We start from the raw sequence: 56,188 nt of genomic DNA, 5'->3' as shown, positions 1-56,188 counted from the left end.
TGCCGCCGCAGCCGGCGCTGCCGGAAGCTCTGCAGGTGCCCTGAAGTGGGTCGGACTGGTGGCCGTGGCACTGATCGTCATCGGCGCCCTGGTCTTCTGGGTCATCCCCTCCGGCGATGACGAGCCGGACCCCGCCGCTGATGAGGACACCAGCGAAGATGACACTGCCGGTGAGGACGCCGAGGGCAATGGGGAGGCCGACGGCGAGGACACCGGTGAAGGTAATGGCGAAGACGATGAGAACGGCAACGGCGAAGACGATGAGAACGACAACGGCGAAGCCGAGGCCGGTGGTCCCCTGGATGCCGATCACGCAGTCCGTGCAGTCAACGCCGGCGCCCCCGATGGTTCAGCCGGGGACATGACTCAGCAGCTGGAGGACCTCGGAGTCAACGTCCAGCAGTCCATCGACTGGGATCCGGGCTGGGGCAGCCTCACCACCACCCCGCAGATCATCTTCCCCGAGGACGAACAGCAGGAGTTCGCCGAGGCTCTGGCCGCTGAGCTGGGGATCGACACTGTGACCCCGAATAACCAGTGGCAGACCATTGTGGTGGTCATCGGACCCGAGTACGAGTAGGTCTTCAACCAACTGCTCCATATCTTGCACTCAAGGGTGGAGAGTGCTAAAAATTGAGTTAGCACTCTCGTGTCGAGACTGCTAATGAACCCCATCAGGTGAGGCCATGATGCCCTTGGTGACTCTTGGGCAGGCCGTCCGTCGCGGGCATCTGACAAGGTTCTTGACGCCCTGATTCGCTCAGGGTCCGACGCGAAAACGTCAGAATCCACTCACGTCCAGGAAGGACAGTGCCGATATGGCTAAGACCATTGCATTCGACGAAGAGGCCCGCCGTGGCCTCGAGCGGGGACTGAACAGCCTCGCCGACGCCGTCAAGGTCACCTTGGGCCCCCGCGGCCGCAACGTTGTGCTCGAGAAGTCCTGGGGCGCACCGACCATCACCAACGACGGTGTCTCCATCGCCAAAGAGATCGAGCTGGAAGACCCCTACGAGAAGATCGGCGCCGAGCTGGTCAAAGAGGTCGCCAAGAAGACCGACGATGTTGCCGGTGACGGCACCACCACAGCCACCGTGCTGGCTCAGGCCCTGGTGAAGGAAGGCCTGCGCAACGTGGCTGCCGGTGCTGACCCCATGGGTCTCAAGCGCGGCATCGACAAGGCCGTTGAGGCCGTGACTGCCGAGCTGTTCAACTCCGCCAAGGAGGTTGAGACCACCGAGCAGATCGCTGCCACCGCCTCCATCTCCGCTGCTGATGAGCAGATCGGTGAACTCATCGCCCAGGCCCTCGACAAGGTCGGCAAGGAAGGTGTGATCACCGTTGAGGAGTCCAACACCTTCGGCCTGGAGCTGGAGCTCACCGAGGGTATGCGCTTCGACAAGGGCTACCTCTCCGGCTACTTCGTCACCGACGCCGAGCGTCAGGAAGCCGTCCTGGAGGACCCCTACATCCTGATCGTGAACTCCAAGGTCTCCTCCGTGAAGGACCTCATCGGAGTTCTGGAGCAGGTCATGCAGTCCGGCAAGCCGCTGCTGGTCATCGCTGAGGATGTCGAGGGCGAAGCCCTGGCAGCCCTGGTGGTCAACAAGCTCAAGGGCACCTTCAAGTCCGTGGCCGTGAAGGCCCCCGGCTTCGGTGACCGCCGCAAGGCCATGCTGGCCGATATCGCCATCCTCACCGGTGGCCAGGTCATCGCCGAGGAGGTCGGCCTCTCCCTGGAGAACGCCACTCTGGACCTGCTGGGCACCGCCCGCAAGGTCGTTGTCACCAAGGACGAGACCACTATCGTCGAAGGTGCCGGCGAGGCCAGCGAGATCGAGGGCCGGGTCAACCAGATCAAGGCCGAGATCGAGAACACCGACTCCGACTACGACCGCGAGAAGCTGCAGGAGCGGCTGGCCAAGCTGGCCGGCGGCGTGGCCGTCATCAAGGCCGGTGCAGCCACCGAGGTGGAGCTCAAGGAGCGTAAGCACCGCATCGAGGACGCCGTGCGCAACGCCAAGGCCGCCGTGGACGAGGGCATCGTCGCCGGCGGTGGCGTGGCCCTGATCCAGGCCGGCAAGCGGGCCTTCGAGTCCCTCTCCCTGGAGGGAGACGAGGCAACTGGCGCCAACATCGTGAAGTTCGCTGTGGAAGCTCCGCTGAAGCAGATCGCCGTCAACGCTGGCCTGGAGGCCGGCGTAGTGGCCGAAAAGGTGAAGTCCCTGCCCGATGGCCAGGGCCTCAACGCCGCCACCGGCGACTACGAGGACCTCCTGGACGCCGGCGTGAACGACCCGGTGAAGGTCACCCGCTCTGCCCTGCAGAACGCAGCCTCCATCGCCTCCCTGTTCCTGACCACCGAGGCAGTGGTCGCCGATAAGCCGGAGCCCGCTCCGGCCGGCGGCGGCGCCCCGGATATGGACGCCATGGGTGGCATGGGCGGCATGATGTAATCCCCCTTTCCACGGAAAACCCCCGCGCGGTGTGAACTGCGCGGGGGTTTTCGTTTAACCGGCTGACTCAGCGGCCGAACATCTTGGTATTGGCCATCTCCGTATCCTCATACTGCTGGGAGGCTAAGGACATCGCCTGGCGGACACTGGCCAGGGCCTGTTCGACCTGCACCTGGGTGGCCCGCCATTTGGTCAGCACATCCTGGAACGCCCCGGAGGCTGAACCCTTCCAGGTCTCCTGCAGGGCCCTGAGCTGCCCCTCCATGGAGGCGACATCGGACTGGATCCGCCCCAGGGTGGCCTCCACCGTGCCGGATTTGGCCATGAGGTCGCCGGTATCGATCTGAAAGACTGCCATCGCTTTTCCTTCCTCGCGTCTAGGGATTCGAAGGAGCGGGCTCCTCCTGATCCGAGCCTAGGGAGGACAAGACAGGACTCTGTGGGCCTCTGTGCGCGCTGTGGAGGCAGCGGCGGGTCGTGGCTGAGGATGCGTGCTGCTGGGGAAAACTCAGGGCTGCAGAGAGCCGCTGAGCTCCTCGAGCGCCGGGGTGATCTGGGTCCGCCAGCGCCAGCTGGCCTTGGGATCCACCCGGGACGGGCCGCCGTTGATGACAGCGATCGGCTTCTGCGCCTTGGCGAATTTCAGGGCGATGGAGAACCCGCTCATCACCGCCATGGAGGAACCCACCACCAGCAGTGAGGCCGAGGCCGCAATGAGAGCCTCGACGGCGCTCTTGCGCTCGGCCGGGACGTTCTCACCGAAGTAGACGACATCGGGTTTGAGCGTATCGGCATCGCAGATCAGGCAGTGCACCAGGTGGAAGCGCTGGACCCACTCATCGGCCAGGGTGACATCGCCATCGGGGTTCATATTCTCCGCAGCTACGGCTGCAGCCTCTGCGTAGCCGGGGTTGGCCTCTTCAAGCCGGGTGTCCAGCGCTCGGCGGTCTTCATCATTTCCACAGGTCAGGCAGACAACGCGGGAGAGGTCACCATGCAGCTCCACCGTATTGGCCCCGCCGGTGTCACTGATCTTCTGCGCGGCAGCCGCATGCAGCCCATCGACGTTCTGGGTGACCAGACCGGTCAGGAGTCCGCTGTGCTGCCATTGGGCGAGGATCTCATGGCCCCGGTTGGGTTCGGCTGCACCCATATGCCGCCAACCCACAAAAGAGCGAGCCCAATACCGCCGGCGTGCTGCGGCGTCGTATTTGAACTCCTGAAAGGTCATCGGCCGGTGCCGGCTCAATGATCCACTGGGACCCCGATAATCGGGGATACCGGAGTCGGTGGAAATCCCGGCGCCGGTCAGACAGAGAACCTCGCCTGCCTCAAGCAGGTCGTGGATGCCGTTGCGGGCTACCTCAGGCGGATGCGGCTGGGCAGTTTCCTCCACCGTGCGGGCGATGGAGCGCAGGGCTGCCGCATGCGCGCGGTCAATACCGCTCGTCGTCGTAGTCCCAGCGGTCGGTGTCATAGTCATCGGACTCATTGCCGTCGTGTGAGTCCGGATTCTCGCCGCGAGCCTCTGCCAGCTCACGCTCAAGCGCAGACAAATCAGTGTTCGGGGTGAAGTACTTGATCTCCCGCGCCTGCTTCGTCGCTTTCGCCTTCTGACGGCCACGCCCCATGAGCGGGACCCCCTTAACGTCGTCTCGATGCGGCCCGCGCGATAGGGTTCATCGCGGGCTTGACCTTTGGATGAAGTAGTTCGTGCTCTCTAGGTTAACATGAGTCTCACTGCCGCGTCGCACTGAACCGGGGAGGGTTATGCCGCTATGAGCAAATCATCGCCGGAATCCGGGGCCTCTGAACGCCCCATGACACGCCGTGCTCGCCGCGAGGCAGCAGGCGATACCGGGTTCCGACTCAATGCCTGGCCATTCCTTATCGGAGGGGTGCTGGTGGTCTTTGTCACGGCCGGTCTGCTCTGGTGGTTCCTGGTCCGCAATGATGCTCAGGAACCGGTCGGTGGCTGGGAATGGACACCGAATCCCGCCGACGGCGTACACGCCCGTGACGTGCCCCCTGAGGACTGGCAGGCCGGCTGGTGCCTAAGCGGTTTCACCAGTGAAGAGGAACCGGCCCATGTGGTTGACTGCGAGCGCTCCTATGACCTCCAGCTGCTGGTTCGCGATGATCTCGACGAGGACGGCGAGTACCCCGGGGATGAGTCCCTGGTGGCCATGGCCGATGAGCTCTGCCAGGCCGATGTGGAGATCGACGCCGAGGCCCTTGAGGAGGCCGAGGAGGATCTGCATTTTCTCATCGGACGCCCCACCGAGTCCGGCTGGAACAACGAGGGCGACCGTGAGGTCTCCTGTTTCCTAGGCCGGGTCGATGAGGGCCGGATGAGCGGGGACTTCCTGCCCACCCGCAGTGATGACGCCGAAAGTATTGAGGAGGCTGACCTCGACTCCTCAGGAGAGACCGAGGGCCCCGAGGCTGATGAGCCCGAGGCCTCCCCTGAGGAAACCGAGGATGCAGGCGGCGACGGAACTGAGGACTAAGCCTTCCGTTTCACGGTCAGACCGTGGACGGCGTCGTCGTCGATGCCGAGGTCCTCACGGTCGACCAGGACGGTGTCGCCGTCGTTGATCTCTGCCCCCAGCAGTGCCTTGGCCAGCTGATCGCCGATCTCCCGCTGGACCAGCCGGCGCAGCGGCCGTGCCCCATAGGCGGGGTCATAGCCGTTGAAGGCCAGCCATTCCTTGGCGGCGTCGGTGACCTCCAGGGTGAGCCTGCGGGAGGCCATGCGCTCCTGCAGCGACTCGATCTGCAGGTCCACGATCGAGGTCAGCTGCTCCATGGACAGCGGATCGAAGATCACGGTGTCATCCAACCGGTTGAGGAACTCGGGTTTGAAGCTGGCGTTGACCACCTGCATCACGTTCTCCCGCTTCTTCTCATCCTCCATGGACTGATCCACCAGGAACTGGCTGCCCAGGTTGGAGGTCAGGATCAGCACCACGTTGCGGAAGTCCACGGTGCGGCCCTGCCCATCGGTGAGCCGGCCGTCGTCGAGGACCTGCAGCAGGATGTCGAAGACCTCGGGGTGGGCCTTCTCCACCTCATCCAGCAGCACCACCGAGTAGGGACGACGCCGCACGGCCTCGGTGAGCTGGCCGCCCTCGTCGAAGCCCACATACCCCGGGGGCGCACCGACCAGCCGTGCCACGGAGTGCTTCTCGGAGTATTCGGACATATCGATGCGGATCATCGAGCGCTCATCGTCGAAGAGGAACTCTGCGAGGGCTTTGGCCAGCTCCGTCTTACCGACACCGGTGGGCCCCAGGAAGAGGAAGGAGCCGGTGGGCCGGTCGGGATCGGCGACTCCGGTGCGGGCGCGGCGGACTGCATCGGAGACTGCGGCCACGGCCTTGGTCTGGCCGATCAGCCGGGCGCCGATGAACTCCTCCATCTGCAGCAGCTTCTCGGTCTCGCCCTGCATCAGCCGGCCGGTGGGGATGCCGGTCCAGGCGGAGATCACCTCGGCCACGGCATCGGCGTCGACCTTGTCAGAGACCATCCGCTCCATACCTTCGGAGTCAGCCTCCTGGGCCTCAGCCTCGGCCAGCTCCTGCTCGGCCTGGGGGATATCGCCGTAGCGCAGCCGGCCGACCTCAGCAAAGTCGCCTTCGCGTTCGGCCCGCTCGGCGGCGGATTTCAACTCATCGAGCTTCCGGTGCAGCTCGGCGGCACGGTTATGTGCCCCCTGCTCGCGCTCCCACCGGGCGTTGAGCCCGTCGAGCTCCTCACGCTTATCGGCCAGTTCCTCCTCCAGGGCGGCGAGCCGTTCCTTGGAGGCGGCGTCGGTCTCCTGGGCCAGCCAGGTGCGCTCAGCCTCAAGCCGGTCCACCGCACGGCGGAGTTCATCGATCTCCACCGGAACGGAGTCGATCTCCATCTTCAGCCGGCTGGCGGCCTCATCCACGAGGTCGATGGCCTTATCCGGCAGCTGGCGGCCGGTGATGTAGCGGTCGGAGAGCTCAGCGGCGGCCACCAGGGCGGCGTCGGAGATTTCGACACCATGGTGGGCCTGGTACTTCTCCTTGATACCGCGCAGGATAGCCACCGTGTCCTCCACAGTGGGCTCACCGACGTAGACCTGCTGGAAGCGGCGTTCCAGGGCGGCGTCGGTCTCGATGTTCTCCCGGTACTCATCCAGGGTGGTGGCGCCGATCAGGCGCAGCTCACCGCGAGCGAGCATGGGCTTGAGCATATTGCCGGCGTCCATGGAACCATCGGAGCTGCCGCCGGCGCCGACAACGGTGTGCACCTCGTCGATGAAGCTGATGATCTCGCCGTCGGAGGCTTTAATCTCATCCAGGACGGCCTTGAGCCGCTCTTCGAATTCGCCGCGGTACTTGGAGCCGGCGACCATCGCGCCGAGGTCCAGGGAGATCACTCGCTTATTGCGCAGGGCGTTGGGGACGTCCCCGGCCTCGATGCGCTGGGCGAGACCCTCGACGACGGCGGTTTTGCCGACCCCGGGTTCACCGATCAGCACGGGGTTGTTCTTGGTGCGGCGGGAGAGGACCTGAACCACGCGGCGGATTTCGGCATCACGCCCGATGACGGGGTCGAGTTTGCCGTCCTTGGCCAGGGCGGTGAGGTCAGTGCCGAATTTCTCCAGGGCCTCGAAGGTGCCCTCGGGGTCCTCGGTGGTGACTTTGCGGCCCTGGCGGACGGAGTCCACGGCGGCGCGCAGGGCTTTGACGTCAGCGCCGTTGTCCTGCAGGGCCTGGCCGGCGGGGTCGTTGACCCCGGCGATGCCGAGCAACAGGTGTTCGGTGGAGACGAAGTCATCGCCCATTCGTTCGGCCTCGGCCTGGGCGTTCTTCATCACGGTCAGACCATTGCGGGAGAACTGGGCATTGGCCACTGAGGCCCCGGAGGATGAGGGGAGGTCCTTGATGGCTGCCGAGGCGCGGCTGGAGACCGCATCGGGATCGGCGCCGGCTGCCTTGAGGGCGGCCACGGCCACTGATTCCCGGGTGTCCATTAGGGCTTTGAGGATATGGGCGCCCTCGATCTGGGGATTCCCGGCGGTATTGGCGTTCATGGCGGCCGCACTGACCGCCTCCTGAGACTTAGTGGTGAGTTTGATGTCCATGGCCTCGCGGCCCCCTTTCTGTTCGGATTCTCATCACAGGGGATCTACTGACTAAACTTGAGTCTACTTTACTCAACTTATGGCGTGCGGTAGTTATTCCGCCCCTTTCCAAACGAGGGAGTCTCCAGGAATGTAGGTTCCGGTTAAGTTGTCAGTAATCTCATGTATCTGTCAGTGGCGTGTCAGTGGTCTCATCTTCGCGAATGACCCGTTCCTCACATTTTTGTACTGACCAGTCAGTTTAAGAGTATGCTGGGTCTATGCTGGAACTCCACAACGTCGCCTTCAACGGTCACCATGGCCGCGTGGTCCAGCCGACCTCCTTCGCCGTTCCAGACGGCGAGCTTGGCGTCCTGCAGGCACCCACCGCCATGATGCGCACCGCCCTGGCCCTGATCGCCTCGGGTCGGATGGCGCCCGACGACGGGGAGGTGCGCATCGACGGTGTCGCTGACCTGCGGGCTGTGCGGCTGCGCACAGCCCTGGTGGATGCGCCCACCATCACCGCCCCGGAGCACCACATGACCGTGAAGAACGTGGTCTCCGAGTGCCTGGCGCTGCGGCCGCGTCGCAGCCGGGTGGGCACGAAGGCACGCCGTTTCGGGGTCCGCGCCTGGCTGGCCGAGCACGACGCCGAGGATCTCACCGGCGCTCGGATCGACACGCTGGAACCCCTGGAGCGCGTGGGGCTGCTGCTGGAACTGGCGTTCTCCGACCCCCAGGTGCGCATCGCCGTCGTGGACTCCCCCGACCGCCATGAAGTGGACCGCGACCAGCTGCTGGACTTCCTAGGGGACCGCTGCAGCGTGGACCACGACCGTGCCGTGCTGGCTGTGCTCGAGGAAGCGCCGGCCCGGGAGGACCTTCCCTGCGGGTTCGCCGGGCACCACGAGGGGCCGTTCGTGCTCAACGCGGAGCACTCCGAGGACACAGTGACGGAGACTGCGGGCGAGGCAGATTCTGTAGGTGAGGCTGCAGCCGCAACCCAGACAGCCGACGACGCCGACGCCGATCGTCACGACGCCACACCCGATGCCACAGCGCTGGATGACACCACCCCGGACACCGACCTGGACGACCTGCTGGAGGACAAGCGATGACGTTCCTGCGCCTGGTGCGCTCCGAGTTTGCCCGGATGACCAGCAGCTTCACCCCGCTGCTCACCATCTTCGGATTGGCCCTGGTGCCGGTGCTTTACGCGGGCATCTACCTCTACGCCAACTGGGACCCCTACGAAAATCTCGAGGGCGTGGACGCCGCGCTGGTGAATTTGGATGAGGGCGCGGACTTCGACGGTGAGCACCGCACCATCGGTGACGACGTGGCCGAGGAGCTGATCCACGACGCCTCCTTCGGCTGGGTGGAGGTCGACTCCCGCGAGGCCGCGGAGGGCGGCGTCGCCTCGGGGCAGCACCAGTTCGCGCTGATCATTCCTGAGGACTTCTCGGAGGCGCTGGCCTCACCGTCGAGCTTCGCGTCCGCGGACCAGGCGATCCTGGACATCACCACCAATGAGGCGAACAACTATCTGCTGAGCAACATCGTCTCGGTGCTGGCCTCGGAGATCCATGAGTCGGTCTCCAGCGAGGTCGGGCAAGAGACCGCAGATGCGATGCTGACCGGCTTCGGGCAGATCCACCGCCAGCTGGTGGACGCCGCCGACGGCGCCAACCAGCTCCACGACGGTGCCGGGGAGCTGCGTGACGGCATCAGCGAGCTGCGTGACGGCTCGGTGGATGTGGCTGACGGCGCCGGGGACCTGGACGAGGCCGTGGACGAACTCGCCCTCGGACTGGGGCAGCTTTCCGAGGGCACCGAGCAGCTCTCCGACGGCGCCGGGCAGCTGTCCACAGGCGCCTCGGAGCTGTACAGCGGGATGTCTGACCTCCAGGAGGGTGCGGATGCGGTGGACACCGCCGCCGGGAAGCTCTCCGACGGCGCCTCCGAGCTAAACACCGGGATCAGCACACTTCACGACGGCATGGAGCAGGTGGCCGACGGCAACGAGGCGCTGTCTGCTGCCTCCCATGAGGCCTCCGACATCATCTCCGAGTTCGAGGCTACGGCCGAGGGGCGGGTGGATCAGGCGGTGCAGGACCTGCTGGACGCCGGGGTGATCGAGCAGGAACAGGCGGACGAGGCCCATGAGGCGCTGGGGTCAGTGGCCGAGGATTCGGAGCTGCTGACCCGGGCACAGGAGGCCCGCAGCCAGCTGGATGAGGCGCAGGAGAACACCGACGCCCTGGCCATCGGCTCCCGGGAGGTCGCCGACGGCGCCTCAGAGCTGCTGACCGGCAGCTCGGCGCTGGCCGACGGCGCCGCTGAGCTATCGGCCTCCACCCCAGACCTCTCCGACGGCGTCGGGACCGCCCGAGATGGCGCCCTGCAGCTGAGCTCCGGGGCCTCTGACCTCTCCGACGGCGCCGATGGGGCCCACCAGGGTGTGGGCCAGCTGGTCATCGGCACTGGTGAACTCAATGAGGGCGCCACGGCTCTCTCTGACGGAACGATCGCCCTGCGGGACGGCCTCGCAGAGGCCTCCGACGGGTCGGTGGAGCTGACCGACGGCGCACAGGAGTTGGCCGGGGGACTCGACGACGGGGCATACGAGGTGCCGAACCCTAACCAGGATGAGCGTCAGGAGGTTAGCGAGGTGATCGGCAATCCGCTGAAGGTCAACCAGACCGCGCAGGCGGAGGCCGGCAACTACGGGGCCGGGATGGCGCCGTTCTTCCTGGCGCTGTCGCTGTGGATCGGTGCGCTGGTGATGCTGCAGGTGCTGCGGCCCACCTCGCCCCGGGTACTGGCCTCCAATGCGCCCTCGGCGTCGATCGCCCTGGGGTCCTGGATCCCGTTCCTGCTGCTCTCGCTGACCCAGAGCCTGCTGCTCTATACCGCAGTGGTGCTGGGGCTAGGTCTGACCCCGGCACATCCGTGGCTGGCGCTGGCGCTGCTGTTCGCCGCCTCCATGGCGTTCTCCGCCCTGGTTCAGGGCGTGGTGGCGCTGCTGGGGAATCCGGGCAAAATGCTGATGATCCTACTGCTAGTGCTGCAACTGGTGGCCTCCGGAGGCACGTTCCCACCGCAGACCCTGCCGGAGCCGCTGCAGGCGCTGCACCCGGTGCTGCCGATGAGCTATGTGGTCGACGGTCTGCGGCATGTGATCTACGGTGGAGATCTGGCCACGCTGTCCACCTCACTGGCCGCACTGCTGGCCACTACCGGTGTGGGGCTTACTTTGCTGGTGCTGGCGATCCGGAAGAAGAAGATGTGGAGCCTGAATCGGCTCCAGCCGGCCATTGAGGAGGCGGCATGAGCGCGAACGGGGTGGAGCACCCCACCGGGAAGGTGCGCCGCGGTTCGGCCCGGGTGCGACTGCTGCAGGCGCTGATGTCCCTGGACGATCACCGCAGCGTGCAGGAGCATTCGGTGGACGAGCTGGCCGCGATCGCCAATGTGGCCAAGGGCTCGGTGTACTACCAATTCGGCTCCAAGGAGAACCTGGTGCGCCAGATGCTGGTGCATGGGGCGGAGGAGCTGCAGCGCATCATGGATGAGCTCGACGACGGCGGCAACCTCGCCGTCGTCCGGGCCACCCTGACTGCGCAGATCCGTGCGGCCTTCGCGTTCCTGCGCGAGCACCCGTCCTTCACCGGGCTGGTGGCCTATGCGTTGGCCCGACGCCGCGATGACGAGTCCCAGCAGCTGCGTGCCGAGAAGGAGGCGATCGTGGGTCTGCTGACCGACCGGCTGGGCCGACTCGACGCGGCGAAGGTGGCCGGGGGACTCACGGAGGCGGCATCGTCCCCGGCCCGATTGGAGATCATGGCAACCTCCCTGCTCTCGGCGGCGGTGACGTTGAGCATCGAGCAGCACACCACAGATCAGGAGTGGTCCGAGGAGGACTGTGTGCAGGCGCTGGTGGCGATGTCCGCCGGCGGCCTGGAGTGAGGCTCGGTCCGGCGTTCCTCTGCCGCGCCGGTGAGCCCTTTTGGGTAGGGTGCCTCCTGACCCAAGAACTTTGAAGCGATCTTCAGGATTTCAAGTTCTTGTTCCAACTCGCGGATGCGTTTACGAGCCTTGCGCAGCTCGGCACTCTCCGCGGTGGCGATACCGGGGATCCCTCCCCTGTCGATGCGGTCCTGACGGACCCAACGCCGCAGCACAGCATCGCTGATCTGAAGCTCATCTGCCACCACAGGGACTTTTCGTCCCGCACGCACTAGCCCGACCGCACAGTGGCGGAACTCAGCAGGATTGGCTTTCGGCATTTCTCAGATCCTTCCGATAAGGACCTGAACGCTACACCTGAAGTGGTACCCATGGAGGCCATGCGGGGTCACAGGGACGCAGAGCCGAAGTTAACCCCTAGGGCTGACGTTTTCCGGGCCATCATCCGGAAGACTTATAGCCATGATCGAAACGCTGCCTGCACTCGCTGACACCATGACTCTCGCCACCGCCATGGAGGTCGACCCCGAAGAGATTACCTTCCCCGAGGGGTCCTTCATCGCCGGGCTGCGCGACTGGAGCGAGTCTCTGCCGGAGGCCCTGCAGTGGCTGGCGATCATCGCGATCTCCGCGATCCCGTTCATGGAGTCCTTCGTCGGTGGGTTCATCGGCGTTGTGATCGGTCTGCCCTTCTGGGCTGCGCTGCTGACCGCTGTGACCGGCAATATGCTCGCCCTGTTGATCCTGATCTACGGCGCTCACTTCATCCGCACCCAGATTATGAAGCGTCAGGAGCCCAAGGAGCTCTCCCCCACGCGGCAGAAGCGGCGGGAGAAGGCCAAGCGGCTATTCGACAAGTTCGGTGTGCCGGGTGTGTCTCTGCTGGGCCCCATTGCTCTGCCCAGCCAGTTCACCGCCCCGCTGATGGTCTCCTTCGGCGCCAACCGCCATGCGGTCACCCTGTGGATGTTCGTCTCCGTGGTGGTCTGGGGTGCTGGCTTCACCCTGCTGGGCGTGGGCTTCCTGAACATTATGGCGGCCTGACCCAGATCCCTGGTTCCGGCTCCGCCACTCGGCCACGGCCGCACCGCCGACGAGTCGCGCGGAGCCTTCGATCTCCACCTGCACCTCGGAGCCCCGGGCCAGCTCGGTGGCCCCGTGGGTGCGGGTACGCAGACGCCCGGCATCACTGAGCACTCGCCCGAGGGAATCATCCAGCGGTTCCAGCAGCAGGGCGGCGTCGTGCCCATAGAAATGGGTATCGGTCACCACCGCATTGGGAAGCTCCCCCGGCTGGTTCGGCCGGGCCCTGAGCTGTTCGGGACGCAGGATCTTCACCTGATCCTGCTGTGGGGCCTCGAGCACGATGACCTCCCCCAGCAGTAGGGCGATATCCAGGGTGGCCGGCTCGGCGTAGACCTCCCGGGGTGTGCCGGTCTGGGAGATATCCCCGCCCTGCATCACCGCCACAATATCGGCCATACTCATCGCCTCGGCCTGGTCATGGGTGACCACCAAGGCGGTGGCCCCGGCCAGGCGGATGACCCGTGCGACATCCTCGCGCAGTTCGGTGCGCAGCCCGGCGTCCAGGGAGCTGAAGGGCTCATCCAAAAGGATCATCTGCGGGTTCGGGGCCAGCGCCCGGGCCAGGGCGATCCGCTGCTGCTGGCCCCCGGAGAGCTCCTGGGGCATCCGGTCGGCAAAACCCTGCAGCCCCACCATCTCCAGCATCTGCTCCACCCGCTGCTTTGCCTTACGTTTGGAACCGAGTCCGAAGCCGATATTTCCGGCCACTGACAGATGCGGAAACAGCGCCCCCTCCTGCGGCACCAGCCCCACTCCCCTGCGCTCCGGCGGGATATGTTCCCGGGGACTTTCGACCACGCGGCCATCGATGCGTACCTCACCCTCGGTGGGCCGGTGGAATCCGGCGATACTGCGCAGCAGGGTGGTCTTCCCGCAGCCGGAGGGTCCCAGGACTGCGGCGATGGATCCACTGGGCACGGTGAAGTCCACCCCATTGAGCACTGTGCTACCGCCGAACCCCGCCTGGAGTCCGCGGATCTCTACATCTGCCATTTCTGTTTACCCTCTCGTTTCTTCTTCCGCTCGATCACAGCCAGGCCCATCACCAGTGCGGGGATCGCTGAGACCAGTAACAGCAGCAGCGCATAGGGTGCCGAGGCGGCGAACATCATCCGGTTGGTCAGCGTCCACATCTCCGTGGTCAGGGTGTTCGCCCCGGTAGGCCGCAGCAGCAGGGTCGCCGGCAGCTCCTTGGCCGCGGAGAGGAAGACCAGTGCCACCCCGGCTGCCACCCCCGGGATGGCCAGGGGGATGGTCACCCGCAGGTGAGTGATGATGCCGTTCTTACCCAGCGAGCGGGAGACCTCCTCCAGGCTGGCCGGTGCGGCGGCAATCCCGGCCCGGACGGCCACCACCGCCAGGGGCAGGAAGAGCACTGCATAGGCCAGCACCAACAGCGGGGTCTGCTGATACCAGCCGGGCACCACCCGGATACCGACGAAGACGAAGGCCAGCCCGATGGTGATCGCCGGCAGTGCGTGGCCGAGATAGCTGACTGACTCCAGGGACCTCGACAGGGTGCTGTCATGCCGGGCGGCCAGAACTGCAATGGGGAAGGCCATCACCACTGCCAGCAGGGCACCGCCGGCAGAGAACCACAGCGTATTGGCCGTGGTCTCCACGATCCGCTCCATATCGAAGCCCCGGGAGCTTCCGGAGATGAACCACTGGATGACGATGCCGACCGGGAACCCGATGGCCCCGCCTAGTAGGCCGAGTGACCCGATGAAGGCCGGCCATTTCGCCCTGCCCAGGGGCACCACCGGGGGCCGGCTGCTGACTCCCTTGCCCACCCGGATCTGACCGAACCGGGCGGCTTTCCCGCGGGCCCGGCGTTCCATGATCATGATGATCGCGGCCACCAGAACCAGCACACAGCCGAAGATCGCTGCCGGTGTCCGGTCGAAGGCTCCCCGGTAGCTGGCGAAGATCCCGATGGTGAAGGTCTCGTACCGCATCAGCGAGGGCGCAGCGAAGTCACCGAGCACATAGAGCATGGTCAGCAGAGAACCGGCGGCGGCAGCCGGGCGAACCCCGCGTACGGTGACCAGGAAGAAGGTGCGCACCGGTCCTTTGCCCAGGGAGCGGGCGGCCTCCTCGGTGGCGATGTCTCCGCTGCGCAGGGCGGCCATCACCGGCAGCATCACAAAGGGATAGGAGCCCAGGGTCAGCACCAGGAAGACACCGCCGAAGCCGGCGATCCCGGGCCAGACCGAGAGCCAGGCGGAGCCGGCCACCAGGGAGGGAACTGCCAGCGGCAGGGTGAACAGGACCCCGAGAGTACGCCGGAAGGGGATATCGCTGCGGGTGATCAGCCAGGCGCAGGCCACCCCGATGACCAGGCAGGAGGCAGTGACGGTCACCGCCAGCACCCCGGTCCGCCAGAGCAGTTCGGCATTGCGTTCGGAGAAGGCCATCTCCAGCACATACCCCGGTCCGCGTTCGAAGGCCCGCAGAATGAGGTGGTAGAGCGGAACCAGGACGATGGCGGCCACGGCCAGTCCGGCTGCGGTCAGCAGCAGCGGGAGCCGCCGGAATCTGTTGACCCATCGGGGCAGGCGTCGCCGTTCTGTTCTGACGTCCCGGTTAGCTAGTTGGAACACCCCGAATCACAGCAGCCCTGCATCTCGCAGCATTTCCAGGGTCCGTTCCATATCTGCGACCTCAGCCAGTTCCACCGGGGGTGTGCCGAGTTCGCCGAGTGGAACCAGTTCGTCATGCTGGGATTCGATACCGTCCACTACGGGGTATTCATGGGTCTCATCGGCGAAGTACTGCTGGGCCTCCTCCGAGAGCAGGAATTCGATCAGCTCATGGGCCTCCTCCTGCATCTGGCTGCCCTCAAGCACTGAGATTCCGGCGATCACCGGAATACCGATGGGATCTCCGCCGGTGACATAGTGGGTGTCCCAGTCGACGTTTTCTTCACCATCCTCTTCGATCTGGCGGATGTGGTAGTAGTGATTGACCAGTCCGACGTCGACCACGCCCTGTTCGATGCCCTCGATGATCGCCCGGTTGTTATCGAAGATTTCGGGGTCATTGGCAGCAATATCGTTGAGCCACTGCTGGGTCGCCTCATCCCCCTCCAGGGCGCGGAATCCGCTGAGGAACGCTTGGAATGAGGAGTTGCTGGGGGCGATGCCCAGCCTGCCCTCCCATTCGGGTTCGGTGAGCTCATAGGCAGATTCAGGCAGGTCATCCACCGAGATGTTCTCGGGGTTATAGCCGATGACCCTGGCCCGGGCGGCGGTGCCGACCCAGCTGCCATCGGGGACCTGGAAGCTCTCGGGCACCATCTCCAGGATGTGGTCGGGAAGGGTGGCGATATAGCCCTGGTCGTTCAGGGCGTTGATACCGCCGACCTCCAGGGTGAAGTACACATCGGCTGGGGTTGCCTCCCCCTCCTCGAGGATCTGGGAGGTCAGTTCCGCACTGTCGCCGTAGCGGACATCGAGTTCGATGCCGGTGTCCTCCTCGAACTGTTCGAAGAGTTCCTCCACATTTCCCTCACTGCGGCCGGAGTAAACCGTCAGGGCGTCATCGTCGTCGCCCTGGGTGGCAGTCGCTCCGCAGGCGGCCAGGGCCGGCAGGCTGATCATTGCCGCACAGGCACTGCTGAGTGTCCATTTCTTCTCCACCGCAACCTTGGCCACTGTGTCTCCTCACCGTTGAGTTCTGCATGGTCACTTTCAGCCTAATTGCGATTAACTCGCCTGTGAAGTGCATCACAGAGGCAAATAAATTCACGACGATGGCGACACATTTACCCAACAACGACGGTCACCAATGAGAAATAACGGCGGTTAGATGACTCCTGTATCGGTCAGGACATCCCAGGCGACTCCGGCGGCCAGCAGGAGGCAGAGGACGGCTCCGAGGTAGAAGACGATATGGATTTTGATCAGCTTCAGAAAAGCTTGACCTGCGGTGACTGCGAGCGCGGCGACGATCAGCAGGGCCAGCAGTGAGCCACTGAAGACCTCGATGGGAGCCTCGTAGCGGGCCACCAGGGAAATGATCAGCAGATGCGAGAGGTCGCCGAATTCAGCGAAGAGCAGCACCACAAAGGAGATGGCGATTACTTTGCCGCCGGTGGCTGGTTTTGCTTTGGCCGATACCTTCTGCTCGGCCTCGGCTAATTCCTCGGCTTCGGCGTCGTCGTCGGTTTGGTGTTCTCGGGCTTCGCGGAAGAGCATCACCGCCCCGATGATGAACAGACAGCCGACGATGATGAGCATGGGGGTCCGCGGCAGCAGGGTCGCGACTGTGCCCAGGGCCACGGCCACACCGGTCTGGATGGTGAAGGCCGCTGCGGCCCCGATCCAGACCAGCAGTGCCCGGTAGCGGGTGGCCAGCACCAGGATGGCCAGGAAGGTGGCATCGGGCATCTCGACCAGGAAGACAGTTCCCAGGCTCGAGAGGAGGGCCACTAAGTCCATGGTGCTCAGCGGGTGCCCGTTGAGAGCGCGGTATGCCCCTCCAGTTCTGCGGCGTAGACGTGTTCGGCGAATTCGTTCAGTGCGCTCACGCAGTCTTGGACCGCCTGCCGGGCCTCGGCGCCGCGGGCGGCTTCCAGGGTGTCGCGTTCATCGATTTTGTCCAGCCAGGCGCTGAGTTTCACCAGATCCTCCTCGTTCTCCTCGAGTTCGGCATAGGTGAATTTCTGCGCCTGGGTCTCCTTGGCCAGTTCTGCGTGGAAGTCCTCGCAGCGGCCCAGGAGTTCGGCGTATTCGGCGTCCCGGGCGGTGTTGAAGGAGGCGACGATCTGCTCTGCCCCGACCAGGGTTTCGGCATGGAGCAGTTGGCCGGACCCGCCCATATCCTCAACCTCGGCGCGGAGTTTGCGCATCACCCGCTCGGCGGTGGGTGAATGGGGCAGGGCGGCCACGGAGTTGGCGAGGTAGACCGCCCCGGCGGATTTCAGTCTTCGCCAGACCATGGCTCGCAGTCGGGAGGGTTCGCTGGGGACCCGGTAGATCAGCAGCAGCCAGCTGGGGGTTTTCGCAGAGTCCTGTGGTGTCATGATCGCCGTCCTGGGTTGGGCCGTGGGATCAGTTCCCCCGGTTGGGGCCGGGTGGGGTCATTGGCTGCCTCCACTGCCCCGGTGACCAGTTCGTGGTCCGGGGAGAGGTGGCAGACCGGATCGGTGCGGGCGGCATCGCCGGTCAGGGCGAAGGCCTGGCAGCGGCAGCCGCCGAAGTCGATCTCTTTGCGGGGGCAGCTGGAGCAGGGTTCGGGCATCCAGTCGGTTCCGCGGAAGAGGTTGAAGACCGGGGAGGATTCCCAGATCCACTGCAGGGAGTGTTCCCGGACGGTGACTGGGTCCAGGCCGTGGCCGCGGATGACCTCATGGGCGGTGGGGCAGGGAAGCGCCTCACCGGTGGGGATGATGGTGAACTGGCGGCGGGCCCAGCCGTCCATACAGGGTTTGGGGTAGCTGCTGTAGTAGTCGGGGATCACGTAGATGATCTCCATACTGGTGCCCAGGCGTTCCTTGGCCTCGCGGACCACCGTTTCGGCCTCGGCCAGCTGTTCGCGGGTGGGCATCAGCTGGCTGCGGTTGAGTCCGGCCCAGCCGTAGTACTGGGTATTGGCCAGTTCCACACGGTCAGCCCCCATCCGGTGGGCCATCTCCAGGATGCCGCCGATGCGGTCGATGTTCTGCCGGTGCAGTACGACGTTCAGGGTCATCGGCCAGTCCAGTTCCTGGACCAGTTCGGCCACCTCCTGTTTGCGCTCAAAGGAGGTGGTGCCGGCGATTTTGTCGGAGAGGGTCTGCTCATCGGCCTGGATGCTCAGTTGGACGTGGTCCAGTCCGGCCTCGCGCAGCGCCTCGGCTCGTCGGCGGTTAAATCCGAGTCCGCTGGTGATGAGGTTGGTGTACATCCCGAGGTCATGGGCGGTGCCGACCAGTTCGGTGATGTCCTTGCGCAGCATGGGCTCCCCGCCGGAGAGGTGCAGCTGCAGGACCCCGAGGTCGGCTGCTTCGGCGAAGACCCGCTGCCATTCCTCGGTGGTGAGTTCATTGCGGTAGCGCTCCATCTCCACCGGATTGGAGCAGTAGCCGCAGTGCAGCGGACAGGCGTAGGTCAGTTCAGCCAGCACTCCGAAGGGCTGTTCCAGCTCGGTGGGGGCGGCTGCCGGGGCGACGGCGGTGTCAGTCATCGGTTACCTCGATTCCGCGTCGGTTGATGAGTTCTGCCAGGAAACTGTTGATCTCCTCGGTTTTGGCCTCTCCGTACTGTTGGGCCAGCTGGTCCTGGATCTCGGCGATGCTGCGGCTGCCGTCGCAGAGTTCGAGGATCTCCGCCCCGGTGGGGTTGAGCACCAGGATCGCCTCCGGGGAGAGCAGCACATGCTGGTTGCGGGAGGCGTCGAAGCGCATCCGCACTCCGGAGCGGAGCCGGGGTCTGGCCGTGGGGTTGAGTGATTCAGCGGGGGCCATAGGCCTGGTCGATAGCATCGAGCTGACTCCAGAGAACATCGCATTTGAAGGACAGGGCAGAGATGGCCGCCGCCTGGCTTTCGGCGGTGGTGCAGTATTCGCGAACGATCTCCAGACCGTGTTCGGAATCGCGGGGCGCCTGGTCGATCCTCGCGCGGAAATAGGCCAGGGCGGCGGGGTCGATCCAGGTGTAGTGGCACTCGAAGGCCTCGAGCCGTTTGGCCATCAGATTCGGTGCGAAGAGTTCGGTCAGTGAGGAGGCCACTGCCTCCACCCAGCCGCGGGTGCGGGTGAAGGTGACATAGGCGTCGACGGCGAAGCGGACCCCGGGTAGCAGATGCTGATGTGCGGTCAGCTTCTCCCGGTGCAGGCCCACGGCCTCACCGAGGCGGATCCAGTTTTCGATACCGCCCTCACCGGGGTGGGTGCCGTCGTGGTCGGTGATGCGGCGCACCCAGCGGCGGCGGATCTCCGGGTGGGGGCAGCTGCTGAGGATCGCGGCGTCTTTCCGCGGGATATTGACCTGGTAGTAGAAGCGGTTGGCCACCCAGCCGCGGATCTCCTCCGGGGTGGATTCGCCCCGGTTCATCCGCAGGTGGAAGGGGTGCTGGTGGTGGTAGCTCTGCACATGTTCGCGCAGGGCGGCTTCGAGGTCGTCTGGGGAGAGCACGCCGTGGGTGTCCTGCGGGGTGGGTGCGGTCAGGGTCATAGTGCTCTCCTCAGATCTGCAGTTCCATCCCGTCTGCTGCCACCTTCATGCCGTGGCGGGTGAGGGCCTCCCGTTCCGGGGAGTCCTCCAGCAGGATGGGGTTGGTGTTGTTGATGTGGATGTAGATCTTGTGCTCGATGGGCAGTGGGGCCAGCCGCTGAAGGCTGCCGTGCTCTCCGCTGATGGGCATATGGCCCATATCCCGGGAGGTCTTGGCGGCTAGGCCGAGACTGGGCATTTCGTCATCGGTCCAGCAGGTGCCGTCGATCAGCAGTCCGGTTGCCCCTTCCAGTTCCAGCATGAGCTCGTCAGTGAGCTCTTGGACCCCGGGGAGGTAGACCAGGGATTTGCCGGTGCGGCTGTCGGTGATCCGGTAGCCGATCACCCGGCCATATTCCTCGGCCCCGGGGAAGCGCATGGTCTTCTGGGTGGGGACGTTAAAGGCCCGGTAGGTGAGGTGTTCACCCAGGGGTACTTCATTGCCGGGGATCACCTGTCGCCACTCCACCGGGCAGTAGGCCTCGAGGGTGCGTAGGACCCCGGTGCCGCTGGTGAGGGTTTCTTGGATGGATTCGGTGCCGTGGATCTGGAGTCCGCGGCCTTCGCGCATCAGCAGCAGCCCGAGGGTGTGGTCGAGTTCGGCGTCGGTGAGCAGTACAGCTTTGAGCCGGACCACTCGGCCTTCATCGGGGTGCAGGGCCTCGAAGGACTCGATCTGGGATTGGATATCCGGTGAGGCGTTGAGCAGGTACCAGGCTTCTCTGTCGGGGCTGACCGCAATAGATGACTGGCTGCGGGCGGTGGCGGGTCGGGATCCGGTCCTTACGGCCCGGCAACTGGGGCATACGCAGTTCCACTGAGGGAATCCGCCGCCGGCTGCTGAACCCAGTACTCGTACCCACACGGATAGTTCTCCCCTCTGTGGCGGTTGGTTGAGTGGACTGAAAGACGGGGGCGCAGGTCATCAGTGCCCCTGCACCCCCGTTTCAGCTTTTTGGGATCAGTCCTCCATGGTCGCCACGTAGGCGGTCACTTCGGCCGATACGCGGACCTCGGTGACAGTGGGGGTCTCCCAGGTCTTCTGAGGCTTCTCCATCTGTTTCTCCTTTCTCCTTAGTCCGGCAGGGCGAAGGCGATCAACGCACTGCCATGGCCGGCTCCGAGCATCCCGGGGATGATGCCCTCGAGCCATCCACCCCAGCCCACCGGCACCACGATGTATTGTTTGCCGTTGACCGAGTAGGTTGAGGGGCTGCTGTGGTGCCCGCTGCCACATTGGAATTCCCACAGCTTCTCGCCCGTCTCGGCATGTAGGGCCAGATACTCCCCGGTCGGGGTGCCGGCGAAGACCAGATTGCCGGCGGTGGTCAATATTGAGGCCGCCATGGGGTAGTCCAGCCGGTGGCGCCATTTCTCCTCTCCATGGGAGTCGAAGGCGCTGACCGAACCGGCCATATCGTCGATATCGACCTGCACGGCTGCTCCCCAGTAGGGCATTCCTTCCCGGAATTCACGACGACGGCGGGTGGCCGTGGCTCCCACATCCGCTACCGGGACGTAGAAGAGGTCGTGTTCTGGGTGGTAGGCCGCATGGGTCCATTCCTTCGCCCCAGCTGGGCCGGGGTAGAAGTGGACGGGATCGCCCTCCTTCTCCGGGTATTTCCTGGGGGTGACCTTGCCGTCGCGGGAGATCACGCCCCAGTCGATGCGGTCGACGAAGGGGGTGACATGCTGCAGTTCCCCATTGGTGCGGTCCAGGACGAAGAAGTACCCGTTCTTATCGAAGTGGCCCAGCAGTTTCTTGCCGTCGCGTTCGAAGAGGGTCATCTCCATGGTGGAGTCGTAGTCCCAGAGGTCATGTGGGGTGAACTGGTAGTGCCATTTGATCTCGCCGGTATCGACATCGAGGGCGACCACACTGTCGGTGTAGAGGTTGTCGCCTTCGCGGACTTCGCCGTCGAAATCTGGTGCGGGGTTACCGGTTCCTGCGTAGTAGAGGTTCAGCTCGGGGTCATAGGTTCCGGTGCACCAGTGGTTACCGCCGCCGCGGGCCCAGGCTTCCCCATCATCGGGCCAGGTCTCGGAGCCTGGTTCACCGGGCTTGGGGACCATATAGGTCCGCCAGCGCTGTTCGCCGGTTTCGAGGTCCCAGCAGTCGACATGTCCGCGGACGCCGAACTCTCCACCGGCACTGCCGGTGATCAGGGTGTCTTTGACCACCGTCGGTGCCAGGGAGGCGCTTTCGCCTGCTCGGACATCGCCGATGGTGCGCTGGAAGATCTTCTCGCCATTGGTGGCATCGAGGCAGACCAGCTGGGCGTTGGGGGTTACGAAGTAGACCCGGCCATTGGCCACCGCGCAGCCGCGGTTGACGTTTCCGCAGCAGAGGGAGACATCGAAGGGTACGGCGTGTTTATACCGCCAGAGCTCTTCACCGGTCTCGGCGTTGAGACACCAGAACCAGCCGTCCCAGCCGGTGACGTACATGACGCCGTCGACCACCAGGGGGCAGGCCTCGAAGGCATAGGTGGAGGCACCGGCGATCTGGCCTGACATGCCGGCCTGGAAGATCCACGCGGGGCCTAGTTTCTTGACGTTTTCGGTGTTGATCTGGTCCAGCAGGCTGTAGCGCTGGCCGTCATAGGCACCGAAGTAGGTCATCCAGTTATTCGGTTCGTCCCGGGCGGTGAGCAGCCGTTCGTAGTCGACATTGCTGGTTTTCGGGGCTGTGCCGGAGACATTGCTGAGGGCACCGTGGTTGATGGCCTCGCCGGCATCGACATATTCGAGTGTCATGAGTTGTCCTCCTTGGTGGGGCGGGGCTGCTCGGGCCGGTCTAGCCGAGCCTCGGGCGGCACTTCACCCTGGACGACGATGGCTGCGGTGAGCCCGCGGCCTTCGTCATTTCCGCCCGGGGAGCTGTACCAGTAGTAGCCGGGGCCGTCGAGGGTGAGTGTGGCCTTGCCTTTGGAGTGGTTCAGCAGCCATAGGAACTTCTGGTCCCCGTTGCTGGGCAGTAGGCAGGCGTGAGTGTTCTTGTCATCGTTGATGACGGTGAGTTCGATTTCGCCGCCGCGTGGCATAACCAGCACGGCCGGATCCCAACTCATCGAATCTTCCCTGATCCGAATGGTGGCCTCCATAGTGCCGTCATCGCGGACGGTGGCCTCGGCGATCGACCCGGTGCCCAGCACCTGACCGATCGTTGCTGCATTCTGTTGGTCCAGTCCGAGGTCTCGGACTAGGTCAGTTGGTACGTCCGACATGGTCATCGGACATCGCCTCCTTGAGTGTGTTTTTTCCTGGGTGCGCCTTCGAATTGCCCCTAACGCTAGGCACTTGGAGAGGCTGCCAACAGGGCCCACCGTCCAGCTCGTTTTGGGTGCCGTTCACCCTCGCAATAGGACCGCTCACCGTGACGCAGGTCACACTCTGGTCTGTGACGGGGAACGACGACGGCGGCGTGACAGCCGTTAGAGACCCAGCGTCATGACTTTGTGCCAGGCGGCGGCGAAGTCCTGGACGAAGCGTTCTTCGGCGTCGTCGTAGGCGTAGTCCTCGGCGAGAGTTCGCAGGCCGCGGTGGCTGGTGAACAGTAGGTCGACCCGGCTGGCGGTCCAGATGACCTCGGCGGTTCTGCCGCAGATGCCGTGGTAGTCGGCCGGGGAGTTCTCCGGGGCGGGTTCCCAGTAGACATCGGGGTCGAGGAGGTTGCTGAAGAAGGCGTTGGTCAGCCGGCCCGGGGCGTGGGTCAGGACCCCGTGTGGGAGGTCCCGGTAGGTGGCTCCGAGCACGCGCATCCCGCCGATGAGTGCAGTGAGTTCGGCGGCGTCGAGGCAGAGCTGTTGGGCCTGATCGATCAGCTGGTATTCCACCGGCAGGGCTTCGGTGGCCTGCTCCTGTCGTTCGGGGTAGTTGCGGAATCCATCGGCACTGGGTTCCAGCACCGCGGCCCATAGGGGGTCCGTGTTGTGGGGGTCGTCCTCGGTGAGGTCGGTGCGGCCGGGCTGGAAGCGCACCGGGATCTGGTGGCCGGCCTCGGCGGCTGCGGCTTCGATGGCGGCGTAGCCACCGATGACAATGAGGTCTGCCATCGAGAGGTTCTGGGCCCCGTCCACTGTGCCGCGGAGGGTCTGCAGGAGATCCTCGAGGACGGCGAGTACTGCCTTGAGCTCCTCGGGGTTATTGACCTCCCAGTCGCATTGGGGGCTCAGGCGCAGTCGTGCCCCATTGGTGCCGCCGCGGCGGTCGCTGTGCCGGTAGGTGGCTGCTGCCGCCCAGGCGGTGCGGACCAGTTGGGCGCGGGTGAGCCCGCAGTCGAGGAGCCGCTGGCTGATCTCGCTGATGGCATCCTCAGGGAGCGCCTGGCCCTCGGGGTTGTAGTCGGGTTCCTGCCAGTCCAGGGGTTTCGCCGGTGCCAGCCGGCCGCGGTACTGGTGGCGGGGGCCCATATCGATATGGGTGAGTTTGAACCAGGCGCGGGCGAAGCTGTCGGCGAATTCTGCTGGGTGGTGCAGGAACCGGTGGGCGATCTCCCGGTAGTCGGGGTCCTCGGCCAGGGCGAGGTCCGTGGTGAGCATGGTGGGGTGGTGGGTGGTCTCGGGGTCGAAGGGATCGGGGACTGTCCCGGTTCCCTCCCCGTTGCTGGGCACCCATTGCCATTGGCCGGCGGGGCTGAGTTCCACATCCCATTCGTAGCCGAAGAGGGTCTCGAGGAAGCTGTTGTCCCATTGGGTGGGGGTTTTGGTCCAGATGCCTTCGAGTCCGGTGCCCACGGCGTCGTGCCCTTTTCCGCAGCCGTGGGTGCACTGCCAGCCCAGGCCTTGGGCCTCCATGGGGGCTGCCTCGGGTTCTGGGCCTAGGGATTCGACGGGATCGGCTTTGCCGTGGGTTTTGCCGAAGGTGTGCCCGCCGGCGATCAGGGCCACGGTCTCCTCGTCGTTCATGCCCATCCGGGCGAAGGTCTGCCGGATCTCCTTGGCTGCGGCGATTGGATCGGGCTGGGTTCCCGGCCCCTGGGGGTCGACATAGATCAGCCCCATTTCGCTGGCGGCCAGGGGTTCGTCGAGCTCCCGGACTCCGCTGTGCCGCTGGTCTGTGAGCATGGTCTTCTCCGGTCCCCAGTAGGTCTCATCGGGGCCCCAGGCGTCGATGCGTCCGCCGGCGAAGCCGAAGGTGGCAAAGCCCATGGATTCCAGGGCTCGGTTGCCGGCGAAGACCATGAGATCGGCCCAGGAGAGCCGGCGGCCGTATTTCTGTTTCACCGGCCAGAGCAGCCGGCGGGCTTTGTCGAGGTTGCGGTTATCCGGCCAGCTGTTCAGGGGCGGGAAGCGCTGCATACCCCCATTGGCGCCTCCGCGGCCATCGCCGATCCGGTAGGTGCCGGCACAGTGCCAGGCCATCCGCAGGATCAGTGGCCCGTAGTGGCCGTAGTCGGCCGGCCACCAGTCCTGGGAGGTGGTCAGGATGTCGTCGATATCGGCGGCGAGTTCCTCGAGGTCGATGGTCTCGAAGGCCGCCGGGTAGTCGAAGTCCTGCTCAAAGGGGCTGGTCCCGCCCAGGGGCTGCTGCAGGATGGTGAGGTCCAGGCGCACTCCGACGGGGGTCTCTGTGGTGTCCCGCCGGGCGTTCAGGGCCTGGTCGTAGGTCTTGTCGATATAGGCATCGGGGTTCTGGGCCATCTGGTGTCCTCCAACCTGGTTCCCCTATATCCCCAGGGCCTGGCGGACCGCGCGGGTGTTGCGGCGGGAGACGGGGACCATTGTGGCTTTGGGGTCGTCCATGACGAGGAACAGTTCGCCTTTATCGCGCCGTTCGACTTCCTGGACCCGGTTGAGGTTGACCACATACCGGCGGTGCACGCGCAGGAAGCCGAGGGCGCTGAGTTCGTAGTCGAGTTTGTCGAGGCTGGTGGCTGCGGCTTGGAGTCGCCCCTGGTCAGTGGTGAGCCAGACGTCGTTTCCTTCGGTTTCGGCCAGCATCACTGACTCTCCGGGCATCAGGACCATGCGGTTTTCGCGTTGGCCGATCACCCGGTGTGGTTGACCGCCGTTGCCGCCGGCGGCTGGTGGGGTTGCGGCGGGGCGTGGGGCTTCTCCGGGGAGCTGTTCGTCGTCGGACTCTGTGAAGGTCACCAGGTGGCCCACCAGATTGCCGTATTGGAAGACCGGGCGGATGCAGACCGGGGTGGGGTCATCGGCGAGGTGGGTGCAGATCTGGGTGGAGCCGGCCCAGTCGGGATCGTGGCCGGCGCGTTCGGTGGCGTATTTGGCCGCGCGGATGAGTTCGGGCAGCTGGGGATTCCAGCGCACTGCGGGGTCCACGGCGGCGGCCTCTGCGGGTACCCCCAGCAGGACGGCGGCGGCCTCATCGGCGACGACGACGCGGCCTGCGGTGTCTACTGCTGCCAGTGGGGCGGGGGTGTGGCTGCGTTCGTGGTGGAAGACGGCGAGCAGTTCGGCCCCGCCGTCGCGGGCTCGGGTGCGCAGCATGCTCTGGGTGTGGGTGGTGACATTGCGCAGCCAGGTGGTGGTGGAGGCGGGCAGTTCGCGGCGCCAGCAGGAGATGTTCAGCACTGCGATAGGCGCTTTGGTGACGGCATCGCGGACGGCGGCGGCTGCGCAGGACCAGTCGTGGAAGGCCTGGCACCAGTGTTCTTGACGACGGACGACGACGGCGCGGGGGTTCTCCAATGCGGTGCCCATGCCATTGGTGCCCACGGCTCGTTCTGACCAGCAGCGCCAGGGGGCCAGTCCGGCCTCTGCGCCCATCCGGTGGGTTTCTTTATCGCCCCATTCGGAGAGGATCCGGCCGTTGGCATCGGCGATGGTGATGACCCCACTGAGTCCGGCGACCTCGTTGACCATGGCCGCTGCCCGGAAGCCGAGTTCGGAGAAGACGACATCGTGTTCAAGGGAGTGGGTGACATCGCTGACTGCGGCTGGGGCTTCGGCTAGGAAGGGGTCTACTTGGTATTGGTCGCGGCTGCGCTGCCAGGAGAGGGCGACCTCGGGGCGGACGCCGCTGATCTCGTTCTCACCTCGCACAAAGCGTTCCCAGGCGCCGTAGATCGCCTCCTCCTTCTCCGGAGGGGTTGGTAGTAGGTGAGAAGTGGTCATCTTTGGGCCGCCTCTGCATCATTTGGGTGCCTTAAGAGTGGCACAGGTCACGTTTTATGACAACAGTGTTAACGCAGAGGTGCCCCGGCAAAAGGTGTTGTCACACCGGGGAGAGGCCCTGGGAAGGGCTAGATGGCGGCGATGATCCCGATGATGAAGAAGAGGAAAATCCACCAGCCGGAGAAGGCCCAGACGGTGGCGATGACACCCAGGACCATAGGGGCTGCGGAGTCGTAGCCCATGCTGCGGGCTTTGGCGGCCTGCCAGATGGCCATCGGCCCGAGGATGAACCCGAAGACGAAGAGCCCGACGATACCCAGGACCAGGGCGGTATTGGCGTGTTCGCGGGCTCGGCGTTCGCGTTCGAAGGCCATGGCCTCGAGGCTGTCGACACCGGGGGTATAGGAAGGGTGGCCCGGCCCGTAGGGGTTGGCGTAGGAATCCTCGTAGCCACTGCCGTAGCGGGGGCGGTCATAGGCCGGGGATGGCCGGAAGTTGGCGTGGCCGCGGCCGTGGCTGGGACCGATGCCGTAGCCGCCGGCTTCAGCGGCAGTGCGCGGGCGCGAGGTAGGCCCGCCGGGTGCGAGGGCTTCTGGGGAGCCTGCTTCGGAGGCCCCGGTATTCGGGACCCCGGTGTACCAGCTGGGCCGGTCGTGGCGCTCATCGGTCATGGCCCCATTGTGGCCAAGAATCCTGACAATGTCATGGCCGCCCTCCGGCGATTGTGGATAACTATTCGCCGGAGGCTACGGGGCGGTCCTGGTGGTTGGACCATTCGCTGAAGGACCCGGGGTAGAGCACGGCGTCGAAGCCGGCCAGTTCCAGGGCGAGGGTTGAATGAGATGCGGTGATCCCGGAACCGCAGTAGCTGGCCACCGGTTTCTCAGGGTCGACCCCAAGGCTGAGGAAACGTTCCCGCAGCTGCTCCGGGGAGAGGAACCTGCCCTGATCGTCCACATTGCCGCCGGTGGGGGCGTTGACCGCACCGGGGATATGTCCTGCCTTGGGGTCCATGGGCTCATGTTCTCCGCGGTAGCGTTCCGGTGCCCGCACATCCAGCAGGGTCCCCTGTTCGGGGAAGGCGGCGGCATCGTCGATATTTATCCGCCGGGCATAGCCCTCACCGATGCTGATGGCACCCGTCTCCGGGGTGACCTCCCCGGTTTCTAATGCGTAGCCGGCAGCTTTCCAGCCGGTCAGGGCGCCGTCGAGGACTCGGATATCCAGGCCGGGGCCATCATCGGGATTCTGTGCATGTTTCAGCAGCCACCAAGCCCGGGCGGCGGCAGTGTTGTTGACATCGTCGTAGACCACCACAGTGTCCCCGGGGTTGATGCCCCAGCGGCGGGCGGCCTCCTGCAGGGTCTGTGCGCTGGGCAGGGGGTGGCGGCCTTCGGTGGCGGGTCGGCCGTGTTCAGCCAGCTCATGGTCGAGGTCCACATAGACCGCACCGGGGAGGTGGCCTTCGAGGTACTCGGGGTGACCGTCGGGGCGGTCCAGCCGCCAGCGCACATCGAGGATGCGCAGGCTGGTGGGATCGGTGTCGATGAGCTCGCGCAGCTGCTCCGGGCTGATCAGAGGTGACACGTGGGGTGGTCCTTTCCGGTGCGGTTCGGCGGCCTGCGGGTGGTCTTGGTCTGGGCACCATCATGCCGGTGATTGCCACAGGGGGAAATACTGCTGTCAGGAGTCTTGGCAGCCGCCCTAGAGTGAAACCTGACCCCACCCCTTGGGGCATCAGCACAACTCACCGATCAAAGGAGAACCATGGCTACCCCTTCTGAGGACTCCCGCGCATACGGCCGGATCTATAAGAAGCACACCCCGGATGTGAATAAGATCTGGGGTGAGCTCAACGGCGCAATCTTCTCCGAGGACCGCGAGGTGCCCCGGAAATACCTGGAGCTGATTGCCGTCGGCGTTGCTCTGACCACCCAGTGCGAGTTCTGCATTGAGGGCCACACCAAGGCCGCCGTAGATGCCGGGGCGACTGACGCCGAGCTGGCCGAGGCTTCCTGGGTTGCTGCGGCCCTGCGCGCAGGCGGCGCTTTCACCCACGGGCGGATTGCTTTCCAGGTGGCCGACCACCACCGGCACGCAGAAGACTGAGCTGCTCGACTTCATCCCGGCCAAAATGCATGGAGCTGTTGACTTTTCATAGGGCTATAGCTGTCTGCAAAGTCAACAGCTCAATGCAAAACCGTTTGGGCTGACCCCGGTGTTGCATCCTGCACCCCGGGATGCATTATGCTGCACTCATGGTGCAAAACGATGAGGCGTTGGCGCGGGCTATCGGCTCCCGGGTTCGGGAGCACCGCCAGGCCCGGGGCTGGACCCTGGAGCAGCTGGTAGAACATGCCGGGATCAGCCGACGGATGCTGATCAATGTGGAGCAGGCCTCGGCCAATCCCAGCATCAGCACCCTGCTGAAACTCAGTGAGGCCCTGGGTGTGGGACTGCCGGCCCTGGTCGAACCCCCGGCCCCCGAGGTCAAGCACACTCCCGCCGGTGAGGCCCCGGTGCTCTGGCGAGGTGAGCAGGGCGGCGAGGGAATTCTGGCGGCCCATACCCGGGCCCCCGGCGTCGTCGAACTATGGGACTGGCATCTGCAGCCCGGCGAGCGCCACTCCAGCACCGCCCATTCCACCGGGACCAAGGAGTTGCTGCATGTGCTGGCCGGGGCGCTGCGCATTGAGGTCGGCGAGCACGCCTATGATCTCGCCGCCGGGGATTCGCTGTCCTTCCCCGGGGATGCGCCGCATACCTACAGCAATCAGGGTGAGGAGCCGGTGCGGTTCGCCCTGACCGTCTACGAACCAGCCGCGACCCTCCAGCCGAAGGAGATGCACTCATGAGCCTGTCCCCCGCATTCGCCGATCTCCTGGCCTCGGCCACTGTTGAGGACAGTGTCTTTGAGCTGCGCCCGGATTACCGCGCCCTGCTGCTGGTTGCGGAGGGGATTGAGCCTGGTCCCAGTGGCTCCGCCAGTGAGCAGCTGCTGCAGGAGGCGGAGAACTCTGCCCGCCTGGCCCTGGCCGAACAGCCGGTGGGCGAGCTGCCGCATATCGCGGCCTGGCAGGAGGCTTTCCGTGCTTTCGGAGCGAAGCCGAAGAAGGTCCGCAATAGTGCTGAGGCCCTGATCCGCCGGGCCGAGCAGGGGCTGCCGCGGGTCAACCGGCTGACCGATATTTATAACGCGCTCTCGGTGATCCACCAGATTCCCCTGGGCGGGGAGGATCTGGCTGCCTACCGGGGTGCGCCGCGGCTACTGCGCGCCACCGGGGAGGAGCCCTTCGAGACCATGGCCGGCGGGGAGCCGATGGTGGATCACCCCAAACCCGGTGAGGTCATCTGGTGTGATGAGGCGGGGGTGACATGCCGGCGCTGGAACTGGCGGCAGGGCACCCGCACCCAGCTGACCGGGGAGACCACCGCGGCGCTGTTCATCTTCGACGCCCTGGACCCGTTGAGCACTGAGGAGGTGCAGACTGCCGCCGATGAGCTGGTGGAGCAGCTGGCGGCTTTCAGCCCGGGGCTGCGGAACCAGCGCCGGCTGCTGACCCACGACGACGCCGGGGCGGGCAAGTGATCGCCAAACACCTCACCCGGATTCCGGGGCCGCCGTGGATGCTGGCGATTGTGGCGATCTTCGCCGTGCAGCTGACCTCGGCGCTCTCGGTGCCGCTGATTGACGTGGTCGGCCCCGGTGGTGCGGCCTGGCTGCGGCTGAGCATCGGTGCGCTGTTCATGATTCTGCTGGCCCCTCCCCCGCTGCGGGCGATCCGCAAACGGGATGTGCCGGTGCTGCTGGCCCTGGGTGCCTGTATTGGGGCGATGAGTGTGGCCTTCCTGGCCGCCATCGAGCGGATCCCGCTGGGCACCGCGGTGGCCATTGAGTTCCTGGGCCCGCTGACTGTGGCCGCGCTGCGCAGCGGCAGCCTGGCCAAGATGGTCTGGCCGGTGCTGGCCCTGGGCGGGGTGGTGTTAGTGACTGAGCCCTGGGCCGGGGAGATCGACATGCTGGGTGTCGGTTTCGCCCTGCTGGCCGGGGTCGGCTGGGGCGGTTATATCGTGCTGCTGCAGTATTTGGGTGATCAGTTCGAGGGCTCCGGGATCCTCTCGATCACCCTGCCGATTGCCGCGGTGACCGCTGCCTTTTTCGGGATCCCCCAGGCCTCCGGGCAGATCACCCTGGAGGTGCTGGCCATCGCCGCCGGGCTCGCCCTGCTGGCTCCGGTGCTGCTGTTCATTCTGGAGTTGGCGGCCCTGCGCCGGATGACCGCCACGGCCTTCGGGACCCTGATGGCCCTGGAGCCGGCTGCGGCCCTGCTGCTGGGGCTGATCATCCTGACCCAGATGCCCACCCCGGTTCAGTGTGTGGGGATTGCCCTGGTAGTTCTGGCCGGGGCGGCGGCTCAGCGGGGCGGGCGCCGGGATCAGCCGCCGCTGGCCACCGGTCCGGTTCCGATTGTCAGTAATGACCGCTGAGTGCCCATCGGCACCGCGGAGCGATACCCTCATAGAGGTTCACCTTCAGGAGGCATTATGTTCACTGGGCTCAGCGCCTTTCCGCTTACTCCCCTGACCGATGATTCGGTCGATGAAGCCGCGTTCACCGCCCTGGTGCAGCGCCTGCCCGCCGCCGGGGTCGATTCGATCACCGCTGTGGGCTCCACCGGCTCCTACGCCTACCTCAGTGCCGCCGAACGCGCCCGGGTGATCCGCCTGGCCGTTGAGCATGCCGGTCAGACCCCGGTTTTCGCCGGGATCGGTGCACTGCGCACCTCCCAGGTGCTGGCCCAAGCTGAGGCCGCCCAGTCCGCAGGCGCCCAGGCCCTGCTGCTGGCCCCGGTGAGCTATCAGCCGCTGACCGACGACGACGTCTTCGAACTCTTCCGCACGGTCACCGCCGAGGTTTCGGCCCCGGTGATCGTCTATGACAATCCCGGCACCACTCGGTTCACCTTCAGCACCCAGCTCTATGCCCGGATCGCCCAGCTGCCGCGGATCGCCTCGATCAAGATCCCGCCGCCGTCCACTGATCCGGATGCTGCCCGAGCCCGAATCCAGGAGGTCCGGGATGCGGTGCCGGCCGGAGTCAGCATCGGGGTCTCCGGGGATGCGGCTGCGGCCACTGGGCTGCTGGCCGGGGCTGATGCTTGGTATTCGGTGATCGGCGGGACCCTGCCGGATCCTACGGTGGCCATCACCCGCGCAGCCCAGCGGGGTGAGACCGAGCAGGCCCTGGCGCTTTCGGAGCATTTGGCCCCGCTGTGGAGCCTCTTCGGTGAATTCGGCAGCCTGCGGGTGACCGCCGCGGTGGCCGAGCAGCTGGGTCTGGCGCCTAAGAACTGTCTGCCCCTGCCGATCCTGGGGCTCGACGACGACGCCCGGGCCCGGGTCGCTGAGGCCCTGAAGCTGATTGAGCAGAACCAGAATGAGCAGGTGGTATGACCCAAGAGGTGAGCCGCCCGGCCCTGCTGCCGATTGTCGCGATTATTGCCACGGTGTTGATGTGGGCCTCGACCTTTGTGCTCATCCGCTGGTCAGCCACTGATATCTCTCCGGGGCCACTGGCCCTGATCCGGCTGCTGGCCGGTTCTGCAACCCTGACCCTGTTGATCCTCTGGGTCCGACGGGGTCGCCCCCGGATTCCGCGGGGCCGGGGCCTGGCGATGACTGCTGCCTTCGGGGTGATCTGGTTTGCGGTCTACACCCTGGTCTTCAACTGGGCAGGGCATTTCCTGGATGCCGGGACGGTGGCCATGGTGGTCAACCTCGCCCCGCTGATGGTCGGCGTAGGGGCTGTGGTCTTCTTCAAGGAGGCCTTCTCCCGGAAACTGTTCATCGGGATGCTGATCTCGCTTTCGGGGATCGGGTTCATCACTATCGCCGGCAGCACTGGGCAGCTGGCCATGGCGGGGCTGCTGATCGCCCTGGTGGCTGCGATTCTCTATGCCGCGGGCATGATGGTGCAGAAGCTGGCCCTGCGGGATGTGGATCCGCTGACTGCGACCTGGTTGGGCTGTACGGCCGGGGCGATTGCGGTGCTGCCCTTCCTGGGTCAGACCGTTGGGGAGTTCAGTGAGTACAGCACCGGCACCATCATCGGGGCGATCTATATGGGCATCGGCCCCACCGCCCTGGGCTTCTGGTTCTGGGGCTATGCCATGAACCACTTCCCCACCGGCCGGGTGGCCTCGGCGACTCTGGCCGTACCCGCCGTCGTCGTCGTGATGTCTGCCTTGACCCTGCGGGAGATCCCGCCGCCGCTGGCGATCCTGGGTGGGGCGATCTGCCTGGGCGGTGTGGCGGTGGCTCAGCTGCGCCGGCCCAAACGCCGCAGCCGCCCGAAAGCCACCACCACCCCTGAGCCAGACACTGCCGCCTAGCTCGAGCTACCGAACGCCTTTTGCCAGGGTGACTCGGGCTGCCTCGCGCAACCACTCCAACTTTTCCGGTGTCGCCGACGACTCCAACTCCTCCAGCTCGTAGGCCTCAAGGACTTCCTTCTCGTAGTCGTCCAGCTTCATCTCACTCACCACCTTCTCTCTCGCTGAGTAGCCAGCCACGCACGCCATGTCACCCCATGCGACAAAGGCACATCAGACCGCAGAAGTGACTACTGCACCTAAAGTGAGAGGGGTTCCACTTGGGGCATTTTCCTCAAATGCACACAAATGCACACTCTCATTGTGCATTTGGTTGTTTATTTGTTCATTACTGCAGGACCCTGTTCACTCTGCAGGTGCGTGTTTCATCCTGCACAGTGCATAAGCACCTGCAGAATGCAACGTGCCGCGGGGCGGAGGCTGCCGGATGACATCCAGCCCGCCCGCTGTGCAACGCTCTACTGCACGGTCGATTACTGCACGGCGGGGCCGGCGCCTTCCTTGGCGTCCTTCCGCAGGAGGAAGAACACGGTCATCGCCGCGGCAAGCACCACGGTGGCGGCCACGAGGCTGGTCAGCTGTACACCCGAGATGAAGGATTCCTGGGCTGCAGTCCAGAGGCTCTGGCCCAGTGCGCCGGGCAGGGCCTCGGCCTGTGATTCGGCCGCGGCCAGGGTCTCGGAGGCCGCACCCACAGTAGAGGAGTCAACCTCAGCCGGGGCGGTGACCTCCAGCTGGATCCGGTAGCCGGCGCTGAGCACACTGCCCAGTGCGGCCACACCGAGTGCGCCGCCGAGCTCATAGGCGGTCTCGGAGATCGCCGATGCCGCTCCGGCCCGGTGCGGCGGGGCAGCAGAGAGGATCGCATCATTGGTCAGGGTCTCGGCCAGTCCGGTACCCAGACCCAGCAGGGTGAAGGCCACCAGCACAAAGATCACACCATCGGAGACCGGCAGCTGGGTCAGCAGAATGAACCCGGCGAAGGTGAACAGCATGCCGGTCAGGATCACTGTGCGCAGGGCCAGCCGTTTGGCCACCGGGATGACCACAAAGCTTGCCACCACTGAGACCAGCAGCCCGGGCACCAGGGCCAGGCCGGCTTCCATGGGGCTCATCCCGTAGCCCAGCTGCAGCAGCTGGGCGAGGATGAACAGGGAGCCGACCAGGGCGAAGACCAGCATGAAGTTGGCGGTGACCCCGGCGCGGAAGGTCCGCACCGAGAACAGGGAGAGGTCGATCAGGGGGTGGGTCAGTCGCTGCTGGCGGCGGATGAACCACACGGCAGTCAGCGCACCGAGCACCAGCGTGGAGATCGCGACGGCGGAGATCTCGCCCTGGGCCAGTTTCTTGATGCCGTAGACGCTCAGCAGCATCGCAGCCAGGGAGAGCACCACGCTTGTAGCGTCAATCCGTCCCGGTGCCGGGTCCTTGGATTCGGGGATGAGGATCCGCACTGCGATCAGCAGCAGGGCCATAATCGGCAGGTTGATCAGGAAGACTGATCCCCAGAAGAAGTTCTCCAGCAGCACCCCGCCGAGGATGGGCCCGAAGGCCGCACCGGCGGAGAAGGCTGAGGCCCAGACGGCAATCGCGATCACGCGTTGACGCTGATGGACGAAGAGGTGCCTGATCAGCGCCAGGGTGGAGGGCATCAGGGTCGCCCCGGCCAGGCCCATCAGGGCACGGGCGGCGATCAGCATCTCTGCGGTGACACTGAAGGCGGCAATAGCGGAGGCCAGACCAAATGCTGCTGAGCCGATCAGCAGCAGACGACGACGCCCGATTCGGTCACCGATGGATCCCATGGTCACCAGGAATCCGGCGATCATGAACCCGTAGATATCCACGATCCACAGCAGCTGGGTGCTGCTGGGGTCCAGGGCGGCGCTGAGGTGCGGGATGGCGAAGCCCAGCACGGTCATATCGATGGAGATCAGCAGCACCGGCAGGGCAAGGGCAGCCAGCCCCAGCCATTGGCGCAGGCCGGCCCGGGGTGCATCGATCTGTTGGATGGGCGCAGTTGGGGACTGCGTTGACATTGTCGTTCTCGACTTTCGTGACGCGTACGCGGGACGGCGGGGCGCAGCGGTCTCACACGAATTCCTGCTGCCTGGGGCAGATCGGCAGCGAACCGTCCTTCCGGAGCTCAACTCCGGCGACATCCATCGTAGCAAGCAAAGATTACGTTTGTAAGGTTTACTGGGTGTGAGCTTTGGCACGGCGCCCATTGAGCAGCTCCGCTGCGGGTCTCGTCCGGAATCAAGTGGGCGCCCACTGAGTTGACCAGGACTGTGAGGCTTTCTCTGCTTGACCGGTCCCGGACCCGGACCGGCTATCCCGAGGCTGCGGCCCTGCAGCATTCCGTTGAGCGGGCGGTGGCCGCTGAGCAGCTGGGTTATCACCGGTTCTGGGCTGCGGAGCATCATGCGGTGCCGGGTGTGGCTTCCGGTGCGCCTGCGGTGCTTCTGGCGGCGGCCGGTGCGGCGACCAGCCGGATCCGCCTGGGTTCAGGTGGGGTGATGCTGCCGCATCACCAGCCGCTGGTGGTCGCCGAGCAGTTTCTGATGCTGACCGGGCTCTACCCGCAGCGGGTGGCTCTGGGGCTGGGCCGGACTCTGGGGTTCACTGAGCCGGTGCGCCGGGCCCTGCGCCAGGACTCCGATGATCAGCAGGCCTACGAGAACGACGTCGCCGAGACCCTGGCCTATCTTGCCGGCACCGCCGCGGTGACCGCTCGCCCTGCCGGGGGCGAACCCCCTGAGGTATTCCTGCTGGCTACCGGTCAGGGCATTGAGTCTGCGGCCCGGCTGGGCCTGCCTGTGGTGATCGGTGGTCCGGTCCTGCGGGAGCCTGAGCTTCCGGAGATGCTCACCCAGTATCGGCAGCAGTTCCGTCCCTCCTCTGCCGCGGATGAGCCCGCGGTGATCATTTCAGCGGAGGTCTATATCGCAGAGACCGACGACGACGCCCGGGATCTTGCTCTGCCGGAGGCTTGGGCGATGGCCCGCTCCCGGGAGACCGGGTCCTTTGGTCCCCTCGAGCCGGTGGAGGAGATCAGACAGCAGCGGTGGAGCCCGAAGACTACCCAGCGGGTGGAGAAGACCCTGGACCGCGGGTTTATCGGCACCCGGTCGAAGGTGCGCGCCCAGTTGGCTGCCCTGATGGAGGCCACCGAGGCCCAGGAGGTGATGGTCGCGACCTCAACCTATGACCGGGAGGCCCTGGCGGAGTTGGATGCGGAGACCGCTGATCTCATCCTCGGTGAGGGGCTTTAACTGATGACACCAGATACAGGCACGGTGTTCGACGTCGTGGTTTTGGGTGCAGGGCAGGCGGGGCTTTCGGCTGCCTTTCATCTGCAGCGCACGGGGCTGAAGTTCACGGTATTGGATGCCGAGATCGCACCGGGTGGGGCCTGGCGGCACCGCTGGGAGTCTCTGACCATGGAGACGGTCAATGGGATTTTTGATCTGCCGGGGATGGCGAAGCCGCCGCTGGATCCGCAGGAGCCCAGCCGGGAGGCGATTCCGCGGTACTTCGCCGAGTACGAGCGGCAGATGCAGCTCCCGGTTCAGCGGCCGGTGCGGGTGACTTCGGTGGCCCGGGTGGATGAGGATGCCCACGGCCTGCTCGAGGTTGAGACTGATCATGGGGTTTTCCGGACCCGGGCGGTGGTGAATTCCACCGGGACCTGGACGAATCCGGTGCTGCCGCAGTTTCCGGGGGCGGAGGATTTTCTGGGCCGGCAGCTGCATACCCGGGATTACACGGGGTTTGAAGAGTTCGCTGGTCAGCGGGTTGCGGTGGTCGGTGGTGGGATTTCTGCGGTGCAGCATTTGGAGGAGATCTCCCGGGTGGCCACGACCATGTGGTTCACGCGCCGACCGCCGGTCTTTCACACGGAGGGTTTCCGCCCCGAGGTAGAGGGCCGGGCCACGATTGAGAAGGTCACCGCTGCCGCTGAGGCGGGCAAGCCCACCGCCAGTATCGTCTCCTACACCGGGTTGGGCTGGACTGATTACGCCAAGGATGCCCATCGGCGGGGTGCTTTGGAGCGCCGGCCGATGTTCACCCGGATTGAGCCGCATGGGGTGCGTGAGGCGGATGGGAGTTTCAGCTCTGCGGATGTGATTCTGTGGGCCACTGGGTTCCGCCCTGCCCTGGGGCATTTGGCTCCGCTTGAGCTGTTCAATGAGCTGGGCGGCATCAAGGTTTCGGGCACGGAGGTGGTGGCTGAGCCGCGGGTGCATCTGGTCGGCTTCGGCCCTTCCCAGTCCACGGTCGGGGCCAACCGCGCCGGCCGCGACGCCGTCCGCCGCCTGCAGCGCCTGCTCACCCACTGATCATGAGGAACTAGCGCTTATAGATGTCCCTGCGCGGACCTGCCTCAACAGCGACAATTACTAGGCGCTCACGCTGAACGTCCATGAGTACCCTGTATCCCCCCGCAATGCGAAGAGCCCATAATCCGTTGAGGTTTCCTGTCATGGGCTTGGCAATATCCGTAGGGTTATCGAGAGAAGCTGCCTCACGGAGTTTGGCAGTCATTCGCCTGACTACTTCTCGGTCGAGGTCCTTCTTGAACTGCTTGCGGACCCGTTCAGAGAGTTCAATCGTCCAGGCCAAGCTCTGCCTCTACCTCATCGAGTGAGTATGTCCTCTGGCGACCAGCCCTGATGTCTTCTACATCGCGCATAATCCCGTATTCATACTCCAACCGGTCCAGGCCAGAGGTCACAAGTTCGCGCAGATAGAAGCTCTTAGAACGCCCAGTCTCTGCCGCGAGCCGCTCAAGACGTTCATCAACTTCGCCGGGCAGCCGAATAGAAGTTGGGACAGTCGCGGACATGGGGATCACCTCGTCTCAAGACATGTGACTACACGTAGTTAGACCACTAGTGTCCCTCCGCAGGCCCCTTTCGACAAGTGCTGCCGCCCGCCGCCTGCAGCGTTTGCTCAGGCAGTGACTACGGGGAGGCGGCGGAACTCGATGCGGGGGTTGGTGTGGTTCTCCAGGTGCAGCAGGGCGAAGCCCTCTCCCCCGGGTTCGCCAGCCTTATGGGTGTGCACGCTGCCCGGATAGGCGATCAGCGGGCGGCTGGCCATAACCATCGGCTGGTGGACATGCCCCAGGATCCAGGAGTCATAACCGGCGGCATACAGAGTCTCCAGGGTGGTGGGGGCACAGGACCGGTTGCTCCACTGGCCCGTCAGCGATGTATGCAGCAGCCCCAGGTTCCACATCCCCTCAACAGGTTTGGGGTATCCGGCGGCCAGATCCCGCAGTTCATCCTTATCGCGTACCGCCTGACCGTGGACCGCGATCCGCCACTGCTCCCAGACCACGGTGCCGGGCCCTTCGAGCCCCAGCTCCCCCTGGCCTACCCACTGGGCGGAATCCGGGAGCCGAAGCCGGGCAGTCAGGGGTGATTCGACGTCGTGGTTTCCTCCGATCAGCGCGGCGGGAAGACCGGCGGCATCGAATCCTGCGAAGAGATCCTCAGCGATCTGCAGGGCCTGCTCGCTGTGGTCGTGGCGGTCGAAGATATCCCCTGCGCACAACACCGCGTCAGCTCCAGAGCCCAGGACCTCATCCTGCATGCTCGCGATCGCCTGGTAGGCCTCGGCCCGTGCCTGCTCGGCGGGGAGACCCAGCCCCTTGACCGGTGCCCCGATATGCAGGTCGGAGATCAGCGCTAGTGTTGTCATTTCTGTCAGCCTCGTTTCGCGAAGTAGCGGCGGCGAAGGGTGTCCACCAGGACCAGGACGGCGGTGGAGCCAAGGATTCCGATGACGGTCATGGCCATCGCCTCGGCCCGGAAGCCCTGGTCGAACTGGCTCATGATCCATGGGGACAGCAGCGGGTAGGAGCCCGGGCGCAGCAGTGAGGAGATCACCACTTCCCGGAAGGCCAGCAGCAGTCCCAGCAGCCAGCCGGCGAGGATGCCGGGCATCAGCAGGGGCAGGGTGACCCGGAGGAAGCTCTGGGCCCCGGTGGCCCCGGAGGTGGTGGCGGCCTCGAGGTAGCGGTCATCGATGGTGCTGCGGGAGGTTTTAACGTTCTGGACCACCATCGGCAGCAGCACCAGGGTGTAGCCCAGGACCAGCATGGCCGGTGAGTTATAGGGGGAGGCCGGCAGCCAGGGGGAGTTCCACAGGAAGATCAGCCCGATGGCCATCACAATGGTGGGCACTGTATCCGCCCCGACCGCCAAAAGATCAGTGCCGCGGCCGACCGGGTGGCGCTTCAACCGGGCTGAGGCCAGGGTCGCTCCGACCGCGAGCGCCGTGGCGGCGGTGGCTGCGACCAGGGCGAGCATGGCACTGTTCTGCAGGGCCTGTTGACCGCTGGGTGACTGCAGCACCAGGCCGAAGTAGTCGAAGGTGAGGTTCTCCAGGCTGATCGGCTGCGAGCGCAGCAGGGTCATCGCCCCCAGGAAGATCCCGGTGTAGGGGATGATGACGGACACCAGGGCAACGACGCTCAACCAGGCCCAGCCGGCCGTTGCCGCCCAGCGGCTGAGGGTGACGGTGGCACGGCGCCGGGCGCGTCCGCCGAAGGGCTGCTCGCGGCGGGAGATCCACTGCTGGATGACCCAGACTGCGCAGCCCAGCCATAGCAGCACACTGGAGAGCGCGGCGGCAGTGGGGAAATCGAGGGGGTTGATGGTCACTGACCGGTAGATCTCGGAGACCAGTACCGGGAAGCCGATCTGGTTGCCCAGGGTCACCGGGGTGCCGAATTCGCCGGCGGCCCGGATGAACACGATCAGCGCGCCAAGGGAGTAGGCGGGGGTGCACAGCGGCACCATGATGCGGCGGAAGCGTTGCCAGGGTGAGGCCCCGGAGACCGAGGCGGCCTCATCGGCACTGGCGGGAACAGCGTCGAGGTAGTTGCGCAGGATGAGGTAGAGGAAGGTGAAAACCTCGCTGGCCATCACCAGCGCCATCCCAAACGGGCTCAGGATAATGCTGCGCAGGGCGTCTCCGCCGGCATCACCGAGGAGCTGGTCGCCGAGCCCGTTGAACCGGGTGACGTCAATCCAGGCCAGGGCCGAGACATAGGGCGGGGTCATGAACGGCAGCATGACCACGACGTCGATCCACCGGTGGTGGCGCAGCCGCGTCCAGGACATCAAAAACGCCAGCGGGGTGGCCATGGCGGTGGCAATCGCCACGACCATGACACCGAGCAGGATGGTGTTGCCGAGGGTGCGCAGGTGGGTTGGGTCGGTGAGTTCCGGCAGCGCCGAGGGCTGGTCGCCGTGTCCGGTGACTGCGCGGATGAGCACCATCACCAGGGGTGCGGCCACACCGATGATCAGCAGGATCAGCAGGGGTGTGGCCGCGTTCCTGGCTCGGCGTTCGGGGGCAGTGAGTGCCATAGAGGGGGTTCGGCTCAGCTCAGGTAGCGGGAGACGAACTCGTCGAGGATGTCCTCGCTGTCGGCCTCGAGGGCGTCGAGGTCGTAGTCGAGGAGGTTGACGTCGTCGTAGTCGACGTTCTGGGCTGGCACCTCGGGCTGGGCGGGGATCATATTGTGCTCAGCGGAGGTGGCCTGTCCCTGCTGGGAGAGGAAGAAGTCGACCAGGGCCTCGGCGTTCTCCGGGTTGGGGGCGTCCTCCAGGATGAAGAAGGGCCGCGGGGAGACCATGGTTCCGGATTCGGCGAAGACGACCTCCAGGGCCTCACCGGCGTCGATGGCCGAATATGCGGAGTAGTCGACGCCGCCGAGGACCACCGCGTAGGAGCCTGCGGTGACGGCATCCAGTGCCGGGCCGTTGGCGCCCTGGACGTCCATGCCGTTGTCGAAGAGCGCGTCGAAGAGTTCCCAGGTCTCCTCCTCCCCCCAGGAGGAGACCATGGCGGCGATGAGGTCGCGGGCGGTGCCGGATTCGCGCGGATCGGGCATCAGCACGAGGTTTTCGAACTCGGGGTCGGTGAGGTCTTCCCAGTCGCTGGGGGTGGAGGGGGTGGCGTTGGTGTTGACGGTCAGGGCCAGGGCGGAGCCGTCGCGGCCGTAGAAGCCGTCACCGATCCAGTCCTCGTGGATCTCATCGGAGAATTCGGGGGTGTAGTCGGCGATGCGGCCTTCGGCAGCGTAGGCGGCGGCCGGTCCCCAGGAGGCGATGTAGACGACGTCGGCCTGGGGGTTATCCCATTCGGCGTCCAGGCGGGCGGTAATGGATCCGGTGGTATCGCCGTAGATTTCGACGTCGACGCCGGCGGCTTCGGTGAACTCCTCGGCGAGTTCTTCGTTCAGCCCCTGGGGGTTGGCTGCGTAGAGGGTCACGGAGCCTTCGAGGTCCTCGGGTGCATCCCAGGCGATCTCGCTGTCGGCAGCATCGGCGGCTGCGCCGGCGTCGTCGTTGTTTCCGCTGTTGTCACCGTTGCCGTTGGTGTCCTCCACCGATCCGCAGGCGGTGAGCAGCAGGGCGGTGGTCAGGGTCAGGGCTCCGATAATGCGCAGGCGGCTGGTGGACTCATTCAAGGTTGCGGGCACAGGTGTTCCTTTCGGGAGGTGTTCGAAGAATGCGAGAGATTAGGTCAGTTGCAGCAGGTGGGTGGAGTCCACGCTGAGCCGGATGGGGGCGCCCGGCTCGTAGCGGTCGGGGGATTCCACCAGCCAGGGGTCGGTGCCGTGGACCTTGCAGCGGATGAGGTAGCGGCCGCCGGTGTAGATGCAGGAGAGCGTTTCGGCATCCAGCTGCAGTGCTCCGGGCAGCCGCACCGGTTCGATGGCGGGTGCGTGGGTCAGGGCCCCGGTGATGGTGACGTTCTCGGGCCGGACCCCAGCGATGGTTCCTTCAGTCTGGGACCAGCCGGCGGGCAGGCGGTTGAACCGCCCGACGAATTCGGCCACGAACTCAGTGGCGGGGTTTTGGTAGAGGGTCTCGGGGGTGTCGAACTGTTGGAGGACACCGGAGCGCATGACCACAATGCGTTGGCTCACGGCCATGGCTTCTTCCTGGTCATGGGTGACATACAGGGTGGTCAGGCCCAGCCGGGTGGTCAGTTCCACCAGTTCCATCCGCAGTTGGGTGCGCAGGGCGGCGTCCAGGGCGGAGAAGGGTTCATCCATCAGCAGCAGTTCGGGTTCGGCGACGACGGCGCGGGCGATGGCGACCCGCTGCTGCTGGCCCCCGGAGAGCTGGTGAGGCATTTTCTGGGCGAAGTCACTCATGCCGACCCGGGCGAGGGCCCCTTCCACCCGGGGCAGGATTGTTTTCTTGGGCGCACCGGAGACCCGGAGGGGGAAGGCGACGTTTTCGGTGAGCGAGAGGTGGGGCCAGAGGGCGAGGTCCTGGAAGACCATTCCGATGCGCCGCCGGTTGGCTGGTACGGGTTTCTGACCTGGGGCGGAGACGGTTCGTTCGCCTAGCGAAATCGTGCCAGTATCTGGGGTTTCCAGTCCGGCCAGGCAGCGCAGAAGGGTGGATTTCCCACATCCAGAGGGGCCGAGGATGCTGACGAATTCTCCGCGCTGGATGTGCAGGTCGATGGGCTGTAGGCCCGTGCCATCGCTGAAAACGCGGGAGACGCCCGAGATGGTTACCTCGGTGCCTTCCACTGGGGTGGCCTGGACCGGGGTGGGGGCTGTCTGTGTCACGGTGTCAGCGTATGGAAGCCGGGTAAACCGCGGGGGAACACTGGATGAACTGCCGATGACTGCCTCTGACTACACGTTTCCACACATGAAGTCATCACAGGCTGGACGGTTGCCGAGCGTCACACCGCGATGATAAACCTAGTTACGCGCAGATAGAAATCATTTGGATGAACCAAACTAAAATCTACGTAAAGCAAGATGAATATACTCAATAAGGTTGTGAGTTACGATTATGTTTAAGAGTCTCAAGCGCACTGCAGCAGCATCCGGCGCAGCACTGGGTCTGGCAGGCATTTCACTATTTGCTGCGGCTCCCGCACAGGCCGGCCCCTACGACAACTGTGACCACCACCCCATTGGCTGCGTCCCTGAGAGAGAGATTAAGGACACCGGGGGCAAGGCTGCACTGACCACAGCTGCCGGCTGCGCAGTGACCACGCTTCCGGGCTTGGCGGGAGGTCCGGGGGCATATGGCGGATACTTTGCAGCGTGCAATGGCGGAGCCCTCATCACGTACCTCGGCACTCAGTAGTCAGTCACCAGTGAACGGACGCTTTGCCCTGCTCCTGTCGCCAGGGGCGGGGCAAAGTTGTGCCTAGGCGCTCAACGCCTCTGGCGTCGTCGTTCTATAACTACGGGCGAGCCGGTCAGTCCTGCTTCCACCATCCCTGGGCCGGATCTCGGCTAGCCTCGTCACCATGACTTTCACCTACCCCCCTGTGAAGATGTCCGCCCTTGGTGTGTTGGCAGTCGGCTCTCTAACGCTGGCTGCCTGCGGGAATGGGGGTGGGGGTAACGGTGGCGGCGATACCCCTGAACCCCCGGAGCTCAACGAGTTGGTCGACAGCATGGAGAGTGCCGTGGCAGACCAGAAGTCTGTGGCCTACAGCGCAGATGTGAATATGGACCAGGACCCCACCGGTGGCCTGATGACCGCCCCCGGTTCAGACCGCGCGGAGATCACCACGGAGATCGAGGGCGAGATCCAGGGTACTGCTCGCCTGGATGTCGACTACGACGTGCTGGTGGATAGGTCACTGCTGCACGAGGGGCGCATCTACGCTTCTGGCCAGACCTTGGCCGATTGGGAGGAGGCTGACCCCTACCCGGGCTTCGACACTGACAGTTTCCGCGAGGATGTAGATGGTCTGTGGTTCGATGTCACCGAGGAGGTGGCCGGTGATCCGCAGTACTTCACCAGTATTAGTGAAGCCTTCGACAACGTCTTCACCGAGATGCGCAGCTCAGGGATGCTCGATACCTCTTTCGATGCCGAGACTGGTGAGCATGATGGTGAGGATGCCTGGGTCTACACCTACAGCGACGACGACGGCGCCGCCGAGATCATCACCACCGCCGATGAGGATGAGCCCCTGCTGCTGCGGTATGCGGTGAACCTCGATGACGGCGCCCAGCACGTGGAGATCGACTTCACCGACTGGAACGAGGCCGAGATTCCGGAGGCACCCGCCGAGGATTCCCTGCGCACTATGACTGACCTCGATGATCTCTACGTCGAGCACGACTCCGGCGGCTTCTAAGCCAGCCCACTAGAACCTGCTGATCCCGCGCTGAGACACTGACCTTGCCCCGGCGCGGGATCATTCAGTTAACCGGCTGCTCGGCCGGGCGGGAACGCAGTCATCGACCCCTCGACACTTGGGGTATGACTGGTCATACTTCTGAGTGTGCAGTCAGCTAATTCTGCCCCCGAAGATGCCCACCTCACTCACAGGGCTAACGAGGCGATCGACAAGTTCGGGCAGCCGGGAGAACGGGTGTGGCTCGAGGCCGGTCGAGACACTGCATTGAAACATACGGAATGGGATTCCAAGGATTCGACAGAGTAACTCCGTGGACCGCCTCTATTCCTGGCCCCGCCTCAGTTAATCGGCTGCTCGGCTGGGTCGTTCCACTTACCGGATCACGTGTGACATCGCTACATGTCGCTCGTCGTTACTGGCGGTAGGAGGCCATGTCGGCACTGGCCGATAGGCTGATGCGTGAATCACATAGCCGCTCGCTGAGGAGGCCAAGCACTGATGAGCACTGCTGCGCCTGACTGGATTGTCGCTGATTTGGAGGGGACGGAATGAGTCCTTCTAATGAGGTATCACGCTCTTCAGCCGCTGAGTATTTGACCTTCGTTGCCGCCACTGGTGGCGACGAGCAGAGCTTTGAGATGCGCTACGAGGACGAGAACGTCTGGTTGACGCAGAAGATGATGGCTGAGCTCTACGGGGTCTCGGTGCCCACTATCAACGAGCACCTCAAAAGGGTGTTCGATGACGGGGAGCTCAGCCAGGAGTCAGTTATTAGGAAATTCCGAATAACTGCTGCCGACGGCAAGAGCTACAACACCAAGCACTACAACCTGCAGATGATCGTGGCCGTTGGGTTCAAAGTGAACAACTCTCGAGCCGTCCAGTTCCGCAAATGGGCCGGACAGGTGGTGAAGGACTACACCATCCAGGGCTGGGTAATGGATGCTGACCGTCTCAAGAGCGGTCACATGTTCACCGATGAGTACTTCGATCGCCAGCTGGAACTCATCCGGGAGATCAGGGCCTCGGAACGGAAGTTCTATCAGAAGGTCACTGACCTTTACGCCACAGCCTTCGATTACGACCCAGCTGCTGCCACAACTCAAGAGTTCTTCGCCCTGGTGCAGAACAAGCTGCACTGGGCGACCCACAGGCACACCGCGGCGGAGCTGATTGTGGAGCGTGCCGATGCGGAGAGGGAAAACATGGGGCTGACCTCTTGGGCCGGCGCCCCGGACGGGAAGATCGTGCGCTCTGATGTTTCGATCGCGAAGAACTATCTCACACGCCAGGAGCTGGACTTCCTGCATCGGCTGGTGACTATGTATCTGGACTTTGGTGAGTTCCAGGCGAGCCGGAAGGTGCCAATGTCCATGCAGGACTGGGCCGAACGATTGGATGGGTTCCTGGAATTCAACGGGACTGAAATCCTGACCGGTCCGGGAAAGATCTCCGCTGAACAGGCGAAGCTGCATGCTGAGACGCAGTTCGACCGGTACCGGGTAATCCAAGATCGTAAGTACATCAGCGACTTCGACCGCTTCCTAGAGGAAATAGCCGAGACCAATGAGGGGAACAACAAATGAGCCGCATCGAGATCCCGGTTCTGCTTACCGACTGACTGGTCCCCAGTGCCGAGGAACTCCCACAGCTGATTGCTAAGGAGAATCTCAAGACGGGATAGACCTGGCCAACTTCTTCGACCGGTTCAAGGGTCTAGGTGAGCAGAAAGCACCTCGCGCCTGGCAGTAGTCAGACCCTCAGTTAACCGGCTGCTCGGCCGGATCGGTCCACTTCCCGGATTTCACGCCGCGGTGGTAAATCATGCCACTGGTCAGGGCAACGACGAACAGGATCGCCATCGGCACCAGGATCCAGAAGACGTTACCGGTGGCGAAGATGACCGGGATGGAGATAGCGGTGACCAGCCCGCCGCCGAAGAACGGTTCGAAGAACAGCTGTTTATACCCGAAGGCCTCCAGGGCTGGGGATTTGTCATCGGGGTCGGCCACCCGCAGCAGGGCCAGGCCGGTTGCGGTGACGCCCATGGACTGGCCGAAGTCGGCGATGCCGCGCTCAAGCCAGAAGGCGGGGATGATCCGCGGGGTGAAGTACAGCAGCATGAAGGTACAGAAAATCACTCCTGCCACCGAGAGGATCAGGAAGGTCTGCCAGTAGTCGGCGATGACCTGCAAAGAGATGGTGGCCAGGGCGGCGACGATCAGGATGTCCAGGGCCAGCCCCTGGATGCGCTTCATGGTCTCGTGGTCCAGCAGGTGGGTGTTGCCGGTGCGGTCGAGGATGACCTGGATGATCACACCACCGATCATCGCCAGCGGGAACAGCGGCACATAGCCCAGCAGGGTCATACCTTCGCCTTCGGCACCGGGCCAGACGGAGTCGGGCTGGCCCCACAGCTGGTCCTCGATCCAGATGAGGCCTTCCAGCAGCAGCCAGCCGAGGATGATGGCCAGTCCGACCACGGCCACATGCAGGGTCAGCGGCTCGATGGAGGCGGGGCGGGCGGTCATGCGGCCGGTGTGGACGGTCTCATCGTCGGAGTAGAGGCCGCGCAGCTCGGCGGGGGACTGCTCGGAGACATCCTTGATGACCCGGGTGCGGCCGGTGCGCACGCCCCAGTTGATCACCGCGATGCCGATCAGGATGGCGGAGACCAGGCCGACGGTGGCCATGGCCAGCGCCAGGTCGGTGGCCTCCGGGATGCCCATGTCCTCGAAGGCGGGCTGCATGCCGGCGGCGGTGCCGTGGCCGCCCTCGAAGGCGACCTCGATCAGTGCGCCGAACAGCGGGTCCACCCCGAAGAAGGGGGCCAGCACCAGCAGCCCCAGCAGGATGCCCACCACGTACTGTCCTGAGCCGTATGCCACTCCCACCGAGAGCTGCGGTCCCACCAGCTTGGCGGCACGCTTGGGGGAGGGGATCCTCGCACCCAGGAAGAGGGTCGCGAAGACCACGGAGATCAGCAACCCGGGAAGCATGCCCCAGACCTCGTAGATCTCATCGGTGAACAGTCCACCGTTGTCCAACCAGGACCAGCCCAGGGGTTCTGCGAGGAGACCGAGGACCTCGGGGCCGATCAGCAGACCGAGGAACCCGGCAATGATCGCACTAGGCAGGAAGAGTTTCTGGAACAGGCCGACCTTCACGCGGAGGTATTTGCCCAACAGCATCACTGCTGCCAAGAGCACGACGGCGAAACCCACTGATTCTGGACTCATGGGGCTAATGATCGCATCCAGACCTTGAGAACAGCGATTATTGGCCGGTTCTCAGACGAAGCTGAAGAACTTCAATCTCACGAGTGATCGGGTTCTTGTCTGTAGCCGCAGCCTACGTATCAACTTGGTCCAGCCGTGCTTGGGCAACCAGCACGGCCAGTTGGGCTCCCGAGTCGGCCCCTGTTTTGTTCATGGCTCGCCTAATAGTGCTCTTGACTGTCGAGGCGGAGATGAACAACTTCTTAGCGATTTCATCGTAGGTGTTGCCGGAGCCCACCAGCTGTGCCACCTCTATTTCTCGGGGGGAGAGCTCCTTCACCCGTGCACGGGCTGCTTCACAGAGGGGGTCGGTCTGTGGGGCGATGTAGCTGGCGATTAATCGAGAGGTCAGGACCGGAGAGATCATGGGGTCACCCTCGTAAGTCATTCGGATGGCCTCTGCTAGAGCGCTCGTAGCGTCGTTCTTCAGGAGGAAGCCGCTTGCCCCAGCCTCAAGCGCCCCGCGCATATAGGGGTCTGTGTCAAAACTGGTCACCGCCAACACTGCTGGCGGATTAAGACCATTGCGGATCTGACGGGTAGCTTCAACCCCATCCATATCCCCTTTGAGCAGCAGATCCATCAGCACCACATCCGGGCGCAAGGTACGCACTTTCTGGATTGCTTCTGCCCCGGTGGCCGCCCGGCCGATGACTGAGATGTCCTCCTCAGAACTCAGAATCCGCTCCAGAGAATCAAGAACTAACGTCTCGTCATCGACCATTACCACCGTGATGTGCACGCGAGGAAGTCTACCGGTCGGCTTCACTCCAGGGCAGAAACACGGTGAGTGTAAACTCGCCTCCCTCGGTTTGAATCTCTACTGATCCTCCGAGAAGTTCGGCACGCTCGCGGAGACCGACCAACCCTGTACCCGAGCCTCCTGAGAACTCGGATGCGGCAGCTATCTGGTTGCTGAAACGCAGGTGGACCCCTCGCTGCGGATCACCGGTGATTCCCATCTGAACCACGCGGTCATTGCTGTACCGGAGCGCGTTGGTCAACGCTTCCTGAGTAATGCGAAGAATGGTCCGCTGCAGAGCCGGGGGTGCTGAGGAGTATCCATCCAGAAGGATGTGAGTACGAACATCCAACCCTGAGGCTTTCGCGTCGTCGAGCATGATTTCCAGGTCTGGGATACCAGCGGGAGTCTGTGCAGGGGTCGAGGATGGGGCACCGGTCTCCCGCAGGGAGGTCAGCAGGGTTCGCAAATCAGCCAGAGCCTGGTCCGCATATCGACGGGTGGTGCGCAGCGCATCATCGAGTTGCCCATCCTCCCCGCGCTGCGCGGACTGCTCCAAGCTGCCCACCTGCAGTGAAAGCCCAGAGAGCCGGCCGGCCAGTGTGTCATGGACCTCGCGGGCCAGATCTTCTCGTTCACGTCGTCGGGCCAATTCATCAGAGAGCTGCTCACTGCTGTGCTGGGCCGACTGGGCCTGCGCCTCCGCTTGTTGGGCTGAATGGCGCTGGCGAGCCCATAGAGATATTCCCAGCACCAGGATCAGGCACAGCACGGTCAGGGAAGCCACCAATACCCGGCCAACCTGTTGATAGTCCTCATCCGGCCACGCGGACAGTCGGTAGAAGTGCAACCCGGCGTTAATCAGGATCACACCGAGCCCGGCCCCGGCCACCACCCACTGCCAACGCTTCCGACACCGCACGATCCAAACGGTCAACCCCACAGCCAACACGAAGGGATCGGTTTGCAGGATGATTGCCCCCACCGTTCCCGCGATGATGAGCACCAGCGGGGCTCGGCGGTACCACGGGAGAGTCAGCAGCAGCAGCATTCCCAGCCCCCCAGTCACAGCCCCTAAGTCGGTCAGCTCTTCGGTGTGCGGGTCAAGAGTAGAAGGGGAGGTCATTACTGCAGTCGCGAGGACAAAGAGTCCTGTGACCATCATGACGACGACGATCCCACTGGTGGCGAGCAGCCGCAGCACGGGATTGCGCCGGTTTTGGATGAGCATTCCCTCAGTTTACGGAGCGCAACACCTTCAACCTGACACCGGACCGGTCATCGAATAATGCCCGATCGGGCATGCATATCCACCTGATCCGTCGTTCCCTGGGCCAAGCAGATTCGAAAGGCTCGAAGAGCACATAGACGTGCATCACTCGTCACTCACAGAAAGAAGAGGTGCTCCCATGTCTAGTCCAACCCTCGAATCCACCACCGAGAACCACACTTCCACGAGGAACGCCCTCGGAATCATCGCCCTGATCACCGCCATCCTGGGGACGATTTTCGCCTGTGTCCCCGGCGCGCTGATTATCGGTTGGATTCTGCTGCCCATCGCTTTCATCCTGTCCCTGGCCTCCTTGTTCCTCCGGGGCAAGAAGCGAGGAGCCGGACTGGCCGGTCTGATCATCTCCATCATCGGGACGGTCATTGGCGTCATCGTGTTCCTGGCAGTCGTTTCCAACGCCTTTGATGAAGCTTTCGACGATGAGACAACCACAGATCAAGGCGCTGAAAGCAGTTCTGCAGAAAGCGGAGTCGATGAAGACGACACCGCTGCTGAGGCTGAGTCGTCTGCTGCAGCCGCAGTGGAGGAGGAAGATAGCGAAAACCCCGCGGAGGACTCGGAGCTTGGAACCCGTGACAACCCCTATCCGCTCGGTACTGAGATCTCCTCCTCGGACTGGACAGTGGTCGTCAATAGTGTGGACTTCGATGCCGACGCCGCCATCGCCAGTGAGAATCAGTTCAACGAAAGTCCTGAAGACGGTCACACCTATATCCTGGTCAACCTGACTGCCACCTATACAGGTGATGATCCTGACGGCGGGGAGCCCTGGGTGAGTGTCAGCTACGTGTCTCCGCAGGGCAACAGCTTCCGCCCCTCGGATCGTCCAGTCGTTGAGCCGGATTCCTTCGATCGCATTGCCACTCTTTTCCATGGTGCCTCTGAGACGGGCAACTTCGCTCTGCATGTCCCCGCAGAGGATGTTGAGAACGGGGTCCTGTCTGTGGAACCGGAGATGTTCGCGGATACAGCGTACCTGGCAGTCGACTGACCTTACGGAAATGCAGGCTGACCGTAATTGGCCCGTCTTCCGGGGATCTCCCCGGAGTTATTCACCTACCCTCCATATTGGGTGGTTACTGTGCGGCCATGGTGAACGGGACTGAACTTCTGCCCCGGCTGGGCACGGCAGCCGGGTTGTTCCTCTTGGTTGGGTGCGGATCTTCCTCTGGTGCCCCGGAAAGCAATCGCTCGGGGCCCTTAGATGGTGCCGATCTCCCCCAACAGGCGCTGACCGGCCAGCAGCTCGAGAGCGCTCTTCTGTCTGAGGAGGACTTCGACGTCGAGGTGCATCGGGATACTGATCCACTGGTGGGCGAACTGTTGTCAGTGAACCCAAGTCTCTTATTCGGTTTAGAGGCCCCCGATAGCGCGAGTCTCACCTCTGAACAGCAGAGTTGTTTGAATGCTCTGAACAGAGACAGTCGAGTAGTGAACACTTCATTAGACGCCTTGGCCCATGCCACCTATCGGTTTGATTCGGATAACCAAGTGATTGTGGCCCTGAGCTCTTCCTCAATTGATCCGCCGAACACAGCCTCGGCCTGGGCTGAACGCCTGGAGCCCTGCCAGGGCATTGACGAGGTTTTCGACGGCGATGACGTCCAGTTTCAGTTGCATCTCGAGGTCCTCGGTGATGATTACACCCAAGTCCGCGTGGAATTTTCCGACGACGACGTCGATGGCGCGGGGACTATCGGTGTTCACCAATTTGGGAACAATGCCTTAGTTCTGATGCATATCGACCAGGGAACAGGTGGAGAAGCTCCCAGTTTTGAAGAGGTCATGGAGATGCAGATTGAGTCGTTAGAGGGGCTCCATGTACTCGATGGACCCGATACCAAGGAGCCGACGGGTGAGCCGGTTTCTCGGCAGGAGGCCTACGCGGTGGCGAATACCCGGTTCGGAATGGATAACTACGAGTTGGATATGACGATCACACGCATTACTGAGGGGGAAGCTCCGGTCACCGAGACGACTCAGCGTATTGCCTACCCGAGGGTGGGAGACCGGACGCCATCCAGCAATTACACCGATTACGGAGCCCATCACGAACGCGTGGAAGGCCCACTGGGCGAATGGGAGTACTACCGGCCCGAACCTGGCCAAGGAGCGTACCTATATGAGGGGGATTGGCATGCCGGTAACCCCCGGCCGGCCGAAGGGACTGTGTCCAATAACGGCGCCTACCGGAGTTTGGCGGGAAGCCTAGAGCATGTCTGGCAGGACACCGAGGTGTTCGGTACAGAAGAGGGACTCCTTATTAGGTATTCAGGGCCCAGCAATCCGATGAGGCTCTCCTTAACCTTCGACTTCGGCGAGTCGGAGGAGTTCTCACTACACCCCTCAGAGGTGGATTTCGAGATTCTGGCGGATCCGGACACCCACTACATGGACCAGGCCCACCTGACGATCTACCACCCGAACAAGAAGAAACCCGAAACCACCTGGGAAGTCGAGTTGGACTACAGCAGCTACAACTCGACCCCCGAAATCGAACTCCCCGCAGAGGCCCAATCGCTCTTCGCCGAGGACTAAGAGGAGTCCTCGCTCATGCTCGGGGAGGAAAACTTATCTAATCGAGACTCGATCCGAAAAGTGCAGGTCAGTTCGGGAAAGCGACGTCATATACTCCCGCAGTGGCTCGTCACACACGTAGACGAAAGTTCCCAGACGTCCACGTGTAAGGAGGACGAAGTAGATGTTCAGAACCCACTGCAGAAGCTCTTCCTGCGTCCAGTCTCGGCCGTAGTATTTGTTACGCTCCATGCCCTTCTTGTCGAAGTAGTTAGAGCGATCAAACACAAGCCGCCCCGCTTCCTCGTCGAATCTCAGGTCTTTGCCGATGATGACTCCGGTGTAGTTGAGGTCGTAGCCCTGAAGCGTGTGGATCGAACCCACTTCCTCGAGGGAGCCTTCGGAGTCCACCCAGTCCTTGGCCCTACCGTTCCACCGTGCCTTGTAATCACCGATCTCAATATCGTATTCAGTCTTCCTGCCCTTGAGGCGGCTGATCCAAGGCCAGGCGAACCCCGCGGCCATTCGCGCCAGTCCAAATTCCTTGTCCCGCTGACGAATGGCTTCGTGCATCGCCCCGGGGTCATCGAATAATTTGAACTCATAGTCCCCGAAACTGGTCGGTTCCGGAGGTTCCGAACTAAGGAGCCGCTGCACATACTCGATGTAGTCGCCAGCTTGCTCCCCCTGGATTCGCATCTGGGAGATCAACTCGTGGTGTTTGGACTCCTCGTGTGCGACCTGCACCAGTCGATCAAGAATAGGCCTCGGCAGATCTGCCGGGCGTACACTTTGGGCACGGTCCAACAGAAGGACCTGGTGCTGACTCTGCGTTGTGACCCAATCGAGCTGCGTCTTAGTTTCCCAGCCCCCTGTGTTTCCGAACAGCTTCTGATTGATCTCAGCGAACTGCTTATTTCGGGTACCGGCCGTCTGGTTCGCACGCTGATTCAATCGATGAGACTCATCGACTACAAGAAGACTGAATTTTTCTTCACTCTTACCAACGGCGAAAGGGTCGATGACCATGTCTGCGCTGAGGTTCGGGATTCTGCGAAAGACGCGCTGAATCGATTCCCTCAGAGACTGCATGGGCACAACTAGGGCGATTCCCCGGCCCTGCTTTAGGAGAGATTCGATGGCTTTTCGGTTCTCCTCGATGAAAAACTCGGGAAACTCTGAGTCTCTACCGCTCTCATCAAGTAATTCGTCAGCTGGAGTCGCTGCAAGGTCCATCAAGAGCTTGATGAGGAAAACCGCGATGATGGTTTTCCCTGTACCAGGGCCCCCTTCCACCACCATGGGACCCAGTGACCGCTCACTCTCCAGCTCTCGCAAGATGATGTGCAGAATACTTTTGACCGCGTGCTCTTGGCTCGGCTCAAGGGACTTATACGGCGACAGCTTGAAGAGATCGTCGTTCTCGATCTCTTCAAGGCTGCGAGTGAAGACCCCATGCTCCCGAAGCTTTCTGAAGACTTCCTCGCGGAAGCGCCGCTGGTAGTTCGACCTCTGAAAGTAGTTGCGATCGATTATCCCGTCATTTCGGTTCAGGAGCTCATACCGGCCGTCTCCCGCCAGGTGCTGAATCAGAAAGGCTTCCAGATCCAATGCGGCAGGTTTATTGAATGTGCTGTCTAGGACAATCCGAGACTCCCTTGAACCTCTAGCTGTCCGCAATGACTTCTTGTCCTCTGAGGCATAGTGCTGCCCTACCCGTCTTGCAACATTGAGAGACTCCCCGACATACGCACGTTTCGTCTCCTCGTTACGGAGAATATAGACGGCCGGCCAGTTAGCAAGTCTCTTATCCCGAAAAGGAAGGGACGTCTCCGCCTGCTCGTCGAAGGCAAAGGAGAAGACTTTCAACTGATCACAGCCGGTCATACTTGGAACTCCTGCCCTTAGCCTTCTCCACAGGATATTTCTCCCCGGTCTTCACCAGTTTCTGCCTAACAATATCCTCGGGGTCGGCCCCAAGTCGGTCAGCTAGTAGGAAGCAATAAGTCAGCACATCGGCCAACTCCTCGACCACCTCGGCATCAGACGTGCGCTGACCCGACCATTGAAAGCACTCCAACAGTTCAGCGGCCTCAATCGAAATGCTCTTTGCGAGATTCTCCGGAGAATGAAACTGCACCCAATCACGGTTCTCCATAAAGGTTCGCAGTTCGTCGAAAATCACACTAGAACACATAGACTCACGCTAGCACCGCTTTGTGCATATCACGTGGTCAGGCGCGTTATTGCGAGCACCCAGGAGTAAGTCGGCTCAAGTACGCGCATGACAGCTGGCGGAATCAGGTCCTGACACCACTCCTTTAGTAAAATGCCCTGAATTGCTAATCGTTACTGACTGCAGCGGCAGGCACAATCCACTGGCTGCCGAGGCGGGCAGCGGGAATCGAACCGCGCTTGATTCTTGCCCGAATGTTCTGCGGACTGCTGCCCAGACGCTCGGCAGCCTCTGTCACAGATAGAAACGCGCCAGGCTCATCGATCATCCCCCCGGACTCATCAAACTCATTCGTGGGCATCACCTGAACACTCACGGTTTTCAGGTCGTTGACCAAGGCATCCTCTACATCCATGAGGGCAAGTTTCGTGGCACTGCGGAGGTCGAGCGCGCTTACCGTCAGAATCACCTGAGCACGACGACGAAGACTGGTAGTGACGACAACCCCCCTCCCGTCTACCTTTTCGATGACCCAATCAGCCTCATCCGCAGCAAGTTCGCGGCTAAGTTCCACCGTCGCGTTGTAGTCAGGCATGCTCATGCTCCTCGTGATGGGGGTGCCATCAAACTACAGGAGACGATAGCGATAACGCAACTATAACTAGATTCTAGCGTTGCGATACCATGGGGTGATGAATAGGTGATTCGATAGATACGGGACTGGAGATTCCATGGGGAGGTGTAGGTGATGGTGAGTTGGGATCACGCTTCGGTGTTCACCGGAGGTCGACTATCTGAAGCTGATATCGAGAAAGCTCTGACCTACCCCTATTGGAGCCCGAGGGCTTCGTTTCTCGTGAACCTTGATAGCCAGGGATACAGCGAGCTCTCGGATGCCGAAGCGGCTGCTTACCTGGCGGGGCGTAGACCTTGTTTGGCAATCGGCTCCAATGCATCTCCGGAGCAGTTGCTGTGGAAGTTCACCGGACATGTTCAAGATCCGTTATTGGTTGTTACACCAGTTCATCTTCATGGGTTCGATGTGGTCTACGCGAACCGGCTATCCCGTTATGGGGCCATACCGGCGACACTCGTTGAGTGCCCTGGTACTGCCGTCGCAGTTAAGCTGATTTGGTGTACCGATGAGCAGCATCAGTTGCTCAATGCCAGTGAGTCTTTGGGCACCGGATACCACCATGAGCATGTCCCTGTTACAGCTATTACCGCGAGTAAGCCGGTGCAGTCAGCGTTACAGGGTCAGACCAGCCTGGATTACTACAAGGCTGCTGCCGGTCCCATACTGGTCAATCAGGCCCCAGTGGCGTTGGAAGCGATCCGCGCAGAGGCCCGGGCTTGGCCAGCTGCCACCGAGCAAGAGATGCTGGCCCTATTGGCGGAACTGACGAATCATTCGAGCATCGAAGCCATGCTGGAAGTTGCCACCGCCGAGGGGGGTTCATGGGATAAGTTCAATCAGCAGCTGCAGGCTAGACCCAGCCACGATAAGGACCTCTAGCGACCGATCATCACCGTATGTAGGTTGAGTCGGTACGAGAAGTTGGTTGAAAGTTGGTGACCTAGTCTAATCACCCGGGGGGTCGGGCTAAGAAGAAGCCCGGAATGAAAAGCAAGTATGGTCGGGGTGACAGGATTTGAACCTGCGACCTCGTCCCGTCGATACCAGTTTGTGGGCTATTCACCGTTGAGCGTGGAGCCCTTGTTGGTGGGGGATCCTGCGGCGTCGGCGTGTCTGC

54 protein-coding genes and 1 pseudogene (1 of these 55 cut by a window edge) are annotated in these 56,188 nt (G+C 63.6%); 20 read left to right on the top strand and 35 right to left on the bottom strand.

Features of this window, described 5'->3' with window-relative positions; all coding sequences use genetic code 11:
* Both HGQ17_RS07875 and groL read left to right on the top strand, forming a co-directional pair.
* Window positions 1-580 carry the 3' portion of a LytR C-terminal domain-containing protein gene (locus tag HGQ17_RS07875; RefSeq protein WP_168887403.1) on the top strand. The gene continues 83 nt to the left of window position 1, outside the view, so the window shows 580 of its 663 coding nt (coding positions 84-663); its start codon lies beyond the left edge, outside the window; its stop codon occupies window positions 578-580.
* Between the two features lie 238 nt (window positions 581-818).
* A complete protein-coding gene (gene groL, locus HGQ17_RS07870) occupies window positions 819-2,456 on the top strand; it encodes a chaperonin GroEL (protein WP_168887402.1) in 1,638 nt (545 codons plus the stop codon).
* A 67-nt stretch (window positions 2,457-2,523) separates the two neighbouring features.
* Here groL and HGQ17_RS07865 read toward each other — a convergent pair whose 3' ends face one another.
* The 3 genes from HGQ17_RS07865 to HGQ17_RS07855 all read right to left on the bottom strand — a co-directional run bounded on the left by HGQ17_RS07865 (window position 2,524) and on the right by HGQ17_RS07855 (window position 4,087).
* Window positions 2,524-2,814, bottom strand: coding sequence for a WXG100 family type VII secretion target (locus HGQ17_RS07865; RefSeq protein ID WP_168887401.1), 291 nt, complete (start codon window positions 2,812-2,814; stop codon window positions 2,524-2,526).
* 150 nt (window positions 2,815-2,964) lie between these two features.
* Window positions 2,965-3,933 carry a Sir2 family NAD-dependent protein deacetylase gene (locus HGQ17_RS07860; RefSeq protein WP_168887400.1) on the bottom strand — a complete coding sequence of 323 codons (969 nt, stop codon included), beginning with the start codon at window positions 3,931-3,933 and terminating at the stop codon, window positions 2,965-2,967.
* A complete protein-coding gene (locus tag HGQ17_RS07855) occupies window positions 3,893-4,087 on the bottom strand; it encodes a DUF3073 domain-containing protein (RefSeq protein WP_168887399.1) in 195 nt (64 codons plus the stop codon). Before HGQ17_RS07855 ends, HGQ17_RS07860 begins: the two co-directional genes overlap by 41 nt.
* Before the next feature lie 147 nt (window positions 4,088-4,234).
* Between HGQ17_RS07855 and HGQ17_RS07850 the strand changes: the two genes are divergently transcribed.
* Entirely contained in the window at window positions 4,235-4,966 is a 732-nt protein-coding gene (locus HGQ17_RS07850; RefSeq protein ID WP_168887398.1) for a hypothetical protein, read from the top strand.
* Here the strand turns inward: HGQ17_RS07850 and clpB are convergent.
* Window positions 4,963-7,572, bottom strand: coding sequence for an ATP-dependent chaperone ClpB (gene clpB / locus HGQ17_RS07845; RefSeq protein WP_168887397.1), 2,610 nt, complete (start codon window positions 7,570-7,572; stop codon window positions 4,963-4,965). The two genes, HGQ17_RS07850 and clpB, sit on opposite strands and share 4 nt — an antisense overlap.
* 260 nt (window positions 7,573-7,832) lie before the next feature.
* On the opposite strand from clpB, the gene HGQ17_RS07840 reads away from it, so the two are divergent.
* Genes HGQ17_RS07840 through HGQ17_RS07830 form a run of 3 tightly spaced genes read left to right on the top strand, consistent with a single transcriptional unit; the run spans window position 7,833 to window position 11,523 of the window.
* Entirely contained in the window at window positions 7,833-8,672 is an 840-nt protein-coding gene (locus HGQ17_RS07840; RefSeq protein WP_168887396.1) for a P-loop NTPase family protein, read from the top strand.
* Complete coding sequence (locus HGQ17_RS07835; protein ID WP_168887395.1) at window positions 8,669-10,888, top strand: YhgE/Pip domain-containing protein; 2,220 nt, start codon at window positions 8,669-8,671, stop codon at window positions 10,886-10,888. The genes HGQ17_RS07840 and HGQ17_RS07835 overlap by 4 nt, the downstream gene beginning before the upstream one ends.
* Entirely contained in the window at window positions 10,885-11,523 is a 639-nt protein-coding gene (locus HGQ17_RS07830; RefSeq protein ID WP_168887394.1) for a TetR/AcrR family transcriptional regulator, read from the top strand. The genes HGQ17_RS07835 and HGQ17_RS07830 overlap by 4 nt, the downstream gene beginning before the upstream one ends.
* On the opposite strand, the gene HGQ17_RS07825 is transcribed toward HGQ17_RS07830, so the two are convergent.
* The gene (locus HGQ17_RS07825) at window positions 11,457-11,843 is read right to left on the bottom strand and encodes a transposase (RefSeq protein WP_168887393.1); all 387 of its coding nucleotides are present in this window, start codon (window positions 11,841-11,843) and stop codon (window positions 11,457-11,459) included. The two genes, HGQ17_RS07830 and HGQ17_RS07825, sit on opposite strands and share 67 nt — an antisense overlap.
* 142 nt (window positions 11,844-11,985) lie before the next feature.
* Here HGQ17_RS07825 and HGQ17_RS07820 point away from each other — a divergent pair, with 142 nt between their 5' ends.
* Window positions 11,986-12,567 carry a small multi-drug export protein gene (locus tag HGQ17_RS07820; RefSeq protein WP_229503408.1) on the top strand — a complete coding sequence of 194 codons (582 nt, stop codon included), beginning with the start codon at window positions 11,986-11,988 and terminating at the stop codon, window positions 12,565-12,567.
* Window positions 12,568-13,131: 564 nt separating this feature from the next.
* Here HGQ17_RS07820 and HGQ17_RS15280 read toward each other — a convergent pair.
* From HGQ17_RS15280 to HGQ17_RS07740, 16 genes and pseudogenes are all read right to left on the bottom strand, one after another.
* Window positions 13,132-13,602: pseudogene (locus HGQ17_RS15280) on the bottom strand (ABC transporter ATP-binding protein); the annotation flags it as partial.
* Window positions 13,590-15,212, bottom strand: a complete 1,623-nt coding sequence (locus HGQ17_RS07810; RefSeq protein WP_211090530.1) for an ABC transporter permease — start codon at window positions 15,210-15,212, stop codon at window positions 13,590-13,592. The gene HGQ17_RS07810 and the pseudogene HGQ17_RS15280, both read right to left, overlap by 13 nt.
* Window positions 15,213-15,218: 6 nt before the next feature.
* Complete coding sequence (locus tag HGQ17_RS07805) at window positions 15,219-16,265, bottom strand: extracellular solute-binding protein (RefSeq protein ID WP_168887392.1); 1,047 nt, start codon at window positions 16,263-16,265, stop codon at window positions 15,219-15,221.
* A gap of 150 nt (window positions 16,266-16,415) precedes the next feature.
* Window positions 16,416-17,042, bottom strand: a complete 627-nt coding sequence (locus HGQ17_RS07800; protein ID WP_211090529.1) for a TMEM165/GDT1 family protein — start codon at window positions 17,040-17,042, stop codon at window positions 16,416-16,418.
* Between the two features lie 14 nt (window positions 17,043-17,056).
* The gene (locus HGQ17_RS07795; RefSeq protein ID WP_168887390.1) at window positions 17,057-17,635 is read right to left on the bottom strand and encodes a Chromate resistance protein ChrB; all 579 of its coding nucleotides are present in this window, start codon (window positions 17,633-17,635) and stop codon (window positions 17,057-17,059) included.
* Window positions 17,632-18,777: a pyrroloquinoline quinone biosynthesis protein PqqE gene (gene pqqE / locus HGQ17_RS07790; RefSeq protein WP_211090528.1), complete on the bottom strand. Its 1,146-nt coding sequence runs from the start codon at window positions 18,775-18,777 to the stop codon at window positions 17,632-17,634. Before pqqE ends, HGQ17_RS07795 begins: the two co-directional genes overlap by 4 nt.
* Window positions 18,770-19,057, bottom strand: a complete 288-nt coding sequence (pqqD, locus tag HGQ17_RS07785; protein WP_168887389.1) for a pyrroloquinoline quinone biosynthesis peptide chaperone PqqD — start codon at window positions 19,055-19,057, stop codon at window positions 18,770-18,772. The genes pqqE and pqqD overlap by 8 nt, the downstream gene beginning before the upstream one ends.
* Window positions 19,044-19,766, bottom strand: a complete 723-nt coding sequence (gene pqqC / locus HGQ17_RS07780; protein WP_168887388.1) for a pyrroloquinoline-quinone synthase PqqC — start codon at window positions 19,764-19,766, stop codon at window positions 19,044-19,046. The genes pqqD and pqqC overlap by 14 nt, the downstream gene beginning before the upstream one ends.
* A 10-nt stretch (window positions 19,767-19,776) precedes the next feature.
* Window positions 19,777-20,670, bottom strand: coding sequence for a pyrroloquinoline quinone biosynthesis protein PqqB (pqqB, locus tag HGQ17_RS07775; protein ID WP_168887387.1), 894 nt, complete (start codon window positions 20,668-20,670; stop codon window positions 19,777-19,779).
* Between the two features lie 96 nt (window positions 20,671-20,766).
* Complete coding sequence (gene pqqA, locus HGQ17_RS07770) at window positions 20,767-20,862, bottom strand: pyrroloquinoline quinone precursor peptide PqqA (protein WP_168887386.1); 96 nt, start codon at window positions 20,860-20,862, stop codon at window positions 20,767-20,769.
* A gap of 17 nt (window positions 20,863-20,879) precedes the next feature.
* Complete coding sequence (locus HGQ17_RS07765) at window positions 20,880-22,562, bottom strand: PQQ-dependent dehydrogenase, methanol/ethanol family (RefSeq protein WP_168887385.1); 1,683 nt, start codon at window positions 22,560-22,562, stop codon at window positions 20,880-20,882.
* Window positions 22,559-23,038: an MSMEG_3727 family PQQ-associated protein gene (locus tag HGQ17_RS07760; RefSeq protein ID WP_168887384.1), complete on the bottom strand. Its 480-nt coding sequence runs from the start codon at window positions 23,036-23,038 to the stop codon at window positions 22,559-22,561. Before HGQ17_RS07760 ends, HGQ17_RS07765 begins: the two co-directional genes overlap by 4 nt.
* 201 nt (window positions 23,039-23,239) lie before the next feature.
* Window positions 23,240-25,447 (bottom strand): catalase/peroxidase HPI, encoded by a 2,208-nt coding sequence (gene katG / locus HGQ17_RS07755; RefSeq protein WP_168887383.1) that lies wholly within the window; start codon window positions 25,445-25,447, stop codon window positions 23,240-23,242.
* 24 nt (window positions 25,448-25,471) lie between these two features.
* The gene (locus tag HGQ17_RS07750) at window positions 25,472-26,884 is read right to left on the bottom strand and encodes a DNA-binding protein (protein ID WP_168887382.1); all 1,413 of its coding nucleotides are present in this window, start codon (window positions 26,882-26,884) and stop codon (window positions 25,472-25,474) included.
* 128 nt (window positions 26,885-27,012) lie between these two features.
* Window positions 27,013-27,555 carry a hypothetical protein gene (locus HGQ17_RS07745; protein WP_168887381.1) on the bottom strand — a complete coding sequence of 181 codons (543 nt, stop codon included), beginning with the start codon at window positions 27,553-27,555 and terminating at the stop codon, window positions 27,013-27,015.
* 61 nt (window positions 27,556-27,616) lie between these two features.
* Window positions 27,617-28,471, bottom strand: a complete 855-nt coding sequence (locus HGQ17_RS07740) for a sulfurtransferase (RefSeq protein WP_168887380.1) — start codon at window positions 28,469-28,471, stop codon at window positions 27,617-27,619.
* 180 nt (window positions 28,472-28,651) lie between these two features.
* On the opposite strand from HGQ17_RS07740, the gene HGQ17_RS07735 reads away from it, so the two are divergent.
* From HGQ17_RS07735 to HGQ17_RS07710, 6 genes are all read left to right on the top strand, one after another.
* Window positions 28,652-28,993: a carboxymuconolactone decarboxylase family protein gene (locus tag HGQ17_RS07735; protein ID WP_168887379.1), complete on the top strand. Its 342-nt coding sequence runs from the start codon at window positions 28,652-28,654 to the stop codon at window positions 28,991-28,993.
* A 149-nt stretch (window positions 28,994-29,142) separates the two neighbouring features.
* On the top strand, window positions 29,143-29,739 hold the full coding sequence (locus HGQ17_RS07730; RefSeq protein ID WP_168887378.1) for a helix-turn-helix domain-containing protein: 597 nt from the start codon (window positions 29,143-29,145) through the stop codon (window positions 29,737-29,739).
* On the top strand, window positions 29,736-30,473 hold the full coding sequence (locus HGQ17_RS07725) for a B3/B4 domain-containing protein (RefSeq protein WP_168887377.1): 738 nt from the start codon (window positions 29,736-29,738) through the stop codon (window positions 30,471-30,473). The genes HGQ17_RS07730 and HGQ17_RS07725 overlap by 4 nt, the downstream gene beginning before the upstream one ends.
* Window positions 30,470-31,372 (top strand): EamA family transporter, encoded by a 903-nt coding sequence (locus HGQ17_RS07720; RefSeq protein WP_324615219.1) that lies wholly within the window; start codon window positions 30,470-30,472, stop codon window positions 31,370-31,372. The genes HGQ17_RS07725 and HGQ17_RS07720 overlap by 4 nt, the downstream gene beginning before the upstream one ends.
* 57 nt (window positions 31,373-31,429) lie before the next feature.
* Complete coding sequence (locus tag HGQ17_RS07715) at window positions 31,430-32,338, top strand: dihydrodipicolinate synthase family protein (RefSeq protein ID WP_211090527.1); 909 nt, start codon at window positions 31,430-31,432, stop codon at window positions 32,336-32,338.
* Window positions 32,335-33,276, top strand: a complete 942-nt coding sequence (locus HGQ17_RS07710) for a DMT family transporter (protein WP_168887376.1) — start codon at window positions 32,335-32,337, stop codon at window positions 33,274-33,276. The genes HGQ17_RS07715 and HGQ17_RS07710 overlap by 4 nt, the downstream gene beginning before the upstream one ends.
* 6 nt (window positions 33,277-33,282) lie before the next feature.
* On the opposite strand, the gene HGQ17_RS07705 is transcribed toward HGQ17_RS07710, so the two are convergent.
* The gene (locus HGQ17_RS07705) at window positions 33,283-33,426 is read right to left on the bottom strand and encodes a hypothetical protein (RefSeq protein ID WP_168887375.1); all 144 of its coding nucleotides are present in this window, start codon (window positions 33,424-33,426) and stop codon (window positions 33,283-33,285) included.
* 323 nt (window positions 33,427-33,749) lie between these two features.
* Window positions 33,750-35,315 (bottom strand): MFS transporter, encoded by a 1,566-nt coding sequence (locus HGQ17_RS07700; RefSeq protein WP_168887374.1) that lies wholly within the window; start codon window positions 35,313-35,315, stop codon window positions 33,750-33,752.
* 252 nt (window positions 35,316-35,567) lie between these two features.
* Here HGQ17_RS07700 and HGQ17_RS07695 point away from each other — a divergent pair, with 252 nt between their 5' ends.
* Window positions 35,568-36,551: an MsnO8 family LLM class oxidoreductase gene (locus HGQ17_RS07695; protein WP_168887373.1), complete on the top strand. Its 984-nt coding sequence runs from the start codon at window positions 35,568-35,570 to the stop codon at window positions 36,549-36,551.
* A gap of 3 nt (window positions 36,552-36,554) precedes the next feature.
* Window positions 36,555-37,619 (top strand): FAD-dependent oxidoreductase, encoded by a 1,065-nt coding sequence (locus tag HGQ17_RS07690; RefSeq protein WP_168887372.1) that lies wholly within the window; start codon window positions 36,555-36,557, stop codon window positions 37,617-37,619.
* A gap of 10 nt (window positions 37,620-37,629) precedes the next feature.
* On the opposite strand, the gene HGQ17_RS15865 is transcribed toward HGQ17_RS07690, so the two are convergent.
* The 6 genes from HGQ17_RS15865 to HGQ17_RS15700 form a co-directional block, all read right to left on the bottom strand.
* Complete coding sequence (locus HGQ17_RS15865) at window positions 37,630-37,902, bottom strand: type II toxin-antitoxin system RelE family toxin (protein WP_407670763.1); 273 nt, start codon at window positions 37,900-37,902, stop codon at window positions 37,630-37,632.
* Window positions 37,886-38,125, bottom strand: coding sequence for a type II toxin-antitoxin system RelB family antitoxin (gene relB, locus HGQ17_RS07685; RefSeq protein WP_168887371.1), 240 nt, complete (start codon window positions 38,123-38,125; stop codon window positions 37,886-37,888). Before relB ends, HGQ17_RS15865 begins: the two co-directional genes overlap by 17 nt.
* Window positions 38,126-38,232: 107 nt before the next feature.
* On the bottom strand, window positions 38,233-38,985 hold the full coding sequence (locus tag HGQ17_RS07680) for a metallophosphoesterase family protein (protein ID WP_168887370.1): 753 nt from the start codon (window positions 38,983-38,985) through the stop codon (window positions 38,233-38,235).
* A gap of 5 nt (window positions 38,986-38,990) precedes the next feature.
* Entirely contained in the window at window positions 38,991-40,661 is a 1,671-nt protein-coding gene (locus HGQ17_RS07675; protein ID WP_168887369.1) for an ABC transporter permease, read from the bottom strand.
* A gap of 14 nt (window positions 40,662-40,675) precedes the next feature.
* Window positions 40,676-41,779 carry an extracellular solute-binding protein gene (locus tag HGQ17_RS07670; RefSeq protein ID WP_211090525.1) on the bottom strand — a complete coding sequence of 368 codons (1,104 nt, stop codon included), beginning with the start codon at window positions 41,777-41,779 and terminating at the stop codon, window positions 40,676-40,678.
* 39 nt (window positions 41,780-41,818) lie between these two features.
* The gene (locus HGQ17_RS15700) at window positions 41,819-42,886 is read right to left on the bottom strand and encodes an ABC transporter ATP-binding protein (protein WP_211090524.1); all 1,068 of its coding nucleotides are present in this window, start codon (window positions 42,884-42,886) and stop codon (window positions 41,819-41,821) included.
* Window positions 42,887-43,584: 698 nt separating this feature from the next.
* On the opposite strand from HGQ17_RS15700, the gene HGQ17_RS07660 reads away from it, so the two are divergent.
* Entirely contained in the window at window positions 43,585-44,427 is an 843-nt protein-coding gene (locus HGQ17_RS07660; protein WP_168887368.1) for a hypothetical protein, read from the top strand.
* Window positions 44,428-45,023: 596 nt separating this feature from the next.
* The gene (locus HGQ17_RS07655; protein WP_211090523.1) at window positions 45,024-46,016 is read left to right on the top strand and encodes a virulence RhuM family protein; all 993 of its coding nucleotides are present in this window, start codon (window positions 45,024-45,026) and stop codon (window positions 46,014-46,016) included.
* A 174-nt stretch (window positions 46,017-46,190) separates the two neighbouring features.
* Here HGQ17_RS07655 and HGQ17_RS07650 read toward each other — a convergent pair whose 3' ends face one another.
* The 3 genes from HGQ17_RS07650 to HGQ17_RS07640 all read right to left on the bottom strand — a co-directional run bounded on the left by HGQ17_RS07650 (window position 46,191) and on the right by HGQ17_RS07640 (window position 49,681).
* The gene (locus tag HGQ17_RS07650) at window positions 46,191-47,669 is read right to left on the bottom strand and encodes a sodium/glutamate symporter (protein WP_168887366.1); all 1,479 of its coding nucleotides are present in this window, start codon (window positions 47,667-47,669) and stop codon (window positions 46,191-46,193) included.
* A gap of 112 nt (window positions 47,670-47,781) precedes the next feature.
* Window positions 47,782-48,450, bottom strand: coding sequence for a response regulator transcription factor (locus HGQ17_RS07645; RefSeq protein WP_168887365.1), 669 nt, complete (start codon window positions 48,448-48,450; stop codon window positions 47,782-47,784).
* A 10-nt stretch (window positions 48,451-48,460) separates the two neighbouring features.
* A complete protein-coding gene (locus tag HGQ17_RS07640; RefSeq protein ID WP_168887364.1) occupies window positions 48,461-49,681 on the bottom strand; it encodes a sensor histidine kinase in 1,221 nt (406 codons plus the stop codon).
* A gap of 178 nt (window positions 49,682-49,859) precedes the next feature.
* Here HGQ17_RS07640 and HGQ17_RS07635 point away from each other — a divergent pair, with 178 nt between their 5' ends.
* A complete protein-coding gene (locus HGQ17_RS07635; protein ID WP_168887363.1) occupies window positions 49,860-50,732 on the top strand; it encodes a DUF308 domain-containing protein in 873 nt (290 codons plus the stop codon).
* 440 nt (window positions 50,733-51,172) lie between these two features.
* Entirely contained in the window at window positions 51,173-52,279 is a 1,107-nt protein-coding gene (locus tag HGQ17_RS07630; RefSeq protein ID WP_168887362.1) for a hypothetical protein, read from the top strand.
* 33 nt (window positions 52,280-52,312) lie between these two features.
* Here the strand turns inward: HGQ17_RS07630 and HGQ17_RS07625 are convergent, their stop codons facing one another.
* From HGQ17_RS07625 to HGQ17_RS07615, 3 genes are all read right to left on the bottom strand, one after another.
* Complete coding sequence (locus HGQ17_RS07625) at window positions 52,313-54,145, bottom strand: DUF2075 domain-containing protein (protein ID WP_168887361.1); 1,833 nt, start codon at window positions 54,143-54,145, stop codon at window positions 52,313-52,315.
* Window positions 54,132-54,455, bottom strand: coding sequence for a nucleotide pyrophosphohydrolase (locus HGQ17_RS07620; RefSeq protein WP_168887360.1), 324 nt, complete (start codon window positions 54,453-54,455; stop codon window positions 54,132-54,134). The genes HGQ17_RS07625 and HGQ17_RS07620 overlap by 14 nt, the downstream gene beginning before the upstream one ends.
* A 145-nt stretch (window positions 54,456-54,600) precedes the next feature.
* Window positions 54,601-55,029 (bottom strand): helix-turn-helix domain-containing protein, encoded by a 429-nt coding sequence (locus HGQ17_RS07615; RefSeq protein WP_168887359.1) that lies wholly within the window; start codon window positions 55,027-55,029, stop codon window positions 54,601-54,603.
* 153 nt (window positions 55,030-55,182) lie between these two features.
* On the opposite strand from HGQ17_RS07615, the gene HGQ17_RS07610 reads away from it, so the two are divergent.
* Entirely contained in the window at window positions 55,183-55,950 is a 768-nt protein-coding gene (locus HGQ17_RS07610; protein ID WP_168887358.1) for a hypothetical protein, read from the top strand.
* Window positions 55,951-56,188: the final 238 nt, after the last annotated feature.

The organism is Nesterenkonia sedimenti (assembly GCF_012641515.1).
GTDB classification, from domain to species: domain Bacteria; phylum Actinomycetota; class Actinomycetes; order Actinomycetales; family Micrococcaceae; genus Nesterenkonia; species Nesterenkonia sedimenti.
Note: the sequence above shows the minus strand (reverse complement) of the source record. Positions and strands in the feature narration are given on the sequence as shown.

Bases quoted from the DNA above. Each gene is read 5' to 3' on its own strand.
- groL (WP_168887402.1), top strand. From the start codon at position 819: ATGGCTAAGACCATTGCATTCGACGAAGAGGCCCGCCGTGGCCTCGAG.
- HGQ17_RS07865 (WP_168887401.1), bottom strand. From the start codon at position 2,814: ATGGCAGTCTTTCAGATCGATACCGGCGACCTCATGGCCAAATCCGGC.
- HGQ17_RS07860 (WP_168887400.1), bottom strand. From the start codon at position 3,933: ATGACACCGACCGCTGGGACTACGACGACGAGCGGTATTGACCGCGCG.
- HGQ17_RS07855 (WP_168887399.1), bottom strand. From the start codon at position 4,087: ATGGGGCGTGGCCGTCAGAAGGCGAAAGCGACGAAGCAGGCGCGGGAG.
- HGQ17_RS07850 (WP_168887398.1), top strand. From the start codon at position 4,235: ATGAGCAAATCATCGCCGGAATCCGGGGCCTCTGAACGCCCCATGACA.
- clpB (WP_168887397.1), bottom strand. From the start codon at position 7,572: ATGGACATCAAACTCACCACTAAGTCTCAGGAGGCGGTCAGTGCGGCC.
- HGQ17_RS07840 (WP_168887396.1), top strand. From the start codon at position 7,833: ATGCTGGAACTCCACAACGTCGCCTTCAACGGTCACCATGGCCGCGTG.
- HGQ17_RS07835 (WP_168887395.1), top strand. From the start codon at position 8,669: ATGACGTTCCTGCGCCTGGTGCGCTCCGAGTTTGCCCGGATGACCAGC.
- HGQ17_RS07830 (WP_168887394.1), top strand. From the start codon at position 10,885: ATGAGCGCGAACGGGGTGGAGCACCCCACCGGGAAGGTGCGCCGCGGT.
- HGQ17_RS07825 (WP_168887393.1), bottom strand. From the start codon at position 11,843: ATGCCGAAAGCCAATCCTGCTGAGTTCCGCCACTGTGCGGTCGGGCTA.
- HGQ17_RS07820 (WP_229503408.1), top strand. From the start codon at position 11,986: ATGATCGAAACGCTGCCTGCACTCGCTGACACCATGACTCTCGCCACC.
- HGQ17_RS07795 (WP_168887390.1), bottom strand. From the start codon at position 17,635: ATGACACCACAGGACTCTGCGAAAACCCCCAGCTGGCTGCTGCTGATC.
- pqqE (WP_211090528.1), bottom strand. From the start codon at position 18,777: ATGACTGACACCGCCGTCGCCCCGGCAGCCGCCCCCACCGAGCTGGAA.
- pqqD (WP_168887389.1), bottom strand. From the start codon at position 19,057: ATGGCCCCCGCTGAATCACTCAACCCCACGGCCAGACCCCGGCTCCGC.
- pqqC (WP_168887388.1), bottom strand. From the start codon at position 19,766: ATGACCCTGACCGCACCCACCCCGCAGGACACCCACGGCGTGCTCTCC.
- pqqA (WP_168887386.1), bottom strand. From the start codon at position 20,862: ATGGAGAAGCCTCAGAAGACCTGGGAGACCCCCACTGTCACCGAGGTC.
- HGQ17_RS07765 (WP_168887385.1), bottom strand. From the start codon at position 22,562: ATGACACTCGAATATGTCGATGCCGGCGAGGCCATCAACCACGGTGCC.
- HGQ17_RS07760 (WP_168887384.1), bottom strand. From the start codon at position 23,038: ATGACCATGTCGGACGTACCAACTGACCTAGTCCGAGACCTCGGACTG.
- katG (WP_168887383.1), bottom strand. From the start codon at position 25,447: ATGGCCCAGAACCCCGATGCCTATATCGACAAGACCTACGACCAGGCC.
- HGQ17_RS07750 (WP_168887382.1), bottom strand. From the start codon at position 26,884: ATGACCACTTCTCACCTACTACCAACCCCTCCGGAGAAGGAGGAGGCG.
- HGQ17_RS07745 (WP_168887381.1), bottom strand. From the start codon at position 27,555: ATGACCGATGAGCGCCACGACCGGCCCAGCTGGTACACCGGGGTCCCG.
- HGQ17_RS07735 (WP_168887379.1), top strand. From the start codon at position 28,652: ATGGCTACCCCTTCTGAGGACTCCCGCGCATACGGCCGGATCTATAAG.
- HGQ17_RS07730 (WP_168887378.1), top strand. From the start codon at position 29,143: ATGGTGCAAAACGATGAGGCGTTGGCGCGGGCTATCGGCTCCCGGGTT.
- HGQ17_RS07725 (WP_168887377.1), top strand. From the start codon at position 29,736: ATGAGCCTGTCCCCCGCATTCGCCGATCTCCTGGCCTCGGCCACTGTT.
- HGQ17_RS07715 (WP_211090527.1), top strand. From the start codon at position 31,430: ATGTTCACTGGGCTCAGCGCCTTTCCGCTTACTCCCCTGACCGATGAT.
- HGQ17_RS07710 (WP_168887376.1), top strand. From the start codon at position 32,335: ATGACCCAAGAGGTGAGCCGCCCGGCCCTGCTGCCGATTGTCGCGATT.
- HGQ17_RS07700 (WP_168887374.1), bottom strand. From the start codon at position 35,315: ATGTCAACGCAGTCCCCAACTGCGCCCATCCAACAGATCGATGCACCC.
- HGQ17_RS07690 (WP_168887372.1), top strand. From the start codon at position 36,555: ATGACACCAGATACAGGCACGGTGTTCGACGTCGTGGTTTTGGGTGCA.
- relB (WP_168887371.1), bottom strand. From the start codon at position 38,125: ATGTCCGCGACTGTCCCAACTTCTATTCGGCTGCCCGGCGAAGTTGAT.
- HGQ17_RS07680 (WP_168887370.1), bottom strand. From the start codon at position 38,985: ATGACAACACTAGCGCTGATCTCCGACCTGCATATCGGGGCACCGGTC.
- HGQ17_RS07675 (WP_168887369.1), bottom strand. From the start codon at position 40,661: ATGGCACTCACTGCCCCCGAACGCCGAGCCAGGAACGCGGCCACACCC.
- HGQ17_RS07660 (WP_168887368.1), top strand. From the start codon at position 43,585: ATGACTTTCACCTACCCCCCTGTGAAGATGTCCGCCCTTGGTGTGTTG.
- HGQ17_RS07650 (WP_168887366.1), bottom strand. From the start codon at position 47,669: ATGAGTCCAGAATCAGTGGGTTTCGCCGTCGTGCTCTTGGCAGCAGTG.
- HGQ17_RS07640 (WP_168887364.1), bottom strand. From the start codon at position 49,681: ATGCTCATCCAAAACCGGCGCAATCCCGTGCTGCGGCTGCTCGCCACC.
- HGQ17_RS07635 (WP_168887363.1), top strand. From the start codon at position 49,860: ATGTCTAGTCCAACCCTCGAATCCACCACCGAGAACCACACTTCCACG.
- HGQ17_RS07625 (WP_168887361.1), bottom strand. From the start codon at position 54,145: ATGACCGGCTGTGATCAGTTGAAAGTCTTCTCCTTTGCCTTCGACGAG.
- HGQ17_RS07620 (WP_168887360.1), bottom strand. From the start codon at position 54,455: ATGTGTTCTAGTGTGATTTTCGACGAACTGCGAACCTTTATGGAGAAC.
- HGQ17_RS07615 (WP_168887359.1), bottom strand. From the start codon at position 55,029: ATGCCTGACTACAACGCGACGGTGGAACTTAGCCGCGAACTTGCTGCG.
- HGQ17_RS07610 (WP_168887358.1), top strand. From the start codon at position 55,183: ATGGTGAGTTGGGATCACGCTTCGGTGTTCACCGGAGGTCGACTATCT.